Annotated in this window: 52 protein-coding genes and 1 tRNA gene; 32 read left to right on the top strand and 21 right to left on the bottom strand. The window is 71.1% G+C overall.

What is annotated here, in order from left to right; genetic code table 11:
* The 6 genes from hemA to HL658_RS26010 all read right to left on the bottom strand — a co-directional run.
* Positions 1-1,000 (bottom strand): glutamyl-tRNA reductase (hemA, locus tag HL658_RS26035; RefSeq protein ID WP_180287676.1); only part of this gene is annotated, 1,000 nt, incomplete at its 3' end.
* A gap of 112 nt (positions 1,001-1,112) precedes the next feature.
* Complete coding sequence (ispG, locus tag HL658_RS26030; protein ID WP_180285285.1) at positions 1,113-2,267, bottom strand: flavodoxin-dependent (E)-4-hydroxy-3-methylbut-2-enyl-diphosphate synthase; 1,155 nt, start codon at positions 2,265-2,267, stop codon at positions 1,113-1,115.
* Between the two features lie 95 nt (positions 2,268-2,362).
* Positions 2,363-2,728: a nucleotidyltransferase domain-containing protein gene (locus HL658_RS26025; protein WP_211109847.1), complete on the bottom strand. Its 366-nt coding sequence runs from the start codon at positions 2,726-2,728 to the stop codon at positions 2,363-2,365.
* Positions 2,703-3,119: a HEPN domain-containing protein gene (locus tag HL658_RS26020; protein WP_180285286.1), complete on the bottom strand. Its 417-nt coding sequence runs from the start codon at positions 3,117-3,119 to the stop codon at positions 2,703-2,705. The genes HL658_RS26025 and HL658_RS26020 overlap by 26 nt, the downstream gene beginning before the upstream one ends.
* Before the next feature lie 376 nt (positions 3,120-3,495).
* Complete coding sequence (gene htpG / locus HL658_RS26015) at positions 3,496-5,379, bottom strand: molecular chaperone HtpG (protein ID WP_180285287.1); 1,884 nt, start codon at positions 5,377-5,379, stop codon at positions 3,496-3,498.
* A 137-nt stretch (positions 5,380-5,516) separates the two neighbouring features.
* Positions 5,517-7,043, bottom strand: coding sequence for a hypothetical protein (locus HL658_RS26010; protein WP_180285288.1), 1,527 nt, complete (start codon positions 7,041-7,043; stop codon positions 5,517-5,519).
* A gap of 144 nt (positions 7,044-7,187) precedes the next feature.
* On the opposite strand from HL658_RS26010, the gene HL658_RS26005 reads away from it, so the two are divergent.
* From HL658_RS26005 to HL658_RS25990, 4 genes are all read left to right on the top strand, one after another.
* A complete protein-coding gene (locus HL658_RS26005; protein WP_180285289.1) occupies positions 7,188-9,707 on the top strand; it encodes a helicase-related protein in 2,520 nt (839 codons plus the stop codon).
* On the top strand, positions 9,708-10,115 hold the full coding sequence (locus HL658_RS26000; protein ID WP_180285290.1) for an RNA-binding S4 domain-containing protein: 408 nt from the start codon (positions 9,708-9,710) through the stop codon (positions 10,113-10,115).
* A gap of 153 nt (positions 10,116-10,268) precedes the next feature.
* A complete protein-coding gene (locus HL658_RS25995; RefSeq protein WP_180285291.1) occupies positions 10,269-11,000 on the top strand; it encodes a TerC family protein in 732 nt (243 codons plus the stop codon).
* Complete coding sequence (locus HL658_RS25990; RefSeq protein ID WP_180285292.1) at positions 10,997-12,862, top strand: adenylate/guanylate cyclase domain-containing protein; 1,866 nt, start codon at positions 10,997-10,999, stop codon at positions 12,860-12,862. Before HL658_RS25995 ends, HL658_RS25990 begins: the two co-directional genes overlap by 4 nt.
* A gap of 42 nt (positions 12,863-12,904) precedes the next feature.
* Here HL658_RS25990 and HL658_RS25985 read toward each other — a convergent pair whose 3' ends face one another.
* The 6 genes from HL658_RS25985 to HL658_RS25960 all read right to left on the bottom strand — a co-directional run bounded on the left by HL658_RS25985 (position 12,905) and on the right by HL658_RS25960 (position 18,058).
* Positions 12,905-13,792 carry an RNA polymerase factor sigma-32 gene (locus HL658_RS25985; RefSeq protein ID WP_180285293.1) on the bottom strand — a complete coding sequence of 296 codons (888 nt, stop codon included), beginning with the start codon at positions 13,790-13,792 and terminating at the stop codon, positions 12,905-12,907.
* 347 nt (positions 13,793-14,139) lie between these two features.
* Positions 14,140-14,886 (bottom strand): methyltransferase domain-containing protein, encoded by a 747-nt coding sequence (locus HL658_RS25980; protein WP_180285437.1) that lies wholly within the window; start codon positions 14,884-14,886, stop codon positions 14,140-14,142.
* Between the two features lie 79 nt (positions 14,887-14,965).
* Positions 14,966-15,775, bottom strand: coding sequence for a hypothetical protein (locus HL658_RS25975; RefSeq protein WP_180285294.1), 810 nt, complete (start codon positions 15,773-15,775; stop codon positions 14,966-14,968).
* 126 nt (positions 15,776-15,901) lie between these two features.
* Positions 15,902-16,402: a CarD family transcriptional regulator gene (locus HL658_RS25970; protein WP_180285295.1), complete on the bottom strand. Its 501-nt coding sequence runs from the start codon at positions 16,400-16,402 to the stop codon at positions 15,902-15,904.
* A gap of 315 nt (positions 16,403-16,717) precedes the next feature.
* Entirely contained in the window at positions 16,718-17,050 is a 333-nt protein-coding gene (fdxA, locus tag HL658_RS25965) for a ferredoxin FdxA (RefSeq protein ID WP_180285296.1), read from the bottom strand.
* An 87-nt stretch (positions 17,051-17,137) separates the two neighbouring features.
* Positions 17,138-18,058 (bottom strand): LysR substrate-binding domain-containing protein, encoded by a 921-nt coding sequence (locus tag HL658_RS25960; RefSeq protein WP_180285297.1) that lies wholly within the window; start codon positions 18,056-18,058, stop codon positions 17,138-17,140.
* A gap of 110 nt (positions 18,059-18,168) precedes the next feature.
* Here HL658_RS25960 and HL658_RS25955 point away from each other — a divergent pair, with 110 nt between their 5' ends.
* The 3 genes from HL658_RS25955 to HL658_RS25945 all read left to right on the top strand — a co-directional run bounded on the left by HL658_RS25955 (position 18,169) and on the right by HL658_RS25945 (position 20,440).
* On the top strand, positions 18,169-19,341 hold the full coding sequence (locus HL658_RS25955) for a YbfB/YjiJ family MFS transporter (RefSeq protein ID WP_180285298.1): 1,173 nt from the start codon (positions 18,169-18,171) through the stop codon (positions 19,339-19,341).
* Positions 19,342-19,413: 72 nt separating this feature from the next.
* The gene (locus HL658_RS25950) at positions 19,414-19,767 is read left to right on the top strand and encodes a zinc ribbon domain-containing protein YjdM (RefSeq protein ID WP_180285299.1); all 354 of its coding nucleotides are present in this window, start codon (positions 19,414-19,416) and stop codon (positions 19,765-19,767) included.
* A gap of 43 nt (positions 19,768-19,810) precedes the next feature.
* Positions 19,811-20,440, top strand: coding sequence for a DUF938 domain-containing protein (locus tag HL658_RS25945; protein ID WP_180285300.1), 630 nt, complete (start codon positions 19,811-19,813; stop codon positions 20,438-20,440).
* 4 nt (positions 20,441-20,444) lie between these two features.
* Here HL658_RS25945 and HL658_RS25940 read toward each other — a convergent pair whose 3' ends face one another.
* Positions 20,445-21,920 (bottom strand): M48 family metalloprotease, encoded by a 1,476-nt coding sequence (locus HL658_RS25940; protein ID WP_180285301.1) that lies wholly within the window; start codon positions 21,918-21,920, stop codon positions 20,445-20,447.
* A gap of 73 nt (positions 21,921-21,993) precedes the next feature.
* Between HL658_RS25940 and HL658_RS25935 the strand changes: the two genes are divergently transcribed.
* From HL658_RS25935 to pip, 3 genes are all read left to right on the top strand, one after another.
* Positions 21,994-22,587 (top strand): histidine phosphatase family protein, encoded by a 594-nt coding sequence (locus tag HL658_RS25935; protein ID WP_180285302.1) that lies wholly within the window; start codon positions 21,994-21,996, stop codon positions 22,585-22,587.
* Complete coding sequence (locus HL658_RS25930; RefSeq protein WP_180285303.1) at positions 22,584-23,414, top strand: thermonuclease family protein; 831 nt, start codon at positions 22,584-22,586, stop codon at positions 23,412-23,414. Before HL658_RS25935 ends, HL658_RS25930 begins: the two co-directional genes overlap by 4 nt.
* Before the next feature lie 79 nt (positions 23,415-23,493).
* Positions 23,494-24,444, top strand: a complete 951-nt coding sequence (gene pip, locus HL658_RS25925; protein ID WP_180285304.1) for a prolyl aminopeptidase — start codon at positions 23,494-23,496, stop codon at positions 24,442-24,444.
* 13 nt (positions 24,445-24,457) lie between these two features.
* On the opposite strand, the gene HL658_RS25920 is transcribed toward pip, so the two are convergent.
* Positions 24,458-25,657: a penicillin-binding protein activator gene (locus HL658_RS25920; RefSeq protein ID WP_343055340.1), complete on the bottom strand. Its 1,200-nt coding sequence runs from the start codon at positions 25,655-25,657 to the stop codon at positions 24,458-24,460.
* A 56-nt stretch (positions 25,658-25,713) separates the two neighbouring features.
* Here HL658_RS25920 and rsmI point away from each other — a divergent pair, with 56 nt between their 5' ends.
* The 5 genes from rsmI (at position 25,714) to HL658_RS25895 (ending at position 29,107) form a co-directional block, all read left to right on the top strand.
* Positions 25,714-26,655, top strand: coding sequence for a 16S rRNA (cytidine(1402)-2'-O)-methyltransferase (gene rsmI, locus HL658_RS25915; protein WP_343055339.1), 942 nt, complete (start codon positions 25,714-25,716; stop codon positions 26,653-26,655).
* Positions 26,639-27,010, top strand: a complete 372-nt coding sequence (locus tag HL658_RS25910) for a YraN family protein (protein ID WP_180285307.1) — start codon at positions 26,639-26,641, stop codon at positions 27,008-27,010. Before rsmI ends, HL658_RS25910 begins: the two co-directional genes overlap by 17 nt.
* Positions 27,011-27,077: 67 nt before the next feature.
* Positions 27,078-27,911, top strand: coding sequence for a transglutaminase family protein (locus tag HL658_RS25905; RefSeq protein WP_180285308.1), 834 nt, complete (start codon positions 27,078-27,080; stop codon positions 27,909-27,911).
* A 25-nt stretch (positions 27,912-27,936) separates the two neighbouring features.
* Complete coding sequence (gene gshB, locus HL658_RS25900) at positions 27,937-28,884, top strand: glutathione synthase (RefSeq protein WP_180285309.1); 948 nt, start codon at positions 27,937-27,939, stop codon at positions 28,882-28,884.
* Between the two features lie 64 nt (positions 28,885-28,948).
* Positions 28,949-29,107, top strand: coding sequence for a hypothetical protein (locus HL658_RS25895; RefSeq protein WP_180285310.1), 159 nt, complete (start codon positions 28,949-28,951; stop codon positions 29,105-29,107).
* Between the two features lie 3 nt (positions 29,108-29,110).
* On the opposite strand, the gene HL658_RS25890 is transcribed toward HL658_RS25895, so the two are convergent.
* Positions 29,111-29,626, bottom strand: a complete 516-nt coding sequence (locus HL658_RS25890) for a mismatch-specific DNA-glycosylase (RefSeq protein ID WP_180285311.1) — start codon at positions 29,624-29,626, stop codon at positions 29,111-29,113.
* Positions 29,627-29,731: 105 nt separating this feature from the next.
* On the opposite strand from HL658_RS25890, the gene HL658_RS25885 reads away from it, so the two are divergent.
* From HL658_RS25885 to HL658_RS25845, 9 genes are all read left to right on the top strand, one after another.
* On the top strand, positions 29,732-31,252 hold the full coding sequence (locus HL658_RS25885) for an ATP-binding protein (protein ID WP_180285312.1): 1,521 nt from the start codon (positions 29,732-29,734) through the stop codon (positions 31,250-31,252).
* A 122-nt stretch (positions 31,253-31,374) separates the two neighbouring features.
* Positions 31,375-31,773, top strand: a complete 399-nt coding sequence (locus HL658_RS25880) for a hypothetical protein (protein WP_180285313.1) — start codon at positions 31,375-31,377, stop codon at positions 31,771-31,773.
* A gap of 299 nt (positions 31,774-32,072) precedes the next feature.
* The gene (locus HL658_RS25875) at positions 32,073-33,407 is read left to right on the top strand and encodes a DEAD/DEAH box helicase (protein ID WP_180285314.1); all 1,335 of its coding nucleotides are present in this window, start codon (positions 32,073-32,075) and stop codon (positions 33,405-33,407) included.
* Between the two features lie 55 nt (positions 33,408-33,462).
* Positions 33,463-33,972, top strand: coding sequence for a hypothetical protein (locus HL658_RS25870; protein WP_180285315.1), 510 nt, complete (start codon positions 33,463-33,465; stop codon positions 33,970-33,972).
* A gap of 25 nt (positions 33,973-33,997) precedes the next feature.
* A complete protein-coding gene (locus HL658_RS25865) occupies positions 33,998-34,324 on the top strand; it encodes a Gas vesicle protein V (protein WP_180285316.1) in 327 nt (108 codons plus the stop codon).
* A 300-nt stretch (positions 34,325-34,624) separates the two neighbouring features.
* Positions 34,625-35,395, top strand: coding sequence for a glucose-1-phosphate cytidylyltransferase (rfbF, locus tag HL658_RS25860; protein ID WP_180285317.1), 771 nt, complete (start codon positions 34,625-34,627; stop codon positions 35,393-35,395).
* 24 nt (positions 35,396-35,419) lie between these two features.
* Entirely contained in the window at positions 35,420-36,505 is a 1,086-nt protein-coding gene (locus HL658_RS25855) for an NAD-dependent epimerase/dehydratase family protein (protein WP_180285318.1), read from the top strand.
* 23 nt (positions 36,506-36,528) lie between these two features.
* Positions 36,529-37,755, top strand: coding sequence for a class I SAM-dependent methyltransferase (locus tag HL658_RS25850; RefSeq protein WP_180285319.1), 1,227 nt, complete (start codon positions 36,529-36,531; stop codon positions 37,753-37,755).
* Positions 37,752-38,960 (top strand): class I SAM-dependent methyltransferase, encoded by a 1,209-nt coding sequence (locus HL658_RS25845; RefSeq protein WP_180285320.1) that lies wholly within the window; start codon positions 37,752-37,754, stop codon positions 38,958-38,960. The genes HL658_RS25850 and HL658_RS25845 overlap by 4 nt, the downstream gene beginning before the upstream one ends.
* A 33-nt stretch (positions 38,961-38,993) precedes the next feature.
* Here HL658_RS25845 and HL658_RS25840 read toward each other — a convergent pair whose 3' ends face one another.
* The 4 genes from HL658_RS25840 to glnK all read right to left on the bottom strand — a co-directional run bounded on the left by HL658_RS25840 (position 38,994) and on the right by glnK (position 44,964).
* Positions 38,994-40,481 (bottom strand): GNAT family N-acetyltransferase, encoded by a 1,488-nt coding sequence (locus tag HL658_RS25840; protein WP_180285321.1) that lies wholly within the window; start codon positions 40,479-40,481, stop codon positions 38,994-38,996.
* A gap of 96 nt (positions 40,482-40,577) precedes the next feature.
* Positions 40,578-43,100: a DNA translocase FtsK gene (locus tag HL658_RS25835; RefSeq protein ID WP_246337884.1), complete on the bottom strand. Its 2,523-nt coding sequence runs from the start codon at positions 43,098-43,100 to the stop codon at positions 40,578-40,580.
* Positions 43,101-43,155: 55 nt separating this feature from the next.
* On the bottom strand, positions 43,156-44,391 hold the full coding sequence (locus HL658_RS25830) for an aminotransferase class I/II-fold pyridoxal phosphate-dependent enzyme (RefSeq protein ID WP_180285322.1): 1,236 nt from the start codon (positions 44,389-44,391) through the stop codon (positions 43,156-43,158).
* 234 nt (positions 44,392-44,625) lie between these two features.
* Complete coding sequence (glnK, locus tag HL658_RS25825; RefSeq protein ID WP_180285323.1) at positions 44,626-44,964, bottom strand: P-II family nitrogen regulator; 339 nt, start codon at positions 44,962-44,964, stop codon at positions 44,626-44,628.
* Between the two features lie 272 nt (positions 44,965-45,236).
* Between glnK and HL658_RS25820 the strand changes: the two genes are divergently transcribed.
* The 6 genes from HL658_RS25820 to HL658_RS25795 all read left to right on the top strand — a co-directional run bounded on the left by HL658_RS25820 (position 45,237) and on the right by HL658_RS25795 (position 49,065).
* Positions 45,237-46,499 carry a UbiH/UbiF/VisC/COQ6 family ubiquinone biosynthesis hydroxylase gene (locus HL658_RS25820; RefSeq protein WP_180285324.1) on the top strand — a complete coding sequence of 421 codons (1,263 nt, stop codon included), beginning with the start codon at positions 45,237-45,239 and terminating at the stop codon, positions 46,497-46,499.
* Between the two features lie 194 nt (positions 46,500-46,693).
* A complete protein-coding gene (locus HL658_RS25815; RefSeq protein ID WP_180285325.1) occupies positions 46,694-46,903 on the top strand; it encodes a cold-shock protein in 210 nt (69 codons plus the stop codon).
* A gap of 87 nt (positions 46,904-46,990) precedes the next feature.
* Positions 46,991-47,149 carry a hypothetical protein gene (locus HL658_RS25810; RefSeq protein WP_180285326.1) on the top strand — a complete coding sequence of 53 codons (159 nt, stop codon included), beginning with the start codon at positions 46,991-46,993 and terminating at the stop codon, positions 47,147-47,149.
* Between the two features lie 22 nt (positions 47,150-47,171).
* Positions 47,172-47,399: a hypothetical protein gene (locus tag HL658_RS25805; RefSeq protein WP_180285327.1), complete on the top strand. Its 228-nt coding sequence runs from the start codon at positions 47,172-47,174 to the stop codon at positions 47,397-47,399.
* A gap of 44 nt (positions 47,400-47,443) precedes the next feature.
* Positions 47,444-47,968: a translation initiation factor IF-3 gene (gene infC / locus HL658_RS25800; protein WP_180285439.1), complete on the top strand. Its 525-nt coding sequence runs from the start codon at positions 47,444-47,446 to the stop codon at positions 47,966-47,968.
* An 89-nt stretch (positions 47,969-48,057) separates the two neighbouring features.
* On the top strand, positions 48,058-49,065 hold the full coding sequence (locus HL658_RS25795) for an alpha/beta fold hydrolase (protein WP_180285328.1): 1,008 nt from the start codon (positions 48,058-48,060) through the stop codon (positions 49,063-49,065).
* Positions 49,066-49,098: 33 nt separating this feature from the next.
* On the opposite strand, the gene HL658_RS25790 is transcribed toward HL658_RS25795, so the two are convergent.
* Together HL658_RS25790 and HL658_RS25785 are read right to left on the bottom strand one after the other, a co-directional pair.
* Complete coding sequence (locus HL658_RS25790; protein ID WP_180285329.1) at positions 49,099-50,424, bottom strand: lipopolysaccharide biosynthesis protein; 1,326 nt, start codon at positions 50,422-50,424, stop codon at positions 49,099-49,101.
* A complete protein-coding gene (locus tag HL658_RS25785; RefSeq protein WP_180285330.1) occupies positions 50,421-51,443 on the bottom strand; it encodes a glycosyltransferase family 2 protein in 1,023 nt (340 codons plus the stop codon). Before HL658_RS25785 ends, HL658_RS25790 begins: the two co-directional genes overlap by 4 nt.
* Before the next feature lie 282 nt (positions 51,444-51,725).
* Here HL658_RS25785 and HL658_RS25780 point away from each other — a divergent pair, with 282 nt between their 5' ends.
* Positions 51,726-52,970: a multidrug effflux MFS transporter gene (locus tag HL658_RS25780; RefSeq protein ID WP_180285331.1), complete on the top strand. Its 1,245-nt coding sequence runs from the start codon at positions 51,726-51,728 to the stop codon at positions 52,968-52,970.
* Positions 52,971-53,055: 85 nt separating this feature from the next.
* Positions 53,056-53,130, top strand: a tRNA-Thr gene (locus HL658_RS25775).
* Positions 53,131-53,156 lie beyond the last annotated feature (26 nt).

Here is a 53,156-nt window from a genome sequence, read left to right as displayed (position 1 = left end):
CGAAGGCGTTCACCGCCTCGTCGACGATGGCCCAGGCGGCGCGCGCCGCCGCCTCCCGCCCCACCCGGCCGGCGAGCGCCACACGCTCCAGATCGGCAAGATCGTAGACGAAGGCCTCGCGCAGATCGGCCACCCCCGGCTCCACGTCGGCCGGCACGCCGGTGTCCACCACGAAGACCGGGCGGCGCCGGCGGCGTCTCATCGCCGCGTCCATCATCGCGCCCGTCAGCACATAGCGGCCGAGCCCGACCGCCGCCACCACGATGTCGGCGGTGGGCAGCGCCTGCTCCAGATCGTCCCAGCGGACGAAGTGGCCGCCCGTCCGGCGGGCCGCCGCCTCCGCCCGGCGGTCCACGGGGGCGGCGACCGTCACCCGCTCCAGCCCGGCCTCGCGCAGACCGTCCAGCACCATCGCCCCCATGTCCCCGGTGCCGAGCACCAGGGCGGAGACACGCTTCAGATCGCCGTGCACGTCGCGGGCGACCTGGACCGCCGCGGCGACGATGGAGGTAGCGCCCTCGGCGATCGGCGTTTCGCTGCGCACGCGCTTGGCGGTGGCGTAGGCGGCCTGCAGCTCGGCCTCCAGCTCCGGCCCGGTCAGGCCGGCCGAGGACGCCATGCGGTGGGCGGCCTTGACCTGCCCCAGCACATGCGGCTCCCCCACCACCTGGCTGTCCAGCGAGCAGGCGACGGCGAAGAGATGGCGCACCGCGGCGGCACCCGTCAGGGTGAAAAGCTGGCCCGACAAGTCCGCCGCTTCCAGCCCGGCGCGCTCGGCCATGCATCCGGCGGCGGCCAGCGCCGCTTCCAGCGGGCGGCTGTGGGCGGCGTGCAGCTCGACCCGGTCGCAGGTGCTGAGCCACAGCGCCTGGTCGAAGCCGAGACCGCGCAGGCGCTCCAGCAGCTCCGGCGTCTCGACCTCCTCGGTCGCGAGCCGGTCGCGCAGTGCGCCCGAACTGGTCCGGTGATTGGCGCCGATGACGAAATAGCTGGTGATCACGCCGCAACCCGCTGCCGCGGCTCAGTCAGCCGTGCGAACCCCGGCGCCGCGGGATGGAACCCCGTTCACACATGACCACAGATGGATGCGGGTCAACAAGCACAAAGCCGCGTCACTCGGCGGCCACCACGGTATCCCCCGCCGTCTCCGCGGCCTCGGCGGCGGCCTTGGCGGCTTCCAGCTCGGCGGCCTTCCGCTCGACCAGCGAGACGAGGTGGCCGACGATCTCCTCGTTCTGCAGGCGGTGGTGCGGCTGGCCGGCGATGTAGACCTGGTGCACGCCGTTGCCGCCGCCGGTGAAGCCGATGTCGGTCTCCCGCGCCTCGCCGGGGCCGTTGACGATGCAGCCGATCACCGACACCGTCATCGGCGTGGTGATGTGGGCGAGGCGCTGCTCCAGCACCTCCACCGTCCTGATGACGTCGAAGCGCTGGCGGGCGCAGGACGGGCAGGAGATGACCGTCACCCCGCGCCGCCGCAGCCCCAGCGTCTTCAGCATGTCGTAGCCGACCAGCACCTCCTCCGTCGGGTCGGCCGACAGCGACACGCGGATGGTGTCGCCGATGCCCGACCACAGCAGCATGCCGAGCCCGATGGACGACTTCACGGTGCCGGCGCGCAGGCCGCCCGCTTCGGTGATGCCGATGTGCAGTGGGTAGTCGCAGGCCTCTGCCAAGCCCTGATAAGCGGCGACGGCGAGGAACACGTCGGACGCCTTGACCGAGATCTTGAACTCCCGGAAGTCGTGGTCCTCCAGGATCTTCGCGTGGTCAAGCGCGCTCTCCACCATCGCCTCGGGGCAGGGCTCGCCGTATTTCTCCAGCAGGTCCTGCTCCAGCGAGCCGGCGTTGACGCCGATGCGCATGGAACAGCCATGGTCCTTGGCGGCCTTCACCACCTCGCGCACGCGGTCGGCGGAGCCGATGTTGCCGGGGTTGATGCGCAGGCAGGCCGCCCCAGCCTGCGCCGCCTCGATGGCGCGCTTGTAGTGGAAATGGATGTCGGCGACGACCGGCACGTTGACCTGCCGCACGATCTCCTTCAGCGCCTGCGTCGATTCCACGTCGGGGCAGGAGACGCGCACGATGTCCGCCCCCACCCGCTCGGCCGCCAGGATCTGCTCCACCGTCGCCTTCACGTCGGGGGTCGGCGTGTTGGTCATCGTCTGCACCGAGATCGGTGCATCGCCGCCGACCAGCACGTTGCCGACGCGGATCTGGCGGGACTTGCGGCGGTGGATCTGACGGTAGGGGCGGACACTGCTCATGGGCTTGGCCTTCGGGCGGTCACCGGGGACGGGCGCGTTATAGCGCACACGCGCCCAGCCCAGAAGTGCGTATGGCGGGCGGGCTTGGCAAGGGTTCAGCGGGGCATGCCGTCCCCGCGCTCGTACAAGGTCACCGCCTCGTTCAGCGCCGGCCCGTAGAAGGAATGCCCTGACGCCAGCAGGCGTTCGAGGCGGTCGGCCGTAACCGTGACCACGTCCAGCCGCTCGGCATGGGGAAGGTCGCGGCCATCGAAGGCGACTCCGTCGTCGGTCGTCACCAGCAGGTCGATGTCGGAACGGCCGTCGAAGTCGCCGCGCGCCCAGGACCCGAACAGGCGGACGACGCGGACGCCGTGGGGCGGGGCGGCGGCAAGGGTCGTACGCAGCGCATCGATGAGTTCGGCTCGCCGTCTCCGGCGCACCGCCATGGCGCGTTCAGAGAGGAGGAGCGGAACAGACATCGCGTGTCACCATCGTCAACATGCGTTCAGCGGCGGCGATGGCGCCCTCTGCCTGCGACCGGGTCATCGAATCGGTCGGCGCCACGGCTTCGTCGCCGACCGGATAGCGCGCAAGTGTGTTGAATTGGGTCAGTATGCGAGCGTCGTCCAACAACGCGGGGTCTTTCGCTAGACCCGCCTCGCGATTCAGGCGATCGAGGAGAGCCGCCAGATTGTGACCCCAGATCGCCTCCGCACCCAAGGCGATGAGGCCGGCCTTGAGCGCCTTCTCACCAGCTTGAGAAGCCGCGTAACAGGCCCATTCGTAGCGTCCGGCGGCATGCGAATCCTGCGCCTGGGCAAGATCGCTCGTCGCCTGCCGCAGCCACGCCGTTGCGCGATCCATGACCATCGATCCCTCCGCACGCCACAATGGGCCACGGCGCCCTGGCCTGTCAAAACCTGTTCCACAACGCAACGAAGCCCCCGGCGCAATGCGCTGGGGGCTTCATGCGGTTGCGCTTAGGCTTCCGTGATCCTGACGTCGGTCAGGCAAGTTGATCCGAAGATGTGTTGACGGCTTTCGTTACCGTCACCGAACATGCGCAGGCGGAGTCATGACAGTTATCACCCTCCAAGCTACGGAATGACTGGTTCTCATCAACCTCCGGCCGGTGCCAGAGTTCTCGGATGTGTCTTGCCGTGTTCACCTCGACCGTTCGTTCTATGGATGGAAGCGTGCTCCTCTTCGCGGACACTGTCAAGGGGGTGAGAGTCACGGAACCGTCTTACAGCGACACCCCCCGCGCCATCACCGAAGCCAGCCGGCGGGCGAAGGCGGCGGGGTCGGGAAGGGGCTCGCCCTCGACGATGCGGGCCTGGTCGAGCAGCAGCCACGCAGCGTCGTCCAGCCCGGTCGCAGCCCCCTCCCGCGTCGCCAGCTCGCCCAGCCGCTTGATCAGCGGGTGGCCGGGGTTGACCTCCAGGATGCGCTTGGACGGCCCCATGCCCATGCCGAGCTGCTTGTGCTGCTTCAACAGCCGCTCCAGATGCATGTCCATGTCGTTGTCGTCGGCGACGAGGCAGACGGCGCTGTCGGTCAGGCGTTCGGACTTGCGGACGTCCTTCACCTCCTCGCCCAGCGCCAGCTTCAGCAGCGCCAGCAGGTCGGTCAGCCCGCCCTCGGCCGGCGTCTCCTCCGGCTTGTCTTCGGGCTTGTCGGCGGCCTTGATCTTGCCGAGCTCGGCCCCACCGCGGGTGACGGACTTGAAGGGCTTCTCCTTGTAGGCACCGACGGCGGGCACCCAGAACTCGTCCACCGCGTCGGTCAGCAGCAGAACCTCCACGCCCTTGGCGCGGAAGCCCTCGAGCTGCGGGCTCTTCAGCAGGCTGTCGATGTCGTCGCCGGAGATGGTGAAGATCGCCTCCTGCCCCTCCTTCATGCGGCCGACATACTCCTCCAGAGACACCAGACCGTCGCCGGCGGTGGTGCGGAAGCGCATCAGCTTCAACAGATCGTCGCGGTGCTCGTAGTCGTCGTAGACGCCTTCCTTCAGCACCGCGCCGAAATTCTCCCAGAAGCCCTCATAGGCCTCCTTGGATTCGGCGTCGTTCGCCTTGCGGTTCAGCTCCGACAGCACGCGCCGCACGATGCCGGAGCGGATCTTCGCCAGCATCGGGTTGTGCTGGAGCATCTCGCGGCTGATGTTGAGCGGCAGATCCTCGCTGTCCACCACCCCCTTCAGGAAGCGCAGGTAAGGCGGCAGCAGCCCCTCCGCCCCCTCGGTGATGAAGACGCGGCGGACGTAGAGCTTCACCCGGTGCGCGCGCTTGGGGTCGAACAGGTCGAAAGGCTTGGAGGTCGGGACGAACAGCAGGTTCGTGTACTCGATGGCGCCCTCGGCCCGCCAGTGCAGGGTCAGCCACGGGTCGTCGAAGGCGTGGCCGACGTGGTGATAGAACTCCTTGTACTGCTCCGCCGTGACCTCGCTCTTCGAGCGCATCCACAGGGCCGACGCGCTGTTCAGCGTCTTGGCCTCGTCACCCTCGCCGAACAGGATGGGAAGGGCGATGTGGTCGGAATACTTGCGGACGATGGCGGAGAGGCGGTGCTCCTCCAGATACTCGTCGTCGCCGTCGCGCAGGTGCAGGGTCACGCGGGTGCCACGGGCGGCGTCCGCCGCCTCGCCCACGGTGAACTCGCCCTTGCCGTCGCTTTCCCAGCGCCAGCCTTGGCTTTCCCCGGCTTTGCGGGTGGTGACGGTGACGCGGTCGGCGACCATGAAAGCGGAGTAGAAGCCGACGCCGAACTGGCCGATCAGGCTGACGTCCTTCTTGGCGTCGCCGCTGAGCTGGCGCAGGAAGGCGCCGGTGCCGGACCTCGCGATGGTGCCGAGATTCTCGACCAGATCCTCCCGGTTCATGCCGATCCCGTTGTCGGCGACCGTGAGGGTGCGCGCGTCCTTGTCAACGATCAGCCGCACCTTGAGCGCCGGGTCGTCAGCCGACAGCTCGGGCTGGGTAAGCGCGGCGTAGCGGAGCCGGTCGCAGGCGTCGGAAGCGTTGGAGACCAGCTCCCGCAGGAAGACCTCCTTCTCGCTGTAGAGCGAGTGCGCGACGATGTCGAGCAGGCGGCTGACCTCGGCCTGAAAACTGAGCCGTTCCTCGGTCATCGGTTCACCATCTTGTCCGTGGTTGCAACATCAGGGGGTTCGAACGGCGCAGATATGTGCAAAAGGCGCCGTTGTGCAACCCCCCGGATCGCCCGCTCCGCCCACTGCGGCGGAGCGGCGCAGCCACGGACCCGCCGTCAGGGCTTCAGGCCACCCCGCGGTCCCTGCTGGGGCTGGGGTTGGGGCTGGCCGGAGCCCATGCCCAGCAGCGGCATCATGTCGGCGCCGTTCAGCAGGAACTGGCCCTCCTGCGTCACGTCGATCTTGTAGGTGCGCTGCTCGCGCCCCTGGGCGTCGCGGCCCTGCTGGCCCAGCGCCTGGAGCATGGTGAGCACCCCCAGCGTCTCCTGCACCGACGGGTCGGGCTTCTTTCCCGGCTTGGGCTGGAGCTGCTTCACCGCCGCGTCCAGCCCGCGCACGGTCACCACCACACCCCCGGTCGCGCCGAACGCCGCACCCTGGGTGAACTGGCCGGCACCGGTGACGCTGGCGGCGGCGATCGGCAGGTTCAGGTCGAGCGTGTCGATGCGCAGCTCCGTCCCCGCCTGGGTCAGGGCGGCCAGGGCCGGGCCGGTGGGATCACCGGCGCCGCCGGGAGCGGCGACCATGTCGTTGGCGACGCCCATCAGCACCTCGGCCGGGATGCGGTTGAGCGAGATCTGGATGGCGAGGCTGTCCGGCATCAGCTCCGCCGGACCCGGCGTCGGATCGATGCCAAGGCCGCGCCCGTCCAGCCCGAGGGTGACGGTGGCGACGGCACGGTCGAGATCCTCGACCCCGCCACGCATGGAGAACTGGCCGATGGTCACCGTGCTGTCGGAATCGGGGTCGTAGACGGAGACGTCCACCGCGCGCATCCGCATGGTGGCGCCGCCGAGGATGCCCCGCATCGCCTCCAGCACCGCGGCGGGCGACGGATCCCGCTTGGTCCTGGCCGCCTGTTCCGCCATTTCGGTGATGCGGGCGACCTTGGCGAGGTCCAGGCGGGTGTAGACACCCTCCATCGTCAGCCCGCCGAGCGACATGTACTCGTCCCCTTCCGAATCGGTCACCGACAGGTTGCTGACGGCGATGGCCGCCGGGCCGCTGAACACCGATCCGCCGTCGGGGCGCAGATCCTGGGTGACGGAGACGGAGCCCAGCGTCATCTCGACGTCCTCTTCCGCCGCCGTCAGCTTGAGGTCGCCGAGGGCGGCGTCCACCGACAGGAAGTTCTGGAAAGCCGCCGACCACACGCCCTTGAGCTGCTGGCGCCCGAGCGAGATGGTCGCCTGCACGTCGTTGCCCTTGCGCAAGGTGTAGGTGCTGGGCAGCGTCGCCGTCAGGCCGTAGCTGCGGTCGGGCAGCGGCGTCACCTCGGCCCGGATGGCGCCGACGTCGAGCCGGCTGCCGTCCTTGTCCTTGACCGCGAAGGCCGGCAGCGCCACCGCGTAGCGGTCGCCGCTCGGCATCACCAGGGGATCGCCCTGGAACTCCACCGCCGGGCCGTCGGGCGACTGCAGCCACTGCACCAGCCCCTCCTTGAGCAGCTTCGCCACCTCCTGCGCGCCCTCGGGCGTCACCGGCGGGGCGGGCTGGCCCTGGGCCAGGGCGGGGACCGACGCCGAGGCCAGCAGCACGGCAAGGGCGATGGCGGCGGCGGGGTGCTGCGACGGGCGGTTCATCGGTTCCTCTCGGGGAAGGGCGTCGGTGCCGGCACCGGGCCGGCGACCGGCAGTAAAGCGCGATACGCGGGCCGGGTCCACTGGTGCGGCGCACGGCCACCCTCCCGCTTGCATTGTACCCCGGTCGGTCCAATGCTTAGGCCCATGACAACCCTGTTCACCCCGTCCGGGGCGGGGGCCGCCGGGAGCCGCGTGGTCGCGGTGCTCGGGCCGACGAACACCGGCAAGACCCACCTGGCCATCGAGCGGATGCTCGGCCACCGCACGGGCATGATCGGGTTTCCGCTGCGGCTTCTCGCGCGCGAGAACTACGACCGCATCGTCACCATCAAGGGCCGCAACGCCGTGGCACTGGTGACGGGGGAGGAGAAGATCCTGCCGCCCAACCCGTCCTACTGGGTCTGCACCGTCGAATCGATGCCGCTCGACCGGCCGGTGGATTTCCTGGCGGTGGACGAGATCCAGCTCTGCGCCGATCCCGAGCGCGGCCACATCTTCACCGACCGGCTGCTCAACGCCCGCGGCCTGGTCGAGACCATGGTGCTGGGCTCCGACATCATCCAGCCGCTGATCCGCCGGCTGGTGCCGCGCTGCGAGTTCATCAGCCGCCCGCGCTTCTCCAAGCTGACCTACGCCGGCCACAAGAAGCTGACCCGGCTGCCGCCGCGAAGCTGCGTCGTCGCCTTCTCCGCCACCGACGTCTACGCCATGGCGGAGCTGATCCGCCGCCAGCGCGGCGGCACCGCCGTGGTGCTGGGGGCGCTCAGCCCACGCACCCGCAACGCCCAGGTCGGGCTCTACCAGGCGGGGGAGGTCGACTACCTCGTCGCCACCGACGCCATCGGCATGGGCCTGAACATGGATGTGGACCATGTGGCCTTCGCCCGGCTGGTGAAGTTCGACGGCATCGCGCCGCGCCGGCTGCGCCCGACCGAGGTGGCGCAGATCGCCGGCCGCGCCGGCCGCTACATGCGCGACGGCACCTTCGGCACCACCGACCAGACCGGCGAGCTGGAGCCGGACCTCGTGCAGCGGGTGGAGAACCACGAGTTCGAGACGCTGAAGGCGCTGATGTGGCGCAACAGCGCGCTGCGCTTCGAGACGCCGGGCTTCCTGCTGAAGTCGCTGGAGGAGCGCGCGCCCATCGCCGAGCTGATCCGCGCGCGCGAGGCCGACGACCATCTGGCGCTGCAGGCGCTGGTGCGCGACCACGAGGTGATGGATCTCGCCCGCGGCAGGGCGGCGGTGCAGCAGCTCTGGGAGGTCTGCCAGATCCCCGACTTCCGCAAGGTGCTGTCGGACGCCCACACCCGGCTGCTCGGCCAGATCTATCGCGCGCTGATGACCGGCCCCCGCGTGCTGGCCGAGGACTGGACCGCCAAGCAGATCGCCAACCTCGACCGGACGGAGGGGGACATCGACGCGCTGGTGGCGCGCATCGCCCACATCCGCACCTGGACCTACATCTCGCACCGCCCGTCCTGGCTGAAGGACCCGCTGCACTGGCAGGAGCGCACCCGCGCCATCGAGGACAAGCTGTCCGATGCCCTGCACGAGCGGCTGACCCAGCGCTTCATCGACCGCCGCTCCGCCGTGCTCGCCCGCACCCTTGCCGAGGGGCGGGACCTGCTGGGCGGGGTGCGGGCCGACGGCGCGGTGGTGGTGGAGGGGCACACGGTCGGCCGGCTGGAAGGCTTCCGCTTCGTTCCCGACGCCCCCGACCGCTCCGACGAGGCCAAGGCCCTGCTGACCGCCGCCCGCCGCGCGTTGCGCGACGAGATCGGCAACCGCCTGCGCACGCTGGAGGGCGATCCGGACGAGGCCTTCGCCCTCGGCCCCGACGGGTCGTTGAGCTGGACCGGCGTTCCGGTGGCGCGGCTGGCGGCGGGGGCGTCGGTGCTGGCGCCGGTGGTGGCGCCGCTGCCGGAAGCCTTGCTCGACCAGCCGCAGTCCGACCGGGTGCGGGCGCGGCTGGAGCGCTGGGTGAAGGCGCACATCGCCCACCGGCTGCGGCCGCTGTTCGCGCTGTCCGAGGCCAAGGACCTCGGTGGCCCGGCGCGCGGCCTCGCCTTCCAGCTCATCGAGGCGCTGGGCACCCTGCCGCGGGCGCCGGTGAGCGGGCTGGCGGACCTGCTGGAGAAGGAGGACCGCAAGGCGCTGTGGAAGCACGGGGTCCGGCTGGGCTTCCGTCATGTCTATCTGCCGGCGCTGGCCAAGCCGGCGGCGGTGGCGCTGCGCGGGCTGCTGTGGGCGGTGCACGCCGGGATGGCGCTGCCGCCCCCGGTGCCGGCCCCCGGCCGCGTCTCGGTTCCCGCCGACCCCACCGTGCCGGCCGGCTTCTGGGAGGCCATCGGTTATCCCGCCGCGGGGCCGCTGGCGGTTCGCGTCGACATGCTGGACCGGCTGGAGCACACGATGATGGAGCGTGCCAAGCCTGCCGCCCCCGACGCCCCGCCCCCGCCGCCGCTCGGTCCCCTTCTGGGCGTGGCCGAGGAGGAGGCGGAGGCGGTGCTGGGCGCCATCGGCTACACCCGCCACGTCGCCGAGGACGGGGCCGTGACCTGGAGCCGCCGCCGTCCCGCCCCACGCCGCGACCGCCGCCACAAGCCGGCCGCGCCCGACCACCCCTTCGCGAAACTCCGGCAGCTCCAGGGAACCGGCTGAATGGCATTCCAGGACGAGCGCGACGACACCCCCGACGACGGCCTCCCCGACCCCGGCGCCGGCCGGCTGCGGCTCGACAAGTGGCTGTGGTACGCGCGCTTCCTGAAGACCCGCAGCCTCGCCGCGAAGCTGTGCGCCAGCGGCGCGCTGCGCTGCTCCGGCACCGTCGTGACCAAGGCCCACCACGCGGTGAAGCCCGGCGACGTCCTGACCTTCCCGCAGGGCCGCCACATCCGCGTCATCCGCATCCGCGCGCTGGGCCTCCGCCGCGGCCCCGCTCCGGAGGCCCAGACCCTCTACGAGGACCTGTCCCCCCCGGCACCGGAGACCGCCCTGCCCCACGGCGGCGGCGAACGCCCCACCAAGCGCGACCGCCGCGCTCTGGAGCGGCTGCGGGGGGAGGAGTAGGCGCCCCGTCCGGGCCGCACACAGGCCCGCGCCACCATTGAACTTGCCCGCGGTCAAGCTCATGTTGCGCTGCAATCCCGCGCCGGAGGGGCCGGTTCCGGTGTTTCATCCGGAACGCGTCGCCGACGCACCACCGGAGTTCCGACCGCCGCCATGCTCGACCTTCTCGCCGACCCGCAGGCGTGGGCCAGCCTGCTGACCCTGACCGCGCTCGAAATCGTGCTCGGGATCGACAACATCATCTTCATCAGCATCATGGCGTCGAAGCTGCCGGCGCACCAGCAGCACCGGGCGCGTCAGGTGGGGCTGGCGCTGGCGCTGATCACGCGGCTGATGCTGCTGGCCTCCATCGCCTGGGTGGCGACGCTGACCCGGCCGCTGTTCGAGATCCTGGGGCACGGGGTGTCGGGGCGCGACCTGATCCTGATCCTCGGCGGGCTGTTCCTGCTGGCCAAGGGCACCATGGAGATCCACCACACGGTGGAGGGCCAGGAGGAGGCCGGCGTTGCCAAGGCGGTGGCGACCTTCGGCGGGGTGGTCTTCCAGATCATGCTGCTCGACGTCGTCTTCTCGCTGGACAGCGTGATCACCGCGGTCGGCATGGCGCAGCACATCGAGGTGATGGTGACCGCGGTGGTGATCGCCATGGCGGTGATGCTGTTCGCCGCCGGGCCGGTGGGCGATTTCGTGAACCGGCACCAGACGGTGAAGATGCTGGCGCTGTCCTTCCTGCTGCTGGTCGGCGTGGCGCTGGTGGCGGACGGGATGGGCTTCCACATCCCGAAGGGCTACCTGTACTTCGCCATCGCCTTCTCGGCGCTGGTCGAATCGCTCAACCTGATCGCCGCCGGCCGGCGCAAGAGGGCGAAGGCGGCGCAGGGATGAGGATAAGGCTGCGGCTGCCCGGGCGGGGCCGTGTGCGCCTGCCCATCGCCGCGATCCTGGTCGGCGGCTTCGGCACGCTCATGCTGCTTGCGGTGGCGAGCGTGCTGGCGCTGGGCCTGACCAGCGCCACCCAGAACACCTACACGCTGCTGGGCGACAAGGCGTCGCTGATCCTGGCGAACGTCGAGGTGCGGGTCCGCCACCAGCTCGACCCGGCCGCCAACGCCGCGCGCTTCCTGGCCGGGCTGGTGGAGCGGGGCGAGCTGGACCCCACCGATCACCAGCGCCTGTTCGACACCGTGCGGGGCACGCTGGCCGGCATTCCGGACGTGACCGGCGTCGGCTTCGTCCGGGCGGACCTGACCGGCACCCGTGCCACCCGCGTCGACGGCAGCCTGCGCACCGAATCGATCGACCTCCGCACGGTCAAGGATCTGCAGCCGGAATGGCGCAACGGTCCCGACCGCGTCACCCCGGTCTGGCTCGATCCGATCTGGTCGAAGGAGTTCGGGACCAGCCTGCTGATCCTGCTCCAGCCGGTGCGGCGGGACGGGCGTTATCTCGGGCAGGTGGCGATCGGGGTGTCGCTGCACGACCTGTCCCGTTTCCTGTCCGCCTATTATGTGGAGCAGGGCATCAACGCCTTCGTGCTCTACGACAACGAGCATGTGTTGGCCCATTCCACGCTGGGCGCGCGGAAATTCGACTTTTCCGGTCGCTCCAACGGGCCGCCGCTGCCGCGCATCGACCAGATGGACGATCCCGCACTGGCCGCCCTGTGGTCCAAGGGCAGGACCTTCGAGGTGGAGGCCCATCGCATCGAGGGGCGGGTGGTGTCCGTGGCCGGCGAGGAGCATCTGATGCTGCTGCGCCGCATGTCCGGATACGGCCAGCAGGACTGGCTGGTCGGTGTCACCTTCCGCGAGTCGGAGGTGAACCAGGAGCTGAAGCGGCTCGACGTCACCGCCGCCACCGGCATCGGCATCCTGCTGATCTCGGTGGGGGCGGCACTGTTCGTCGGCCGGCGCATCAGCCGGCAGATCGCCCGCCTGTCGGACGCCGCCGACCGCATCCGTGCCTTCGAGTTCCGCGCCGTCCCCGACATTCCCGACAGCCGCGTGCGCGAGCTGGCGCGCGCCGCCACCGCCTTCAACAGCATGGTGGCGGGGCTGCGCTGGTTCGAGACCTATGTGCCGAAGGCGCTGGTGCTGCGGCTGATGCACCGCAGCGGCCAGAGCATGACCCTGCTGTCGGAGGAGCGGGCGGTGACCGTGATGTTCACCGACATCCGCGGCTTCTCGGCGCTGGCCGAGCATATGGGGGCGGCGGAGACGGCGGCCCTGCTGAACGCCCATTTCACCCAGCTCGCCGACTGCATCGAGGCGGAGGGCGGCACGGTGGACAAGTTCATCGGCGACGCCATCATGGCCTTCTGGGGCGCGCCGGACGAGCAGGCGGACCATGCCGCGCGGGCTCTGCGCGCCGGCCGGGCGATCGCCCGGGCGATCGCCGCCGACAACCGGCGGCGCACGGGTGCCGGTCTGCCGCCGATCCGCGTGCGCATCGGCATGCATTCGGGCATGGCCGTGGTGGGCAACATCGGCTCGGCCAGCCGCATCAACTACACCATGGTCGGCGACACCGTGAACGTGGCCGCACGGGTCGAGGAACTGGCCTCCCGCATCCAGGGTGACGACGAGGTGATCGTGCTGGCGAGCGGCACCACCGCGCACAGCGCCGGCGACGCCGTGCCGATGACCTGCATCGGGCACCGGGCGCTGCGCGGCCGCAATGGCACGTGCGAAATCTGGCGGGTGGCCACGGACGAAGCGGTCACGCCGCCGGATGCCCCCGCGGCGTGACCGCTCCGCCCGCCAGGCGGACCTGGGCGACGGGATGCCCGGTCAGGCGTCGACCAGAAGCTCGTCGAAAGCCGACACCCGTTTCAGCATGGACTGGCGGAGCTTCAGCAGCGCACGGTGCTCCAGCTGGCGCACCCGCTCCTTGCTGACACCCAGTTCGCGGCCCAGCTCCTCCAGCGTCGCCCCCTCCTCGCGCAGCCGGCGTTCCTGGATGATGGTGCGTTCGCGCGGGCTCAACTCGCCCAGCGCGTCGGCCAGCCACTGCGACCGGGTGGTCGAGTCGCGCATGCCGATGACCACATCCTCCGGCGACGGGCGTTGGTCGGCCAGGAAGTCCTGCCAGTCCTCGTCGGACCCGTCGGCGACGGGGGAGTTCAGCGACTGGTCGCTGGCGGCCAGCCGCATCTCCATCGCCTCCACGTCGGCGATGTCGACCTGGAGCTCCTCGGCGATCCAGGCGCGGCCTTCCCGCGTCAGTCCCTGGCCCTGGGTCGCGTTCTCGATCCGGGCGCGCAGGCGGCGCAGGTTGAAGAACAGCGATTTCTGCGCGGCGGTGGTGCCGGTGCGGACGATCGACCAGTTGCGCAGGATGTAGTCCTGCATGGCCGAGCGGATCCACCACGCGGCGTAGGTGGAGAAACGCACCTCGCGGTCGGGTTCGAAGCGGCTGGCGGCCTGCATCAGCCCGACATTGCCCTCCTGCACCAGGTCGCCCATCGGCAGGCCATAGTTGCGAAAGCGTGACGCGGTCGCGACGACCAGCCGGGTGTAGGCGCGCACCAGACTGTGCAGCGCCTTTTCGTCCGCGCCCTCCCGCCATTTGCGGGCCAATTCGAATTCATGGTCGCGAGTCAGCAAAGGCTCGCGCATCGAGGCCTTGATGAAGCTCAGATTGGCCTTCTGTGTCTCTGGATCATCGATATAAGCCATCCGTCCCTTCCCTTCCCGTCTGGGCGGTCGCTTTCCATCACTTTCATGCGCCCGTTCAGCGTCTCTTTCGAGGTCAACAGCGTTTCGTCCGCGCTTGTTGCCTGTTCATACGATGCACACCGGTGGTTCGGATCACCCCACCAAAGCACTATACATCGGTTTCGAGTCGAAACAGAAGACACACGCGATCACAGCTGCGCGAGCGGCGCTTCACCGGGTCATGGATCGGGGGTCGGAGAGGCCACGGAACGTCCGGCAAACCGCCTCACGCGGTCAGTCCACCGCACGAGGGTGCGATGGAGCCGGCAATCAAGGCGCTGATCGATCATCGGCTTTCCGCGGAACAATCACCGCATCATCAGAGCGAACACGCCCCAACCCAGATATTCCCGTGTGCAGGTGGCGTAACGCACGGGTTCCACGGTCAGTCTGTCTCGAACCTCACCCACGAGTTCATCGTCGGGATTGGCGTCCAGCCATCGCCGCATGGTGAGCCATTTGGCCGCCTCGTACCGATCCCAGCCGTCCTGATCGGCAAGGACCATCTCGACGACGTCGCAGCCGAGCCGCCCGAACGACGCGAGAAGGTCCGGAAGCAGGAGGAAATCGGCGATCGAGTTGGCAAGGCACCCCCTGGCGACATCCTCCGTCGGCGGTGACTTCCGCCAAAAGGGCTCGCCGACGAGGATGATCCCTCCCGGGCGCAGGCTCCGTCCCAGAAGCCCGATGGTGCCGGCGACTCCGCCACCGATCCAGGTGGCGCCGACACAAGCCGCCACATCGGCCTTCTCGTCGGCGACATACCCGGCTGCGTCGCCATGGATGAACGCGACCCGGTCGGCGACGCCGAGTTCCACGGCACGGAGTCTCGCCTGTTCGGTGAACAACCGGCACATGTCGATGCCGGTGCCGGTGATGCCGTGATCGCGCGCCCACGTGCACAGCATCTCCCCCGAGCCGCAGCCGAGGTCGAGCACCCGGGTTCCCGCCTCCATACGCAGCGCCGCACCGAGCGTGGCGAGCTTATCGGGCGTGATCGGGTTGTGGATGCGGTGGGCGCTTTCGGTGATGGTGAATATCCGCGGGATGTCCACTGTGACCATATCCTTCTCGACGGCGATGGTGCGCGACGTCATGGGCGCGGCGACCCGGCGCCGATCACCGTTCCGGCTGTCAGACCTGGAACAGGTCCAGGATTTCCCCGGTGGGGGACAGGCAGCCGCAGACAAGATGGCCGCCGAAGCCGCAGCCGCCGTCCAGCGTGGCGGTGAAGTCCGACACCCGCAGGCCCTGTCGGGCCGGATCGAAGCCGCGCACGACGCGGCGGAAGCCGCCATAGGGCTCGTCGATGCGGGCGAAGCCGGCACCGCCCCACCAGAAGCTGTCCCCCTGGTGGCCGAAGGGTCGACTCGGATCGACGCCGGCGCTCACCAGCAGCACGCCGCCGGCCTCCGTCGGGCCGGCGTGGGCGGCGCGGCGGAGCGCGCTGAACAGGTTCTCGTGACCGGGATGGGCCTGCATGGCGGCGCGCATCGACTGGGTCCAGCGGCCGGTCGCCATCGCCCCGCCACGGGCCGACGCCATGCCCAGCTCCGCCAGCCCGCCATAGGCGGCGAGCGTCGGGGCGACGCCCTGGCGCAGCATCCAGTCGAACACCTCGCCGGGGTTGGGGGCGAACTGGAGCTGCAGCAGCTTCTGCCACATCTCCTCCTGCCCGCCGCGCAGATAGACGACGTCGCCGGCCATGGCACCTTGTGCCGCCAGGACGGCGCGCCGGAAGGCGAGCAGCGTGTCGATGGTCTCGATGACGGCGGTGCCCCAGCCGATCATGTTGCCCAGATAGACGATGCGGTCGCCCGGCTGGAAGCGCGAGGCGATCAGCTCGTGCACGCCGCCGAGGCGATCGATCTGCGCATGGATCGCACCCACGGCCCAGATGCGGCGGGGCCGGCCGAGATCGGCGAACTTGTCGGTTCCTGGCATTGCGCAGCGCCTATGAAAACGGCCCCAGGAGGAACCCCTGGGGCCGAAGTCTAAGCGGCGGTGCCGATCGAAGAAAGGCGAAATCACCGCAATCGCGATGGGGGCGCCACGGCACCCCTTTTTCGCTCAGGCGGCCTTCTGCAGCACCTGCTCCAGACGCTCGGTGGCCTTGAACTCGTCGATCTTCTCGACGGCGGCCAGCTCACGGGCAAGGCGCTCGAGCGCGGCCTGATAGATCTGGCGCTCGCTGTAGGACTGGTCGGACTGGTCGGCGCCGCGGTAGAGATCGCGCACCACCTCGGCGATGGACACCGGGTCGCCCGAGTTGATCTTGGCCTCGTACTCCTGGGCGCGGCGGCTCCACATGGTGCGGCGCACGCGCGAGCGGCCCTGCAGAGTCTCCAGCGCGGTCTTGATCCGGTCCTTGGAGCTGAGACGGCGCAAGCCCGAGTTCCGCGCCTTGGTGACCGGCACCTTCAGCGTCATGCGTTCCTTCTCGAAGGTGATCGCATAGAGCTGGACCTCGAAACCGGCGATGGTGTGGGTCTCGATACCTTCGACGCGGCCGACGCCATGAGCCGGATAGACCACGAAGTCACCGGCCTCGAACTCAAGCTTGTTCGACATGTGGGTTCGCTCTCACTGCTCGCGATCACGCCATTTTGCCGCCCCGGTGGAACGGGACGAAAAAGACCCCGGATCGACCAGCACGCCGCGGGGAGGAGGGTTCCGCAGCGCCGATGGAAGTCACGGGCCTTTGGTCGAAGGGAAGACCGGCAATGGCGCGGAGGCCGGCTCCTCCCACCATTATAGCGATGTTACGACGCAGTTACAAAGGGAGTCCGCGCCGCGCCCGCTGCAAACGGATGCTGCGGCGCGATGGCCGTGCCGTAATTTTTGCATGGCAACATGAACCGCCCGCCGAAGCGGGCGGTTTCAGCGTCAGCCGCCGGGCTTGGGCGAAAAGAACTTCGTGTACTTATCTCCGACACCCTTGTACTCGTCGGCGTCGGGCAGCGAATCCTTCTTGCGGGTCAGGTTCGGCCACTGCGCCGAATACTCGCGGTTCAGCTGCATCCACGCCTCGGCCCGGCCGTCGGTGTCGGGCACGATCGCCTCGGCCGGGCATTCCGGCTCGCACACGCCGCAGTCGATGCATTCGTCGGGGTGGATGACGAGCATGTTCTCCCCCTCGTAGAAGCAATCGACCGGGCACACCTCCACGCAATCCGTGTACTTGCAGCGGATGCAGTCATCCGTAACGACATACGGCATGTTCCATTCTCCCCTCGGCCGCCCCGCCCCGCGCGATGCGGACGCGGCGGATCGGCCAGCATTCACCCAAAGAGCACCGCGTTCTGCCTAGCACGCCGCATCCGGCACCATCAACCCCGCGCGCGCTGTGGGCGCTGGTGTCGCGCCCCCGGCATCGCCCGCCATCCCCGCCACCTTGCGAAAGGCTCGCATGGCGCCGGTTTCCATGGCGTCGCGACGGCGCACGAACAGGGTGGCGATGCGCGCCTGGTCGTCCGGCAGGTCGCGCGCGGCGACCAGGGACGCCCAGGGGTCGCGCTCCACCACCGCGCGCGGCAGCACGGTGATGCCCATCCCGGCGGCCACGCATCCAAGTATGGCGTCGAGCGCCCCGAATTCCATGACGCGGAAGGGCACCCGCCCCGCCGCGCGCAGGGCGGCTTCGGCCCGCGCCCGGTAGACACAGCCGGGCCGGAAGGCCAGAAGGGTCCAGCCGCCGCCGCCCGCCGGCGGGGCGGCGGCGGCCTCCACCAGCACCAGCTCCTCCACGAAGGCGGGCTCGGCCAGCAGCTCCGGATGCTCCACCGGCCCGGAGACGAAGGCGCCGTCGAGGCGGCCGGCCAGCACCTGGGCCAGCATGTCCTGTGTGTTGCCGGGCTGAACGGTCATCTCCACGTCCGGGCGGATTGCGTGGAAGCGCGCCAGCACCGGCGGCAGGCGCACGGCGGCCGTCGTCTCCATGGTGCCGATGCTGAGCTGAACCCCGCACCCGGCCGCGTCCGCCACCGCCAGGCGGGCCTGCGACACCAGCCGCAGCACACGGTCGGCGTAGTCGGCCAGGACCCGTCCGGGCGGCGTCGGCTCCATGCCGCGGGCCAATCGCAGGAACAGCGGCACGCCCAGCTCCTCCTCCAGCCGCTTCAGCCGCGCGGTCACGTTGGACTGGACGCAGTTCAGGCTTTCCGCCGCACGGCTGACGCTGCCGGTGTCCGCCACCGCCTTGACCACGCGCAACGCCGGAAGATCCATCCCCGCCTCCTGCCATCACGGAAAGTGAATGATACCATGCGGAAGTTTCATTGGAAATGAGGGGTGCGGCCGGGTCATGCTCCCTGGACCGTTTCCGTGGAGGGCTGCTCATGATCCGGGTGCTGCTGGGCGGGCTTCTGGCGCTGACCATCGCCATGGGGATCGGGCGCTTCGCCTTCACCCCCATCCTGCCCTATATGCAGGCCGAAGCCGGGCTGGGCGTGGGGGAGGCGGGGCTGATCGCGTCCATCAACTTCCTGGGCTACCTGCTGGGCGCCGTGGTCACCGGGTTGGTGCCGCAGGGTGCCCCGCGCACCTGGGCCTTCCGCGTCTCGCTGGTCGCCAGCGTGTCGAGCACGGCCGGTATGGGGCTGACCACCGACCTGGTGGCGTGGTCGGTGCTGCGCTTCGTCTCCGGCGTCGCCAGCGCCGGCATGTTCGTGCTGGGCATCGCCATGACGCTGGACGCGCTGGCCCGCGCCGGGCGCGAGAACCGGGCGGGATGGCTCTATTCCGGCGTCGGCATCGGAATCGCCGGATCCGGCCTGTTTGTGGCTCTCAGCGGCGGGGTTCTGGATTGGAGCGGCAAGTGGCTGGCGCTGGGCCTGATCTGCGCCGTGCTGGCGCCGGTCTCCTGGAGTGCCATGACCGACCAGCCACGCCCGGCGGCCAAGGCGGCCGACACGCCGGCGGGCGGCGGCTGGCTGTCGGCGCCGTTGCTGCTGCTCACCGCCGCCTATTTCCTGGAGGGCGCCGGTTACATCGTCACCGGCACCTTCCTGGTGGCGATCCTCAAGGGCATGCCCGACACCGCCGCGCTGGGTGGCATCGCCTGGATGGTCACCGGGCTGGCCGCCGCCGTCTCCCCCGCCCTGTGGGCCTGGACCGGCCGGCGGCTCGGGCTGTGGCGGGCCTTGATGCTGGCCCACACGGTGCAGGCGGTGGGCATCCTGCTGCCGCTCGCCGGGCTGGGGGTGGCGGGCGGGCTGCTGTCGGCGGCGCTTTATGGCGGGACCTTCGTGGGCATCGTCGGGCTGGCCTTCGGGCTGGGCCGGCAGCTCTCCGGAGGGGCATCCGCGCGGATCATCGGGGCGCTGACCACCGCCTACAGCGTCGGGCAGGTGCTGGGGCCGCTGCCGGCCGGGCTGGCGGTGGAGGCGACCGGCAGCTACGGCGTGGCGCTCGCCGGGGCCGCGGGCGCGGTGATGCTGGGCACCCTGCTGCTGGCGCTGGGCTCGGCGCTGTCCGGCCGCGGCCTGCGCGCACGGGCGGCCCATGGCTGAACCTGCGCTTAGCGCGTTTCCCTTTCGCACCGTCGCTGCACTAGAGTGCCCCCACCTGACTTGGGGAAAACGATGACCGACGACCTGAAGTGCCCGAACTGCGGCTCCGAGCATGTCTACGAGGATGGCAGCCTGTGGATCTGCCCGGAGTGCGCCCATGAATGGAACCCCCAGGCCGCAGCCGCCGCACCCGCCGACGAGGTCCGGCCGGGCGTGCGTGACGCCAACGGCAACCCGCTCAGCGACGGCGACAGCGTGACCGTGATCAAGGACCTGAAGGTCAAAGGGTCGTCGCTGGTGGTCAAGGGCGGCACCAAGGTGAAGAACATCCGGCTGGTGGACGCCGTCGACGGGCACGACATCGCCTGCAAGATCGACGGCATCGGCGCCATGAACCTGAAGTCGGAGTTCGTGAAGAAGGCCTGACGCCCGCGTCCGGCCGGGAGACCCGCCCCATGAGCCAGAACCGATGAGCCAGTTCGACCCCTTCGTCCCCGCCGACCCGCGCCGCCACGCCCCGGCCACCGACCGCAACCGCGATCCCATCCTGGCCGTGCTGCGAGACTCGCTGCCGGCGGCGGGGCTGGTGCTGGAGGTGGCCAGCGGCACCGGCCAGCACGCGGTGCATTTCGCCGCCGCCCTGCCGGGGGTGACCTGGCAGCCGAGCGACCCCGACCCGGCCCTGCGCGCCAGCATCGAGGGCTGGCGGGCGGAGGCCGCCCTGCCGAACCTGACAGCCCCGCTGGCGCTCGACGCCGCAACCCACCCGTGGCCGCTGGAGAGCGCGGACGCCGTGGTGTGCATCAACATGATCCACATCGCCCCCTGGGCGGCCGGGCTGGGGCTGCTGCGCGGGGCTGGGGCCGTGCTGCCACCGGGCGGGCCGCTGCTGCTCTACGGCCCGTTCCGCCGCGGCGGCGCCCACACCGCCCCGTCCAACGCCGCCTTCGACGCCGACCTGAAGGCCCGCGACCCGTCCTGGGGTGTGCGCGACCTGGAGGCGGTGGAGGCGGCGGCGCGCGACCACGGGCTGGCGCTGGCCGACGTGGTGGCGATGCCGGCCAACAACCTCACCGTGCTGTTCCGGCGCACGGGGTGAGCCCTCAGCCCGCCGGCGCCACGATCTTCACCGGCCGGCCCGCCGGCAGCGGCGTGCCCGGCGGCAGGTCGTTGATGATGCGGAACAGATCCTCGGCGCGCGGCTCCTGCCCCATGCGGGCGGCCATCGTCGCCGCGGTGTCGTTGGGGCCGGCGGTCACCACCTGCACGCGGCGGGGCCGGAAACCCGCCGCCTCCTGCGCGGTGATCCGGCGGAAGCTGGAGGCGATCTGCCGGAACTGCGCATCGACACGCGACAGCCCGCCCTCCGGGGCCACGAAGGTGAAGCGGTAGAAGCGGTCGGGCGCCATGCGGATGGCGACCAGCCGCACATCGACCGCCCCCTGGTCGGTCCGGCCGCTGGTCACCGCGGTGGCGGCGGGCATGCCGTTGATGGTGACCGGCTCCAGGCCGACCAGCGGCGCCCCGGCCGCCCAGGTGCCCGAGATGTGCGCGGCCGGGTCGGCGGTTCCCCCGGCGGGTGCCGTGTCGAAAATCAGCGCGGTCCCCGCTTCGCCGCGCCCGATCACCTGCTGCGTGCCGTTGAGCAGCGTGTAGCCCTCCGGCACCTCGAACCGGAAGCCCAGCACGGGGTGCACGAACTCCCGCCCGCGCACCAGCCCCTGCTCCGGGCTGTCGCCCCACACCACCCCGTCGATGGCGGCGAGGTAGGGCTGCGCGGGCCGCTCGCCGGCACCCGCCGTCTGTTTGCGGGCGAGGTCGGCCGCCTGCTGCACGCGCTCCTCGGTGCGCGGGTGGGTGGCGAAGAAGTCGAAGCCGGACGCCTCCCGCCCGGCGACCTGCGACTGGTACTGGTCGAAGCGGCGCATCGTCTCCAGGAAACTCGCCATCGCCATCGGGTCGTAGCCGGCCGCCGCGAGGTAGCGAACGCCCAACCCGTCCGCCTCCAGCTCCTGCCCGCGGGAATAGCCGGCCAGCACCGCCTCCGACCCGAGGCCGAGCGCCTGCGCCAGGATCGGACTGCCGAGCACGGCGCCGAGCCCCGCGGTCAGCACCCCGGCGACCGTGGACTGGCTCATCCGTTCCGCCGTGTGGCGGCCGGTGACGTGGCCCATCTCGTGCGCCATCACCCCGGCCACCTCGGCCTCGTCCTCGGCCAGGGCGAGCAGGCCGCGCGTCAGGTAGACATAGCCGCCCGGCAGCGCGAAGGCGTTCACCACGTCGCTGTCCAGCACGGTGAAGGTCCAGGGCCCCTGCGGCCGCTCGGTCACCGCGGCCAGCCGCGCGCCGACCCGGTCGACCAGCGCCGTCAGCCCCGGATCCTTGTACGCGCCGCCGAACTGGGCGACGACCTTCGGATGCTCGGACGCGCCGAGCTCGGCCTCCTGCCCGGAGGGCAGCAGCCCGGTGAACTGGCGTTCCCCCGTCGCCGGGTTGACCGCGCAGGCGGCGAGCAGGACGGCGGCGGCGAGCGCGCCCCCGCGGCGCCAGGATGCGGCGATGGTTCCCAAAGGCGGCATGGTGCGATGGACCCCCGTCGTTGCGGCATTACTGTTATGGTCGAGACCAACGGTTCATGAGGACAACGGCGCCATGCCCGCAAGGTTCGCCCGCCGCCGCCTTTTCCTGCTGTCCGCCCTGCTGGCCCTGCTCGCCGGGGCACCCGCCGTCGCCACCGCCGCCACCGGAAGCGAGGCGGCGGCCTGGGCCGCTCTGGCGCGGGGCGGGCACGTCATCCTGATGCGCCACGCCGCCACCGTGCCCGGCACCGGCGACCCGCCGGGTTTCCGGCTGGGCGACTGCGCCACCCAGCGCAACCTGTCCGACGCCGGCCGGGCGGACGCGCGCGCCGCCGGCGAACGGCTGCGCCGGGAGGGGGTGCGGGTGGACGAGGCGCTCACCAGCGTCTGGTGCCGCAGCTTTGAGACGGCCGAGCTGATGGCCGTCGCCCCGGTGCGGGTGGAGCCCGCCGTCAACTCCTTCTTCGACGGGCAGGGCGACCGCGAGGCGCAGACGGACGCCGCCCGCCGCCTCGTCGCCTCCTGGCGGGGGCCGGGCAACCGGCTGATGGTCACCCATCAGGTGAACATCACCGCGCTGACCGGCGTCTTCCCGCAGCAGGGGGAGATGGTGGTGCTGGCACCCGCCGGCGGCGGTTTCACCGCGGTGGGCCGCATTCGCCCGTGACGCGCCTCCGTCCCCTCCTGCTGCTGCTGGCCCTGCTGCTCGCCGCCGCATCCCCGGCCGAGCGGCTGCCGCGGCTGGGCGAGGGGCGGGTGGCGGCGGTGATCGATGGCGACACGGTGGAGCTGGAGGACGGACGCCTCGTCCGGCTGGCCGGCATCGAGGCGGCCAAGCCACCGCCCGGCCGCGAGACCGAACGGCGCTGGCCGCTGGCCGAGGCCGCGACCGCGGCGCTGAAGGGGCTGGCCGCCGGGCGGGGGGTGCGCCTGCACGGCCCCGACGGCACCCTGCCCGACCGGTACGGCCGGCTGCCGGCCCAGGCCGTGGGCGCCGACGGCCGCTGGTGGCAGGGGGAGCTGCTGGCCGCCGGCCACGCCCGCGTGCGCACCCTGCCCGACGGCCGCGAGCTGGCCGCCGAGATGCTGGCGCTGGAGGCCGCCGCGCGCGACCGCGGGCTGGGGCTGTGGAGGACCCGCGCCTATGCCGTGCGCCCCGCCGACCCGCAACGCTTGCGCCGCGACATCGACAGCTTCCAGATCGTGGAGGGCCGCGTGCTGCGGGCGGAGAAGCGCGGCGGCACCGTCTACCTGGATTTCGGCGAGGACTGGCGCAGCGACGTGACCGCGCGGATCGGCCGCGACGCGCTGCGCGCCTTCGCCAAGTCCGGTCTCGACCCGCTGGGGCTGCCGGCGGAGACGATCCGCGTGCGCGGCTGGATCGGCGAACATTACGGCCCCACCATCGAGGTCACCCACCCCGAGCAGATCGAGCGGCTGGGCCAGCGCCCGCCGGCCCCTGCCGGCGAAAGCGCCGGCAAGGACGACGAGTGATCCGAACCGCCCCGCTGCGGCATGGCGCAGGACCGCGCAAGCCCCTACACTGTTGCGCGCCCGACGACAGGACGAGTTCATGGCCCGCAGCGAACTGTTCCCGCCCATCGATCCCTTTGAGACCGGCCGCCTGCCGGTGGACGAAATCCACACGCTCTATTGGGAGCAGTGCGGCAACCCCAAGGGTGTGCCGGTGGTCTTCCTGCACGGCGGGCCGGGGGCCGGCGCCTCGCCCACCCACCGCCGCTTCTTCGACCCCGGCCATTACCGCATCGTGGTGATGGACCAGCGCGGGGCCGGCCGCTCCACCCCGCTGGGCGAAACCCACAACAACGACACCGACCGCCTCGTCGCCGACCTTGAGGCGCTGCGGCAGCTGCTGGGCATCCAGCGCTGGCACCTGTTCGGCGGCTCCTGGGGGTCCACCCTGGCGCTCGCCTACGCGCAGGCCCACCCCGACCGCTGCCTGGGCCTGATCCTGCGCGGCATCTTCCTCATGCGGCGGTCGGAGATCGACTGGTTCCTCAACGACATGGGCCGCATCTTCCCGGAGGCCTGGAGCCAGTTCACCGGGCACATCCCGGAGGAGGAGCGCGGCGACCTGCTGGAGGCCTACTGGCGCCGGCTCGATTCACCCGACCCCGGCATCCGCATGGCCGCGGCGCGGGCGTGGAGCATGTACGAGGGGGCCTGCTCCTCGCTGCTGCCGTCGCCCGACCTGATCGCCGCGTCCGGCGAGGACGCCCATGCGCTGGGCCTGTCGCGGATCGAGGCGCATTACTTCCGCCACAACGCCTTCACGCCGGAGGACCGGCTGCTGCGCGACGTGCACCTGATCCGCCACATTCCGGCGGTGATCGTGCAGGGCCGCTACGACATCGTCTGCCCCATCACCACCGCCGACACCCTGCGCCGCGCCTGGCCCGAGGCCGACTACGTCGTCGTCCCAAACGCCGGCCATTCCGCCATGGAACCCGGCATCCGCTCCGCGCTGGTGCACGCCACGGAGCGGTTCAAGGCGGTGCGGTGACCCCAACCCTCCCCTACTGACCCAGCGTGGCGAAGCTGGACGGGGCGGGGTCGAGGACGCGGGTGCCGTCGGGGGTGACCTCCAGCACGGCCAGCCCGCGTTCGGCCACACCGCCGGTGCGCAGGCGGAACAGCCCGTCCACCCCTTCGAAGCCGCTGGGGCTGGTCAGGTTCGCGGGGGTGAAGGCGTTGGGGCCGTGCGCCTTGGTGAGCGCGGCGGCCATCGCCGTGGCGTCGTAGGACAGGGTGGCCAGCCGCGGCGGCTTGCGGCCGTAGATCGACTCGAAGCGCGCCTCGAAATCCGCGCGCCCGCGCGGCGCGGGGGCGGCGAACCAGGAACCGACCATGGCCGGTTCCTGGCCCAGCCCCGGATCGTCCCACAGCCCGGTGCCGAGCAGGCGGACCTGCGCGGTGTCGACTCCGCCGGCGGCCAGCGCCGCGCCGAGCTGGCGGGTGCGCGCCACGCCGTCGGCCAGCATCACCGCCTGCGGCGGGGTGGGCAGGCCGGTCAGCGGGCGCACCACCTGGGCGGTGTCGGGGTTGCCGGGCTCGTAGCGCTCGATCTGCGTCACCTGCCCGCCGAAGCGCTGGGTGGCCGACTGGAGCGCGTTCACCACGGCGTCGCCGTAGGGGGAGCGCGGGGCCAGCGTGGCGAAGCGGGTGACGCCGCGGGAGCGGGCGAAGCCGACGACGCGGTTCACCTGGTCGGACGGCACGAAACCAAGGATGTGGGTGCCGCCACCGGCCAGCGTCCAGTCGGTGGAGAAGGCCAGCACCGACACGCCGGCCGCCTGGGTGATCGGCTTCACCGCCGCCACCTCCGCGGCGAAGAGCGGCCCGAGCACGAGCTGGGCGCCGTCGGCCAGCGCCCCGCGGGCGGCGTCGGCGGCCCCCTGCGGGGTGCCCCTGGTGTCGCGCGGCAGCAGCTCGAACCGGTCGCCGGCCACGTCGAACAACGCCATCTGCGCCGATTCCAGCATCGGCTGGCCGATGGCGGCACTCTGGCCGGTCAGCGGCAGCAGCAGCGCCACCTTCGTCACCGGCGGCGGGGCGGCGGGGGTGGGCTGCGGCGCTTGTGCCGTCGGTCGAACCCCCGTTACAGTCGAGCAGCCCGCTACGAGGAGCGCGCACAGGGTCCACAGGACCGCGGCACGGGAACGGACCGTCCCCAGCCCGGACAGCGCGCGAGGAACGAGTGTCGCAGAACGTGCCACCGAAGGTCTCCACATCCGCTGAAGCGTCAACAGGTGCCGGTGAAGGTAGCGGCACCGTGGCCTCAAGTAAACTCGCGGCCGGCCTGCACATCGTGGCGACCCCGATCGGGAACGCCGCCGACATCACGCTGCGCGCGCTCGACACGCTGCGCCGCGCCGACGCCATCGCCTGCGAGGACACGCGGGTGACGGCCAAGCTGATGGCCATCCACGGCATCGACCGGCCGCTCCTTGCCTACCACGAGCACAACGCCCAGCGCATGCGCCCGGTCCTGATCGGGCGCATCCAGGCGGGGGAGGCGGTGGCGCTGGTGTCGGACGCCGGCACCCCGCTGGTCTCAGATCCAGGCTACAAGCTGGTGCGCGACCTGCACGAGGCGGGGCTGCCGGTGCACGCCCTGCCCGGCCCGTCGGCGCCGCTGACCGCGCTGGTGCTGTCCGGCCTGCCGACCGACCGCTTCCTGTTCGCGGGCTTCCTGCCCTCCAAGGGGGCGGCGCGGCGCACCGCCATCGGCGAGTTGAAGGGTGTGGGCGCCACGCTCATCCTCTTCGAATCCGCCCAGCGCCTGCCCGACACGCTGGCCGATCTGGCCCTCCTGCTGGGCGGGCGGGAGGCGGCGGTGGCGCGCGAGCTGACCAAGCTCTACGAGGAGGTGCGGCGCGGTCCCCTGCCGGAACTGGCGGCGCATTACGCCGGGGCGGGGCCGCCGCGCGGCGAGGTGGTGCTGGTGATCGGCCCGCCGGCCGCGGACGAGGGGGAGGCGAGTGCCGAGGATGTGGACGGGCTGCTGAGGGAGGCGCTGGAGCGGCTGTCGGTGCGCGACGCGGCGGCCGACGTGGCGGCCCGCACCGGCCGGCCGCGCCGCGCCGTCTACGCCCGTGCGCTGGAACTGGCGCGCTCACCGGGTCCCGATCGAATCGGTAACCCGGCGGAAACCCCGCTGTCCCAGGATCGTCGCGCCCGGAGGAAAGGACGAGGCGATGGACGGGATGATTGACGAGCACCGCCGGCGCACCGATCGCTTCGGCCGGTATGCGGAGGCCCTCTGCCGCTGGTGGCTGCGGCTGAAGGGCTACCGCATCCTGGCGACGCGGCTGCGCACGCCGCTGGGGGAGATCGACATCGTGGCCCGGCGCGGCGACACGCTCGCGGTTGTGGAGGTGAAGGCACGCGCGGACTGGGCGCAGGCGTCGGAGGCACTGTCCGCCCGCCAGCGCGGCCGGCTGGCGCGGGCCGCGCATCTTTACCTTGCCGCCAATCCGCAGTATGCGGGGTTGAGCTTGCGATTCGACGTGATGCTGGTTACCCCTTGGAGATTGCCGCGGCACCTGCGCGACGCCTGGCGCGCGTGACCGGCCGGCGGGACTTTCGGGCCAGGGGATAAGGTCCAGGGGATTGGGGCCAGGGGAAGGAACGCGCGTGTCCAGCCGTACAGAAGCCCTCGCGATCCTGCGCGACGTCGGCGCCCGGCGCGACGAGGAGATCGATCTGGCCGAGGCGGCACTGGCGCTGGGCTCGCTCGACCGGCCGGGCCAGCCGCTCGACCGCTACCGCCGCCACCTCGCCGCCATCGCCCGCGACATGCACGACCGGTTCGACGCGGCCGGCGACGGGCTGGCGGCCCGCATCACCCTGCTGCACGACATCATCATCGAGCGGCACGGCTATTGCGGCGACAGCGACACCTACGACGACCTCCAGAACGCCAACCTGCTGCGCGTGATCGACCGCCGCAAGGGGCTGCCGGTGACGCTGGGCATCCTCTACCTGCACGCGGCGCGCGCCATGGGCTGGGCGATGGTCGGGCTGAACTTCCCCGGCCATTTCCTGGTGCGTATGGATTGCGGCGGCGAGCGCGCCATCATCGACCCCTTCAACGAGGGGCAGGTGCGCACCGCCGTGGACCTGCGCGACCTGCTGAAGGCCACCGCCGGGGCCGCGGCCGAGCTGGAGCCCGGCCATTACCAGCCCGTGCGCAACCGCGACATCCTGCTGCGGCTGCAGAACAACCTGAAGCTCCGCTTCCTGTCCGCCCACGACGTGCCGCGCGCGCTGGAGGTGCTGGAGACCATGCGGGTCTTCGCCCCCGACGAGCCGGCCCTGTGGCGGGAAACCGGGCTGCTGGAGGCGCACAGCGGCAATCTGCTCGACGCCATCGAGGCGCTGGAGACCTTCATGCGCCTGTCCGACAGCGACCGCCACCTGCACCAGGCCGCCATGCTGATCCAGCAGCTCAAGGGCCGCCTGAACTGACCCCCGTTCCCCGGAGAGACGCGCGATGACGCTCATGGTCGCCTTCCAGATGGACCCCATCGAGTCGATCAACATCGACACCGACTCGAGCTTCATGATGGCGCTGGAGGGGCAGCGGCGCGGCCACGCGCTGCACCACTACCACCCCCGCGACCTCAGCCTGACCGGCAACCGCCTGACGGCGCGGGTGCGCACGCTGGAGGTGGAGCGCAAGCGCGGCGCCCATTACCGGCTGGGCGAGCCGCAGGTGGTGGACCTGTCGGGCTTCGACCTGATCCTGATGCGGCAGGACCCGCCCTTCGACATGGCCTACATCACCGCCACCCACCTGCTGGAGCATGTCCAGCCCAAGGTGCTGGTGCTGAACGATCCGGCGCATGTCCGCAACGCACCGGAGAAGCTGTTCGTCACCCATTTCCCCGACCTGATGCCGCCGACGCTGATCACGTCGGACAAGCAGGCCATCCTGGACTTCCGCACCGAGTACAAGGACATCATCGTCAAGCCGCTGTTCGGCAACGGCGGGGCCGGCGTCTTCCACCTGAAGCCCGATGACGAGAACCTGGGTTCGCTGCTGGAGATGTTCACCCAGCTCTACCGCGAGCCGGTGATCGTGCAGAAGTACCTGCCGGAAATCCGCCAGGGCGACAAGCGCATCATCCTGATCGACGGCGAACCGGCGGGTGCCGTCAGCCGCATGCCGCAGGACGGAGAGGCGCGTGCCAACTTCCACGCCGGCGGCAGCGCCCGCAAGACCGAGCTGACCGCCCGCGAGCGGGAGATCTGCGCCGCCATCGGTCCCGTCCTGCGCGAGCGCGGGCTGGTCTTCGTCGGCATCGACGTGATCGGCGACTACATGACGGAGATCAACGTCACCTCCCCCACGGGCATCCAGGAGATCAACCGGCTGAACGGCGTGCAGCTCGAAGCCCAGCTCTGGGACGCGATGGAGCGGCGGCTCGGCCGTTCATGACGGCGTGACGGCCCGCGGTGCCGGCTGTTCTCCGGTCTGTGTCCACCAAAGGGAGACAGCCCCGATGAAGCAGCCGCACACCGAACAGACCGTCAAGCACACCGACGATCAGCAGAACACCGGCAACCACAAGAAGCCGGACACCCCCGACGCCAAGGGCGCCGACAAGTTCGGCGGCACCCGCAAGGGGGCGGAGAATGTGGAGCCGAAGGGCGGTCGCTGATCCCTAATCCGGCACGCTGCGGGCGGGAACCACCGCCCGCAGCGTGCGGTACCAGCGCAGCTTCTCCTCGAAAGGCAGGCGCGCCAGGCCGCTGGGTGACGGCAGCACCACGTCCAGGGGGCCGCCGAACAGGCTGTCCGGCTGCGGCCCCCAGGGCGCTTCCGCCTTCCCCGACGCCGCCAGATAGACGCCCTTGCCGGTGTAGGCGATGGCGCGCGGGCCGAACGCCCGCACCAGTTCCGCCAGCCGCGGCACGCCGGCGCGCAGTTCCGCCCGGCTGAGGTCGGCGGCGCCCGGTGTCACCCGCGCCACGAGGTTGGTGGAGCCGAGCCCGAACTCCGGCAGCCGCCCGTCCTCCTCCGGCGTCAGCAGCCGCGGCGTCAGCCCGGCGGCGGCGAGCAGGCGCCAGAACTGGTTGCCGGGGCCGGCGTAGTTGTGCCCGGTGGCCCCGGACCGGACGCCGGGGTTGAACCCCACGAACAGGATGTCGAGACCGGGGGCGAGGATGTCGCGGACCATGAGGGCCTCACCCTAGCATCACCATCTGGCAACAGCCAAACCGCCGTCTCCCCCCTGCGCTCCGATCTGCGCTATACCGGCGGCCGGTTGGCGGGCGGAGGGGTGATGAAGGTCAGCATCGACATGGGCAGCGGGCCGGGCGGCAAGCCGGCGGAGCTCGACCTGGAGGAGCTGCTGGCGACGCGCCTGCTGGTCCAGGGCAATTCCGGGTCCGGCAAGTCGCACCTGCTGCGCCGGCTGCTGGAGCAGAGCGCGCCCTGGGTGCAGCAGGCGGTGATCGATCCGGAGGGTGATTTCGTCACGCTGGCCGACCGCTTCGGCCATGTGGTGGTGGAGGCCGCCGACCACACCGAGGCGGCACTCCAGCGCATCGCGTCCCGCGTGCGCGAGCACCGCGTGTCCGTGGTGCTGAACCTGGAGGGGCTGGACAGCGAGGCGCAGATGCGCGCCGCCGCCTCCTTCCTGGGTGGGCTGTTCGACGCCGACCGCGACCTCTGGTACCCGATGCTGGTGGTGGTGGACGAGGCGCAGCTCTTCGCCCCCGCCGCCGCCGGCGAGGTGTCGGACGAGGCGCGCAAGGTGTCGCTGGGCGCCATGACCAACCTGATGTGCCGGGGCCGCAAGCGCGGGCTGGCCGGGGTGATCGCCACCCAGCGCCTCGCCAAGCTCGCCAAGAACGTCGCCGCCGAAGCGTCCAACTTCCTGATGGGCCGCACCTTCCTCGACATCGACATGGCGCGCGCCGCCGACCTGCTGGGCATGGAGCGCCGGCAGGCGGAGATGTTCCGCGATCTGGAGCGCGGGCATTTCGTGGCGCTGGGGCCGGCGATGGCGCGCCGGCCGCTGCCGGTGCGCATCGGCGATGTCGAGACCGCTCCCAGGGCCGGCAGCCCCAAGCTGCTGCCGCTGCCGGACACGCCGGAGGACGCGCGCGCCCTGATCATGGTGCCCGGCGAGCCGGAGCCGTCCGCGCTGCCGGCCATCCCGCGCCGCCCGCCCGCCCCGCCGCCCATGAGCACCACCGAGGTGCTGATGCAGCTCGCCCGCTCCCGCCCCGCCGCGGCCCCGGCGGAGTCCGAACCCGAGGGCGACCCGGAGGAGCGGGACCGACGGCTGGACGCCATCCTGCGCGAGGTGCTGGCCGATCCCGACGCCGCCTTCCGTACCGTCGCCGTGCTCTACCAGGATTTCCTCGTCCGCTGCCGCATCCACGCCGTCGGCGGGCGCCCGCCGGACATGCCGGACTTCCGCCGCCGGCTGGCCGCCGCCCGTGCCGGTGTGGCGGCGGGTGCGGACGACACGCCGGAATGGGAGCGGGCGACCGCCGCGGCGTCGGGCTTGCCGGACGACATCCAGGGGGTCTTCCTGCTGCTGGCGCGCGCGGCGCTGGACGGCGCCCCCTGCCCCTCCGACCATGTCATCGCGCGGGCCTGCGGCAGCCGCTCCGCCGGGCGGGCGCGCCGGCTGCTGTCCTATCTGGAGCAGCGCGACGTGCTGGTCACCCGCAGCGACCGCGGCGGACGGCGGATCGTCACCCTGCCCGGCCTGGGGTGGGAGACCGCCCCCGGCGACCCCAACGCGGCCGATCCGGACGCCGAGGGCGACGCGCTGGCGGCCGCCGGCTGATCCGGCCGGCGCGAAGGTGGTGCCGGCTCTCCGGCGCGGTAGGGCACCGGAGGGGGCGCAACGGACCGACCGTCCTCCTGTTGGCTCTGAACGTGATCGGAGACAACAAAGGAATTCCACCAATGCGCCAATTGATCGTTGCGGGTGCCGCCGCTCTCGCCCTTCTCTCGACGCCGGTCCTCGCCAACAGCGGGACGAGCAGCTCCGGCACCAGCGGCACCACCTCCTCCAGCCCGGGCGCCACGCAGGACCGGACCGGCAGCTCCGGCTCCTCGACCATGAGCCCCGGCACCAGCGGCTCGACGGGCACCTCGGGCTCGTCCGGGTCAACGGGCACCACCGGGTCGGGCATGGGTTCCGGCACGGGCTCGGGCACCGGCGTGATGCCGGGCCAATCCAACACGCCGGGCGCCGGCCCGCTGGGCGGCGGCGTCGGCTCCTCCGGGGCGATCCCGGAAGGCTGCAAGCCGGGCGACATTTCCGCGGTGTGCCAGGGCCAGACGGGCCCGGGCAGCAACTGATCCGCACCACGGACCATCGACGGGGGAACGGGCGCGCCTGCGGGTGCGCCCGTTCTTTTTTGCACCGCACCCGGTGAAAGGGGTGGAAAAGCCGCCCCCGAGGGCGTATCTGTTGGGCTCCATCGTCGGAGGCGTTTCGTCGTCCGAGCGAGGTTCTACAGCTCGGCCGGCGGTCACCGAAGACCGTCCTGCTCTCGACGCCTCAGCGCCTCCCTCTCCCTCCGGCAAGACACACGCGCGATGCACCCGCCATCCGGACGGATCGGCGGCGTCATCGCCTGCATGCTTGGGAAGCTGACTTGACCTTTTCCGAACTGAACCTGCACACCGGTCTCCTGCGCGCTCTGGAGGCCGCCGGCCACACGTCCCCCACCCCCGTCCAGGCGGCGGCCATCCCCGCGGCGCTCGAAGGCCGCGACGTTCTGGCGACCGCCGACACCGGCACCGGCAAGACCGGCGCCTTCCTGCTGCCGTCGCTGCATCGTCTGGCCGTCGCCGACGAGGAGCGCAAGACCGCGCGGCCCTTCGGCCCCCGCGTCCTGGTCCTGGCCCCGACCCGCGAGCTCGCGCGTCAGGTCACCATGGCCGCGCGCACCTATGTGAAGTTCCTGCGGCTGTTCATCGTCGATGTGGTCGGCGGTGAGCCGTTCCGCCCGCAGATCCGCGACCTGTCGCGCACGGTCGACGTCCTGGTCGCCACTCCCGGCCGGCTGATGGACCACATCCGCCGCGGCAACGTCCGTCTGGACGAGGTCGAGGTGCTGATCCTGGACGAGGCCGACCGCATGCTCGACATGGGCTTCGCGGAGGACATCGCCGCCATCAGCGGCGCCTGCCCCAAGGAGCGCCAGACGCTGCTGTTCACCGCCACGCTCGACCGGCGGATGGAAGGGGTTGCCCGCAACCTCGTCCGCGATCCGGCCCGCGTCGCGGTGGAGAGCACCCCGGCCAGCGCGCCGAAGATCGAGCAGCGCGTGATGCACGCCGACGACCTCGGCCACAAGCGCAAGCTGCTGCGCCACTTCGCGGCCTCGACGGAGATCCACAAGGCGATCATCTTCGCGGCCACCAAGCGCGACGCCGACGAGCTGGCGTCCGAACTGGCGCAGGAAGGCCATGCGGCGGCGGCGCTGCACGGCGACATGCACCAGGAGGCGCGCACCCGCACCCTGCACCGCCTGCGCGACGGCCGCGTGCGGCTGCTGGTGGCGACCGATGTCGCCGCGCGCGGCATCGACGTGCGCGACATCAGCCACGTCATCAATTTCGACCTGCCGCGCAACCCGGAGGACTATGTCCACCGGATCGGCCGCACTGGCCGGGCGGGGGCGGAGGGCATCGCCATCTCCTTCGCCACCCGCAACGACCGCGGCTCGCTGCGCAACATCGAGCGGCTGATCGGCAACTCCGTCACGGTCCACACCGTGGAGGGGCTGGAGCCGACGATGTCCTTCGACCCGCCGCGCGGTGCCCACCAGGGCCGTCCGCGCGGTCGCGGCGGTTTCGGCGGCGGCCCGCGCGGGGCGCAGCAGCCGGCCCGCCGCCCGCACCGGAACGGCGAGGCGCCCCGCGCGCCGCGCCCGGCCCAAGCCGGTGATGGCGGCTTCAAGCCGATGAGCCGTCGTCACCCGTAAGCGGAAAAATCGCGCACCCGTGGCGGAACGGGTCCGGGCATGCCATGTTTAGGCGATGATCCGGACCACGCCCGTTCTGGTGCCGAACCCGCCGCCGCTCTGGCCGAGCCAGGTCGCGCATTGCCTGAGGCTGATGCGCGACCTGGGGGCTCCGGCCGTGCTGTTCGAAGGCCAGTTGATCGCCACACCCTTCGGCCCGCGCATCGCCGCCACCATGGCGCTGTCGGCCGAGATGGGCCCGGTGCCGCTCGACGAGCACCCCTCCTACCGCCCCGCCATGCGCGACGCCTCGGCGATGGTGACCTTCGCCCGAATGGCCGCGCTGAACGCCAGCGGCATCGACCCCGTGACCGCCAGCACCGAACCGGAATCGGCCCTGTGGCAGGTCGTCGTCGTGCCGGCCGGTGTGGCGCTGATCGCGCGCACCGACAACGCCGATTTCGGCCCGTTCCTGTTGAGCGAGCGCGAGCCCGACGAACGGCAGAGCATGCTGGTCGGCCGGCAGCTCGCCTTTGCCGGCATCACCGTCGGCGAGCCGGATCCATGCACCACCATCCACGAGTGATCGCCAACCGGGCAGGAGGAAGCAGGTGAGCAAGTACGAGGAACGCACCTACCGCGTCGGCAAGAAGCGGCCCAGCATCGCCGACATGAAGGGACAGCGCGAGCGGCTTCGCCAGGATCTGGAGCAGTTCACCGCCCGCAAGCCCGCCGCGGCCGTCATCGCCTCGCTTCGCGAGCGGATCAAGGCGATCGACCTGGAGATCGCCGAGGCCGAGGCGGAACGCAAGCGCGACCGCCCCGCCCCGATGGGTGACGACGAGCCGGATGGCGTGGGCAACACCGAGACCGGCGCGCAGGCCGGCCTGCGCGCCACCTCCAGCCGCTTCCCGCCGCGCGGCCGTCCCGGCCGCTGAACCGGCTTTCGTGAACGGGTTTCCGGGGTGCTTGCCGAGGGCGGTGCCCTTGGAAGCCCGTTCGCGTTCCTGACACCGCCGTTCCAGACACCGCCAGCGACTCCCCCCAATCTTGCGTGGGTGCGGCGCCCGTATGGGTGAGAGTCGGTCCTGTTCCCAAGCCTTCTGAATACCACTCCTTTTAGCCGGCCAAAATGCATCCGTGCTTGGCTAACAATCGTCACAGCGGAAAAACAAAAACAAAGGCGCTGGAAATTTCGATCCGGCCAATGTTTGTGCCGGTGATGATGGAGGCGGTGCGTGAAGGCGGCAATTCTTGCTGGCGGACTGGGAACGCGCTTTTCCGAAGAAACCAAAGGACGCCCGAAAGCGCTGGTCGAGATCGGTGGACGGCCGATCATTTGGCATGTCATGCGCCATTACGCGCATTTCGGCTTTTCCGAATTCGTGCTGGCAGGCGGCTACCGGAAAGCCGATCTGGCCCGCTACTTCACCGATTACCACCGGCTGGAGGGCAGCATCGCCGTCGACCTGCGCACCGGCACCACAGTGCGGCACGACGACGGGGCGCTGGACTGGCTGGTCCACGTCATCGACACCGGCGAGCACACCATGACCGGCGGTCGGGTCAAGCGCCTCGCCCCGTTCCTTGGCAACGAGACCTTCATGCTGACCTGGTGCGACGGGCTGGCGGATGTCGATCTCGCGGCGCTGCTCGCCTTCCACCGGTCGCACGGGCGGCTGGCGACCGTCACCGCGGTCCAGCCGCCAGGGCGCTTCGGCCATCTGACCCTGGACGGCGATGCGGTCACCGGCTTCGAGGAGAAACCCGAACGGTCCGGACACTGGATCAACGGCGCCTTCTTCGTGCTGGAACCCGGCGTGTTCGACTACATCGAGGGTGACGCCACGATGTGGGAGGAGGAGCCGATGCGCCGCCTCGCCACCGACGGCCAGCTCATGGCCTACCGCCACGACGGCTTCTGGCAGTGCATGGACACCGCCAAGGAGCGCGACCTTCTGGAAAAGCTCTGGGCCACCGGCAAGGCCCCATGGAACCTCCGACCCTGACGGGCGGCAAACAGGGGACACATCATGCGCGTCTTCGTTTCGGGACATCACGGCTACATCGGCACGGTGCTGACCCGGCTGCTGCGCCGCGCGGGGCACAGCGTGGTCGGCGCCGACATGTATCTTTACGACGACTGCACCTACGGCACGGCGGACCCGGCCCAGCTCAGCAACACGCTGGTCAAGGACATCCGCGAGTTGACCCCGGCCGATCTGGACGGCGTCGACGCGGTGATCCATCTGGCCGGCTTGTGCAACGACCCGCTCGGCGACCTGCTGCCCGCGGTGACGCTGGAGATCAACCACGAGGCGACCATCCGCCTCGCCGACATGGCGCGGACGGCCGGGGTGAGGCGCTTCGCCTTCTCGTCGAGCTGCAGCGTCTACGGCGCCGCCGGGGCCGACTGGGTGGACGAGAGGTCGGAGCCCAACCCGGTCACCCCCTACGCGGTCTCCAAGCTGCGGGCGGAGGAGGATCTGCGGGCGCTGGCCGGCGACGACTTCTCGCCGGTGTTCCTGCGCTCGGCCACCGCCTACGGCCTGTCGCCGCGAATCCGCTTCGACCTCGTGGTCAACAACCTCACCGCCTATGCGGTGGCGAAGGGCGAGGTGCTGATGAAGAGCAACGGCATGGCGTGGCGCCCGCTGGTCCACATCGAGGACATCAGCCGCGCCTTCGTCGCCGCCATCGAGGCGCCGGCCGACACCGTGCATGGCGAGGTGTTCAACGTCGGCATCACGACCGAGAACTATCTGGTCCGCGAGATCGCCGAGCTGGTCGAGGAGACGGTGCCCGGCGCCCGCATCGCCTACGCCGGGGGGGCCGACGCCGACCGCCGCAGCTACCGCGTGGATTGCTCCAAGATCGCGTCGAAACTGCCGCGCTTCCGCCCGCAATGGACGGTGCCGCGCGGCATCGAGGAGCTGTACCGCCGCTTCACCGACGTCGGCCTGACGGTGGAGGATTTCGAGGGACCCAAGTACCAGCGGCTGGCCCACCTGAAGCACCTGATCGCCAAGGGGCTGGTGGACGACCGCCTGCGCTGGGCTCCGCATGTGACCCTGCCGCGGCCGGAGCGGCCCACGCTCCCCGGCATCGCCGTCGTCTGACGCCATCCCCGGGAGACCCTGCCATGCACATCGACCGCTGCCGCGCCTGCGGCGGGGCGGAGCTTCTGCCCGTGCTCGACCTCGGCCGCGTGCCGGTGGCGGATCGGCTGGTCTCCCCCACGGGGCTGGACGGGCCGGAGCCGGCCTACCCGCTCACCGTGGTCTTCTGCCCGGCCTGCGCGCTGGTGCAGATCGACTACACCGTACCGCCGGAGGAGCTGTTCACCCGCGACTATCCCTATTACTCCTCCTTCTCGCCGGCGCTGCTCGCGCATTCCCGCGACAACGCGCTGGACCTGATCCGGCGCCGCAAGCTCGGCCCCGGCCGTCTGGTGGTGGAGATCGCCAGCAACGACGGCTACCTGCTGCGCAATTTCGTGGAGGCCGGGATCCCGGTGCTGGGCGTCGACCCGGCCACCGGCCCCGCCGCCGCCGCGAGCGCCGCCGGCGTGCCGACGCTGGAGGCCTTCTTCGACAGCGCGCTCGCCCGCTCGATCGTGGCGGAGCGCGGGCCGGCCGACGTCATCATCGCCAACAACGTGCTGGCCCACGTCGCCGGGCTGAACGACGTGGTGGCTGGCGTCGGCATCCTGCTGGCGGAGGACGGGGTGGCGTCCATCGAGATGCCTTATGTCCGCGACCTGATCGACCATGTGGAGTTCGACACGATCTACCACCAGCACCTCTGCTACTTCTCGCTGACGGCGCTGGTCGGGCTGATGGCGCGGCACGGGCTGTCGGTGAACGACGTGGTGCGGCTGCCCATCCATGGCGGCTCGCTGCGGATCCATGTCGGCCATCGCCGCGCTCCGAGCGAGGCGGTCACCGCCCTGCTGGCGGAGGAGCGGGCGGCGGGGCTGGACCGCATCGGCTATTACGCCGGTTTCGCCCGGCGCGTGGAGGCACTGCGGGACTCTCTGACCGAACGTCTGCGCACCCTCCGGGCCGGCGGTGCCCGCATCGCCGCCTACGGCGCCGCGGCCAAGGGCACGACGCTGATCAATGTCGCCGGAATCGGGGCCGAGCTGATCGACTATGTGGTGGACCGCAACCACCACAAGCACGGCCGCTTCATGCCGGGCAAGCACCTGCCCATCCGCCCCGTCGATGCGCTGATGGAGGATCGGCCGGACTATGTGCTGCTGCTGACCTGGAACTTCGCCGACGAGATCCTGGAGCAGCAACGCGGCTACCGCGAGGCTGGCGGACGCTTCATCGTGCCGGTGCCGGAGGTGAGGATCGTCGCATGACGCTCGCCGCCGACTCCCCCGATGCACCGGCCCCGGCGGGTGGCCGGCACTGCCCGGCCTGTGGTGCGCCGGGTGCCGAGCCGGTCTACCGGCTGTCCGGCATTCCGACCAACAGCTGCATGCTGGTGGACACGCGCGATGCCGCACTGGCCTTTCCCACCGCGGCGCTGGAGCTGTGCCTGTGCGGCGCCTGCGGCTTCCTGTTCAACGCCGCCTGGCGGCCGGGCCGCACCGTCTACGCCGCCGGCTACGAGGAGACGCAGGGCTATTCGCCGACCTTCACCGCCTTCCACCGCGCTCTCGCCGCCGAGCTGACGGAGCGCTTCGCGCTGCGTGGCGCGCGGGTGCTGGAGATCGGCTGCGGCAAGGGCGAGTTCCTGGCCCTGCTCGTCGGGGCCGGCGCGGCGGAGGGGCTGGGCTACGACCCCGGCTATGTCCCCGGCCGGCTGGACGCCGACACCGCAAGGCGCGTGCGGGTGATCCCGGAGTATTTCGACGAGAACACACCGGCCGACCCCGGCGCGCTCGTCTGCTGCAAGATGACGCTGGAGCATGTGTACGACGTCGCCGGCTTCGTGCGCGCGGTGCGGCGGCTGATCGGCGACCGCGACACGGGCGTGTTCTTCATGGTGCCGGACGCCGGGCGCATCCTCGACGACGTCGCCTTCTGGGACGTCTATTACGAGCATGTCTCCTACTTCACGGCCGACAGCCTCGCCGGGCTGTTCCGGCGCGAGGGCTTCGCCGTGGAGGATGTGTGGACCGGCTATGGCGGCCAGTACCTGATGATCGCCGCCCGCCCTGGCCGCACGGCACCGGAGCCGATGGCGCCCGGCGGCGTGGCCGCGCTGCGCCACCGCGCCTTGAGCTTTTCCCGCGGGGTGGACGCCCTGCGCCGCGACTGGCGGGAGCGGCTGGCGGCGTCGCAGCGGCAGAGGCGGCGGGTGGCACTCTGGGGCTCCGGCTCCAAGGCGGTGTCCTTCGTGACCACGGTGGGCATCGGCGACGAGGTGGCCTGCGTCGCCGACATCAACCCGCACCGGCACGGCTGCTTCCTGCCGGGCTCCGGCCACCGCATCGTCTCCCCGGCCGAGGTCGCCGCCCTGGCCCCGGATCTGGTGGTGGTGATGAACCCCCTCTACCGCGCCGAGGTCGCCCGCGACCTGGAGACGCTGGGCTGCCGGCCGGAAATCGTGACGCTGTGAGGAGCCGGGGGGCACCGCCCCGGCTCACCGGAATCACGCCCTCCAGCCCCCGGCGATCCCCTCCCGCAGGCGCCGTGCCGTGCGGGTGAACAGCTTCAGCGCGGCCAGATCCACCGCGCGCCCCAGGAACAGCCGGAACAGCGCAAGGTCGCCGTGGGCGGTCGCCGGGCGCAGACCGATGAAGCGGGCGCCCATCTCCTCGGCCGCCGCGATCGCCGCCGGTGCGGCCTCGTCCTCCAGCCGGACCAGCACATCGAACACGTCCGCCCGCAGCGCGATGGCTTCCCGCTGGGCGATGTTCAGACGCTGACCGATGTCGCCGCCCACCGACAACACGAGCAGGTGCAGCCGCGCCGCGACGCGCGAGAAGTCCATGTCGACGACGGATGGTGCCTCCGGCGGCGTTGCTGCGCCCGCCACCACGCGCACGGCGAGCCCGGTCTCGGCGTAGATCGTCGCCGTCACCGCTTCCAGGTGCGCCGGAACATGCACGGCCACCGCATCGCGCTGGCGCAGGAGGTGGTGGCACAGCACCAGCGACTCCCGCTGACGCACGTCGTCGAACCCCGTGAAGGTCAGGGGCGGGACCTCGCCGATCAGCAGGGCGCAGGCCTTCAACCCGACCTGTGCGGCGACCGCCTGGCTGCCGGGATGGGTGGTCACGGCCTCCGCGACCAGCCCGTCAAGGTCGAGCGTCGCGGCGTGGTCGACGATGAAGCGGGTCAGCCGCTGCGCCATGCCGTCGCGGCGGAAACGGGGCTCCACCGCGAGCATGCTGACCTCCTTGTGGCGCGGCATGCCGGCGACGGGCTTCAGCCCGACATGCCCGACGATGCCGATCCCCTCCGCCTCGGCGACGGCGGAGACGAGATGGCCGGCCTCGATCATCGCGCGCACGCGGTCGGGGTGGAAGATGTCCTCGTACGGGTAGCTGTACTCGAAGCAGCGCCAGATGCAGCGCGCCGCCTCCACCGCCTCGTCCGGCCGCATCGGGCGTATGGTGACCGGCACCGGCCCGACCGCGGCCGGCTCCTCCGCCCGTGGGGTTGCCGGGGGGCGTGCGACCGCGTGGCGCTTCACCAGCACCAGCTCCTTGCCCTTGCGCCCCAGGTTGAGCATGCGCACGCCATCCACAGCCGACCGCATGAGATGCAGCCCCAGCCCCGCGGCGTTGGTGTCGTCCGCCGAACCGCCGAGTTGGAAGGGCAGCAGCCGCTCGGTGTCGAAAGGGATGCCCTTGTCGCGCACCGCGACCTCCACCCCGTCCGGCGCCGTGCGCCACAGGACGGTGTAGTCCCGCGTCCGGTCACCGCCGTAGGCGTGCTCGATGACGTTCGCCGCGGCCTCCTCGGTGGCGAGCGCCAGCATGGCGCCGGCGCGCTCCGGCAGACCGCTCGCCGCGGCCATGCCGGTGATGAAGCCGTGCAGCACCGGCAGCAGCGCCGGGTCGGTCCTCAGGACAAGGGACGCCGTGTCGGTGGTGAGGGAGGTGCCGTCCGTGGCGGGCGCGTCGCTGCTCATCCCGGTGTCCTGCGCTGTGTCCGTGACCGGGATCAATAGCAACACAATCGAATGAATCACAATGTCGAGCCGGTCCGGCACCGGCCCGCCGACCTGTCACTCCTCGATGTTGCGGGCGAGAACCTCGCGCTTGCCGGAGTGGTTGGGCTTGCTGACGACGCCCTCCAGCTCCATGCGCTCGATCAGGCGGGCGGCGGAGTTGTAGCCGATGCGGAGCTGGCGCTGGATGAAGCTGGTGCTGGCCTTGCGCTCCCGGCACACCACCGCGACCGCCTTGTCGTACAGCTCGTCGCCGGAGCCCGACGCACCGCCCGATCCGCCGTCGTCGTAGGAACCGCCCTCGGCGTCCTCGTCCTCCTCGGTGATGGCGTCGACGTAGCTGGGCTCGCCCTGCGCCTTCAGGAACCTCACGACCTGCTCGACCTCGCCGTCGGAGACGAAGGGGCCGTGCACGCGGGTGATGCGGCCGCCGCCGGCCATGTAGAGCATGTCGCCCTGGCCGAGGAGCTGCTCGGCCCCCTGTTCGCCCAGGATGGTGCGGCTGTCGATCTTGCTGGTCACCTGGAAGCTGATGCGGGTCGGGAAGTTGGCCTTGATGGTGCCGGTGATCACGTCCACCGAGGGGCGCTGGGTCGCCATGATCAGGTGGATGCCGGCGGCGCGCGCCATCTGGGCAAGGCGCTGGATGGCCGCCTCGATGTCCTTGCCGGCGACCAGCATCAGGTCGGCCATCTCGTCCACGATGACCACGATGTAGGGCAGCTCGATCAGGTCGAGCGGCTGCTCCTCGAACAGCGGCTTGCCGGTGTCGGGGTCGAAGCCGGTCTGCACCTTGCGGGTGAGAAGCTCCCCCTCCTCCCGCGCCTCGCGCAGGCGGGCGTTGTAGCCCTCGATGTTGCGCACGCCCAGCTTGGACATGTTGCGGTAGCGGTCCTCCATCTCCCGCACCGTCCATTTCAGCGCCACGACCGCCTTCTTGGGGTCGGTGACGACGGGGGCGAGCAGATGGGGGATGCCTTCGTAGACCGACAGCTCCAGCATCTTGGGGTCGATCATGATGAAGCGGCAGCGGTCGGGCGGCAGCCGGTAGAGCAACGACAGGATCATCGTGTTGACCGCCACCGACTTGCCCGAGCCGGTGGTGCCGGCCACCAGCAGATGCGGGAAGCGGGCGAGGTCGGCCACCACCGGCTGGCCGCCGATGTCCTTGCCCAGCGCCAGCGCCAGCTTGCCCTGGCTCTTGCCGAAGCTGTCCGACGACAGCAGCTCGCGCAGCAGCACCGTCTCCCGCTTGGCGTTGGGCAGCTCGATGCCGATGACGTTGCGGCCGGGCACCACGGCCACGCGCACGGACACCGCACTCATGGACCGCGCGATGTCGTCGGCCAGCCCGATGACGCGCGACGATTTGGTGCCGGGGGCCGGCTCCAGCTCGTACAGAGTGACGACCGGGCCGGGGTGGACCTTCTGCACCTCGCCGCGCACGCCGAAGTCGGACAGCACGCCCTCCAGCACCTCGGCGTTGCGGCGCAGAGAGTCCTCGTCCAGCCGTTCGGCCCTGGCGGTGGGGGACGGCGCCTGGAGAAGGTCAACCGGCGGCAGCTCGATGCCCTCGCCGTCGGGAATCAGGGGTGGGGCACTGGGCCGGCCCTGCTCCGCCTTCGGCTTGGCCGGCTGTGGCGGGGCGACCACGGACACGCTGCGGCGCGGCCCGTCGCCGGCGGCGGCGGGCGCCGGCGGCGCCTTGCGGGTGACCGGGGCAAGCTCGTCGTCGAAGACGGGACCCGAGTCGAAGACCGGGTCGGTGCCGCGGTCAAGCGACGGGTCGCGCCGTTCCGCCACCGTCTCCGGCGCTTCGCGACGCTGCGGCATCAGACCACCGGCCAGACCGGCCAGCCGCCCGACACCGCCGGTCGCCAGCCCCGCCAGACGGGCGATGCCGTCCTGGATGCCGCGCCTGGCGTTGCCGATCCCGGCGGCGGTGTCGCGCAGGCTGGTCACCCAGTCCCGCGGCGAGACGCCGATGGCGAGGAACAGGAACAGCCCGGCCGCCGCGGTGGCGCCGGTGGCGACCAGCGAGCGGGCGCCGCCGTCGAACAGGCCGGCGTTCAGCCCCTCCAGCAACAGCCGCCCGACGCTGCCGCCGGGGTTGGGGGACAGCGGATCCTCCTCCCCCGTCGTCATGCCGGCCAGGGCTACCGCGGCCATCGCGATTCCGACGACTCCGGCCTGGAGCCGCAGCAGCGGGTGTCGCACCGGCTTGTGCAGGCTGAGCCGCCAGCCCCAGGCCAGCGGCAGGAAGGCCAGGACGTAGCCGCCGAAGCCCAGCCCCTGCACCATCACGTCGGCCAGCACCGCGCCCGGCCGGCCGAACAGGTTGCCGATCGCCACATCCCCCGCCGGAACGCTGTTCCAGGACGGATCGCCGCGCGTGTAGGTGGCCTGCACCGCCACCAGCAGCAGCCCGGCCAGACCGAGCGCGAAGCCGCCCATCTCGTAGGTGCGCGCCGCGACGAAGGCGCGCATGGCGGGGGAGAAGAAGGGCTTGCGCTCGGACCGACGGGCCGCGCGGCGCGAGGTCGCCACGGACGGGTTCGCGTCGGGACTGCGGGTGGTCATCGCTCGGGCCTTGCCGTTTCGCGTCCGTGGCCGGGATCGGTCGTGGGGGCGTGGTTCAATCAAGGATGCGCACCAGGGCGGCGCAGGCGTCCGCCACCGTTTCGGGGTCCTGCACCAGGGCGACGCGGATGAAGGCGGCACCCGGATCGGGCTCGCCGGGGACCGGGCGGGACAGATAGGCGCCGGGCAGCACGCGGATGGCGCCCTCCGCCCACAGCTTCCGCGTCGCCGCCTCGCCGTCGCCGACATCCAGCCACAGGAAGAAGCCGCCGTCGGGACGGCTGTAGCCGAACCGCCCCTGCAGCGCCGACTCGGCCGCTTCGAACTTGGCGCGGTAGAGCGCCCGGTTCTCCTCGACATGCGCGTCGTCGTTCCACAGCGCGGCCGAGGCGGCGCAGACCGGCAGCGGCATGCCGGTCAGCGAATAGCTGCGCACGCGCGAGAAGGTGGCGATGACCGCCGGGTCGCCCGCCACGAAGCCGGAACGCAGGCCGGCGGCGCTCGACCGCTTGGACAGGGAGTGGAAGACCAGCAGGTTGGCCAGCGGGTGGCCGTCGTGGGGCAGCGCCGCCGCGACCTCCAGCGCGCCCACGGGCGGGCGGTCCAGCCAGATCTCGGCGTAACACTCGTCCACCGCCAGCACGAAGCCGTAGCGGCGGGCCAGCCCGATGGCGCGCGCCAGATAGGCCCGGTCGGCCGCCGCCCCCTGCGGGTTGCTGGGGCTGCACAGGTAGACCAGCGCCGTGCGCTCCAGCAGCTCCGGGCCGAGCGCGTCGAGGTCGGGCAGGAACCCCGTCTCCCGCGTCGCCGGCAGGAACACCGGGTCGGCCCCGGCGAGCAGCCCGGCGCCCTCGTACACCGCGTAGAAGGGGTTCGGCATCAGCACGGCCGGTGTCCGTCCGGCCTTGCTCCGCGGCACCACGGCCAGCGCCAGCAGGAACAGCGCCTCGCGCGTGCCGGTAGCGGGCAAAATGTCGCGGTCGGCGTCGATCAGGCCGACCGGAAGCCCGTAGCGCCGCCCCAGCCAGCCGGTGATCGCGGCGCGCAGCTCGGGCGTTCCGTTGACCGGCGGGTATTTGCCCCACAGGTGACGGTTGGCGTGCAGGGTCTCGTCGATGACCGCGGGGGGCGGGTGCTGCGGCTCGCCCACCGACATCACCCGCGGCTGCACGTTGGCGCTGGGCGTCACATCGGCCAGCAGCCGGGCCAGCCGGGTGAAGGGATAATCGGTCAGCCGCTCCAGCCGGTCGTTGACCGAGGCCGGCAGGATTGCATCAAAAATAGCCGTCACGCTCGATCCCGCTTCCGTACGCGTTTCCCGGACCGCGCGCGCGTGGGATGCCGCACGGATGGCGCGGATTTTATCGGGCGGGTACTCCCGGCACAAGGGCGCTTGGTTAACAGCGCCGGGCACGCTCCGGACGGGATGTCCGGGTTGCCCTGGCACAAGACACGGTCCGGCAAAGCGACCCACCCGGCGACTTGGCACCGGGTGGGTATCGGCGGGCCGTGCGGAACGGATCGATCAGAGCGCTTCGGAATTCGTCTCGCCGGTGCGGATGCGCACGGCGTGGGCGATTTCCAGGACGAAGATCTTGCCGTCACCGATTCGGCCGGTGTTGGCGGCCTTCTGGATGGCTTCGACCACCTGCTCGGCCTGGTCGTCGGCGACCGCGACCTCCACCTTCACCTTGGGCAGGAAGCTCACCGAGTATTCGGCGCCCCGGTAGATCTCGGTCTGGCCCTTCTGGCGACCGAAGCCCTTGACCTCGCTGACGGTGAGGCCCTGGATGCCCAGCGACGTCAGCGACTCGCGCACCTCGTCGAGCTTGAAGGGCTTGATGATGGCCATGACGAGCTTCATGTGGCTCCCCTTGTACGTTCCATTGCGACCCGCGCTGCGGGGTGTGGTGTCGAGAGTGTTCGCCCCGTGCGCGAAAATCAATGGGTTCAAGAATCATGCCGCCGCGTCCCCTTGGCGCAACGCGGATGTCGGTTCGGGAAAGGCCGCGGCTTGTGCAGACCGCGCCCAAAAAATGGGCACGGGCGTGTCGAAGCACCGCATCCCCCTGGACAAGCCGCATGTGGCGGCCAATTCTCCCACCGGTTTCACGTGGAACACGAGGTCTGGGCACCATGGTCGAATCGGGCATCGAATCCGGCACCGCATCTCTGGATGACATCGTCACCGAGGTCGTCGTCCTCGGCGGCGGGCTGGCCGGGCTGACGATGGCGGCGGCGCTGGCCACGGCCGGCGTGCCGGTCGTGTGCATCGACCGCGACAGCCCCGACACGCACCGCCGCGATGATTTCGACATCCGCACGACGGCCATCGCCTACGGCTCCATGAAGGTGCTGGAGGGGGCGGGGGTGTGGGCCTTCCTGGAGCCGGACGCCGGCCCGATCCTCGACATCCGGGTGGCCGACCAGTTCTCCCCGCTGTTCCTCCATTACGACCACCGGGAGCTGGAGTACGAGGGCGGCAACCGCCCCTTCGGCTGGATCATCGACAACAAGGACATGCGCCGGGCGCTGTTCGCCCGCGCGGCGGAGCTGCCGGGCCTGCGGCATCTTGCCCCGGCCCAGGCGGTGTCGGTGGAGCGCACCCGCAAGGGCGTGCGGGTGTCGCTGGCCGATGGGCGCACGGTGCGGGGCCGGCTGCTGATCGGCGCGGACGGGCGCGGGTCGCTGGCCCGCGAGCAGGCGGGCATCCGCACCCGGCGCTGGGCCTACAACCAGACCGCCATCATCTGCACCATCCGGCACGAGAAGCCGCACAACGGCGTGGCGGTCGAGCATTTCCTGCCCAACGGCCCCTTCGCCGTGCTGCCGATGACGGAGAACCGCTCCTCCATCGTGTGGAGTGAGCGCTCGTCGCTGGCGCCGATGTTCCTGAAGCTGCCCGACGACCAGTTCATCGACGAGCTGCAGCGCCGTTCCGGCGGCTATCTGGGTGACATCGGGCTGCTGACCCGGCGGGAGGGCTGGCCGCTGTCGGTGCTGCTGGCGGAGAGCTTCATCGCCGAGCGTCTCGCCCTGGTGGGGGAGGCGGCGCACGCCATCCATCCCATCGCCGGGCAGGGTCTCAACCTCGGCCTGCGCGACGTGGCGGCGCTGGCCGAGGTGATCGTGGACGCCCACCGCCTGGGCCTCGACGTCGGCGCGCCGCAGGTGCTGGCCCGCTACCAGCGCTGGCGGCGCTTCGACACGGTGCTGCTGGCGGCCGTCTGCGACGGGCTGGTGCATCTGTTCTCCAACAACATCCCGCCGGTGCGGCTGGCCCGCGATGTCGGCATGGCGGTCGTCAACCGGCTGCCGCCGCTGAAGCGGTTCTTCATGCGCCACGCCATGGGGGTGGTCGGCGACCTGCCGCGGATGATCCGTGGCGTGCCGCTGTAGGAACGCCTGAATCGTGGGCGTCCCGGATTTAATGGTTGCACCGGGGCGTCCACTTACCATGTACTCCGGTGTCATTCTGATTCGGTCTGTCGGCTTGCTGCGCCCTCGGGTGTCCTGACCTCGGCTTTCCTGGACACAGTCTGATGCGCTGCGCCGGTGGTGTGGCGCCACTCCATGCGTTACGGAGGAATGCGATGCCCGTCGGCACCGTGAAGTGGTTCAACAGCACGAAGGGTTACGGCTTCATCCAGCCGGAGAACGGCGGGGCGGACGTGTTCGTCCACATCACCGCGGTCGAGCGGGCCGGGCTGCGCGGCCTCGTCGAAGGCCAGAAGGTCTCTTTCGAGGAACAGCGCGACCCGAAGCGCGGCAAGACCTCGGCGGAGAACCTGAAGGCGGTCTGACCGGGCCATATCGGGTTCGTGGCACGGCCACCGGATTGCCGGTGGCCGTGCCGTTTTGCGTCATGACCGGGCCGATGGGAGGAGCCGTTGCCGTTCAAGCCCAATTACAACCAGCAACGCGCCGAGCGCAACCGCGCCAAGGAGCAGAAGAAGCTGGAGAAGAAGCAGCGTCGCGAGAGCAACGCTAAGGAGCCGGACTCCGAGGGCGAGGGCGATTCCGCCCCGACCGAAACCGAGACCATTTGATCCACCGGGAGCCAGCTCACCCATGGCACGCAAGAAACCGGCTGTTGACAAGGGCTTCGTGATGTTCGACGTCGTCTACCAGGACGGCGCCCGGACCTCCAACCGCAAGGTGCCGAGCGCCGATCTCGGCGGGCTGGACGGCGACGATCCGGCCCGCGCCTTCATCGAGGGACAGGACCGCAAGATCGCCGAGATGTCCGGCAACCCGCGCGGTCCCATCAAGACCATCACCCGCTCGCCCGGCCAATAGGCCCGGCGAACCAACAACCACAGGAGCGTCCCATAGCCAGGATCATCGACCAGTCCCTCCCGACCCGCGACGGCCCGCGGCTTAACCGGGAGATCACGGCGCGCAACGTGCGCCTGATCGACGCCACCGGAGCCATGGTGGGCGTCGTCTCCCTGCGCGAGGCGTTCGACGCCGCGGCGGACGCTGACCTCGATCTTGTCGAGATCGTGCCCAACGCCGAGCCGCCCGTCTGCAAGATCCTCGATTACGGCAAGCACCGCTTCGAGGAGCAGAAGAAGGCGAACCAGGCCCGCAAGAACCAGAAGGTCGTCGAGTTGAAGGAGCTGAAGCTCCGCCCCAACATCGACGACAACGACTACGCCATCAAGATGCGCGCCGCCCAGCGTTTCCTGGAGGAGGGCGACAAGGTCAAGCTGACCATGCGCTTCCGCGGACGTGAGATGGCGCACCAGGACATCGGCATGCGGGTGCTGGTGAAGGCACGCGACGAGCTCGACAGCGTCGCCAAGGTCGAGCAGATGCCGCGCGTCGAGGGACGCATGATGGTGATGGTGCTGGCGCCGCGCTGAGCTTCGGCGGGTACGGAACTGTTCGCCGGTCGTTACGGTTGTCATGGCTGGACCCTTGTGCATTGCACAATCGACAGCCGGAGACCACCGTGATCGACATCCGTCAGCACCGCGCCGGGGTCATCCTCGGCGCCGCTGCCGTGGCACTCGCCGCCGCCGCCGCAGTCCACAACGTCCGCCGCGCGCGCCGCGCCGAGCGGGACAACCCGTCGCGCGGACGCTTCGTCGAGGTCGACGGGGTGCGTCTGCACGTTCTGGAGCGGGGCGCCGGTCCGCCGGTGCTGCTGATCCACGGCAACGTGGTGACGGCGGAGGATTTCGCCGTCAGCGGCGTCATGGACCGGCTGGCGCGCACCCACCGTGTGATCGCCATCGACCGCCCGGGGATGGGGTACAGCGACCGACCCCGCGACCGGCTGTGGACCCCCGACGCCCAGGCCGACCTGCTGCTCCACGCCATGGAGCGGCTGGGCGTGGTGCGGCCCGTGATCGTCGGCCACTCGCTGGGCGCCATGGTGGCGACGGCGCTGGCGTTGCGCCATCCCGACGCGGTGCGCGGGCTGGTGCTGGCCGGCGGCTACTTCTACCCGACCGCAAGGCCGGACGTGGCGCTGACCCTGCCGCCGGCGGTGCCGGTCGTCGGCGACCTGCTGCGCTACACCGTCTCGCCGTTGTTCGGGGCCGTGTCGATGCCGGCGCTGCTGAAGGGCATGTTCAACCCATGCCCGGTGCCGCGGGCCTACCGCGACGGCCACGACACCGATCTGGCCCTGCGCCCCGGCCAGATCCGCGCGATGGCCGAGGACGGCACCATGATGGTGCCGGCCGCCGCGGCGATGCGGAACCACTACGGGGAACTCCACATGGCCGTCGCCATCCTGGCGGGGACGGAGGACGTGGTGGTCTTCCCCGCGGGCCAGTCGGAGCGCCTGCACCGGGACATTCCCCACGCCACGCTGCGCCTGATCCCCGGCGTCGGCCACATGCTCCACCACGCCGATCCCGACGCGGTGGCGGAGGCGGTGGAGACGGTGTTCCGGCAGAGCGGGGAAACCGTGACGCGGGAGGAGCGCCCGCGGGTGGCGGCTCCGATGTAGCCGCGCGTCCGCCCGGCCATCCCGCCCCCTGCCCTACCGCGCGCCGCGCCGGTAGAACCACGCCAGCACCGCCATGGTGATGACCCCCGCGAGGTCGTTCGCCAGGAACGCCCCCAGCACCCCGTGGTGGTCCACCAGGAACAGCCCGACCGTCAGCGTCGACAGGGTCGGCGGGAGCTGGGCGAAGAAGGTGGAGCGCACGCGCCCGCCCGCCCGCAGCGCCGATCCCAGCACGAAGGACACCGCCGTGAAGGGCACCTGCGCCGCGGCGGCGGTGAGGATGGCGGTGTCCACCATGCCGTCGAACCGGCCGCCGTAGAGCAGGCTGACCACCCGCTCCCCGAACGCCACCACGAAAACGCCGAACAGGAGGGTGGCCCCGGCCACCAGCGCCACCATCCGCACCACCATGCGGTCGAGCGCCTGCTGCCCGCCCGCCTCGAACACCCGCGCGAAGGCCGGCAGCACCAGCGGCCCCATGGAGCCCAGCACCAGCAGCGCCGGCATGATCACCAGCGCCACGGCGCGGAAGGTGCCGCCCGAGGACAGGGTCGCCAGCGCCGGCACCGCGAGGTAGAGGGCATTGGTGCCCGCCCATTCGAACAGCCGGCCGGGGATCGACCAGCGCCCGTACCGCCAGTGGTCGGCGGCGACGCCGCGCAGCCGCATCGGCGGGCCTTCGTCGGCGGGCAGCATGCGGCGCAGGTGCAGGATCAGGAACAGCGCCGCGGCGGCCGTCGCCACCGCCTGGGCGGCGAAGGCCGCCGCCGGCGACAGCCAGCCGCTCCACGCCAGCACGCCAAGCCCCAGCACGGTCACCGCCGTCTGCAGCGCCGCCGCCATCACGCAGCGGTGGTGCTGGCGCAGGATGTAGAAGGGGGGGCGCAGCAGCCAGCGCGTCAGCAGCAGCGGCATCCCCGCCCCGGCCGCCACCAGCGCCCAGCCCACCCCGGCGGAGCCGCGGTGCAGCATCACCGCCCCACCCCCCGCCAGCAGCAGCCCCAGCGCCAGCGCCAGCCACAGGTGCAGCCCGCCGGCGATGCGCATGTAGCGGCGGAGCTGGCCGCCGTGGCGACCGGCCCCATACACCGTCATCGGCTCGACCATCGCCGCGTCGTAGAGGTTCTGCGCCAGCAGGAAGCAGGAAAAGGCGACCATGTAGGCGCCGTAATCCTCCGCGCCCAGCCAGCGGGCGAGCAGCACGCCGATGACCAGACTGGAGACCGCGGCGATCCCCTGGTCGGCGATCGCCGTCACCCCGACGCGCGCCAGCCGCAGCAACCGCCCCAGCCGCGGCGAGGCGAGCGCCACGCGCACAGCGGCGACGCCGGGCGGCGTGCCGGACGAGGCGCCGGTCACGACGGCCCCATGGGCGGCCCCGCCGGCGGCAGCGGCGCCGGGCAGGGGGCGCCGGCGGTGCCGCGCACACGGGCCAGCGCCTGCTCCCCGGCGATCAGCAGGTCGCGGCCCAGCTTCGGCGCGCGGCCCATGGCCCAGGCCCCGACATGCAGGCGGCACTGCAGCCGTTCCGCCGCGGTCAACGGCGCCGGGTCGATGGCCCGCCAGTACTCGCGCAGCAGCCGCCATTCCGGAAAGGCGATGCGGTCCTTCCACACCGGGTCGAACCATTCGTCGGGCGGGATCGGCCCGATGCCGAGCAGGCGGCCCATGCGGGTGCGCCCCCGCCAGGTGCGCCGCGGGTCGAACAGCATGGAGCGGCCCTTGTGGCTGCGGTTCAGCAGGAGCACCTCCGGCACCTTGTGGAAGCGGCCGAACAGGGTCAGCGCGGCCAGCGTCAGCCGGTCGCCATGGGCGAAGGGGCCGAGCGGCGGCTGGTTGACGCGCCGCAGCGCGTCGCGCCGCATCAGCCCGAAGATCTCCACCCCGGTGTGGCGGCGCTGGTCCATACGGATGAGGTTGCGGAAGCGGTCGGGCGCGGCCGGCGGGTCGTAGTCGGCACCGGGCTCCTCGAACTCCTGGATCGCGCCCGCCTCGTCGATGCGCGCCCAGGCCGCGTGGCAGAGCACCACCGACGGGTCGCGGTCGAGCACCGCGACCGCGCGTTCCAGGAAGGCCGGGGCGCACAGGTCGTCGTGCGCCACCCATTTGAAGTGATCGCCGGTGGCGAGACGGCAGGCGTTGTTGAAGTTCCAGGCCGCCCCCCGGTTCACCTCCTGCCGGACAAGGCGGACCCGGCCGTCACGCGCGGCGTAGGAGGCCGCGATGTCGGGCGTGCCGTCCTGCGAGGCATTGTCCGAGACGATCAGTTCGAAATCGCCGAAGCTCTGCGACAGCAGGGACTCGATGCAGGCGGCGAGAAACCGCTCGCCGTTGTACACGGGCAATCCGAGACTGACCCGCGGCGTTCTTTCGCTCATCGTCGATCGCCGGCTTGTTGGGACTGGCTTGTCAGAACGGGGCCGCTGACGGCGTGGCGCATTATGCAGACGCAACCGGAACGGCCGCTGCGCGCATCGGGATCACGCCGTTCGGTGAAGGGCAGCCCCAACGGCCGCTTGACGGCGCCCGAGTGCGCGGGTGACGGGCAGTGCGTGGGTAACGGACGGCGTGCGCCCCCAACCGTGCCGCAGGGCAGCAATGCCCGCAACCCCGGCCCATGCGGGTTGCCGGGTCCCGGCACCACTGCCAAAGTGGCCGCCATGCCCTACTCTCCGCAAGACCGACACCCGCCAGCCGACATCCGGTTCGGCGAGTTCGTCGCGCTGATGGCGCTCCTGATGGCACTGACGGCGCTGTCCATCGACATCATGCTGGTGGCCCTGCCGCAGATCGCCGCGGATTACGCGGTCGACAACCCGAACCACCGGCAGCTCGTCGTCACCTGCTACATGCTGGGCTTCGCCGCCAGCCAGCCCTTCCACGGGCCGCTGTCCGACCGTTTCGGGCGCAAGCCGGTGCTGACGGCGGGGTTGGTGGTGTTCGCCATCGGCACCGTCGCGGCCATGCTGGCGCCGAGCTTCGAGCTGCACCTGGCCGGGCGCGCGCTGCAGGGGATCGGTGCGGCGGCACCGCGCATCGTGGCGGTGGCGGTGGTGCGCGACCGCTTCGCCGGGCGCGACATGGCCCGCGTGATGTCCTTCGTGATGACCATCTTCATCATCGTGCCGGTGCTGGCCCCGTCCATCGGCGAGGTCGTTTTGTGGACCGGCCACTGGTCCTGGATCTTCGGCTTCCTGCTGCTGGCCGCCGCGGTGGCGCTGGTGTGGTCGTCGCTGCGCCTGAAGGAGACGCGGCCCGCCGGGGACCGGCTGCCGCTGTCGGCGGCGGCGCTGGGCGGCGCCTACGCCACCATCCTCACCAGCCGGCGGTCGTTCGGCTACACCGTGGCCTCGGGCTTCATGTTCGGCGCGCTGATGAGCTACGTCACCAGCGCCCAGCAGATCTTCGTCGATGTCTACGGGCTGGGGGACATGTTCCCCATCGTGTTCGGCGCCATCGCCGCCGCCATGGCGGTGGCCTCCATCACCAACGCCCGGCTGGTCGGGCGGCTGGGCATGCGGCGGGTGTCGCACACGGCCATGCTGGGCTATGTGGCGGCCTGCGTGGCGCTGGCGGTGGCCGGCTTCCCGCCGCACCTGCCCCTGCCCTATTTCTGCGCCTTCCTGGCGGCCACCTTCTTCGCCTTCGGGCTGATGGTGCCGAACTTCAACGCGATGGCGATGGAGCCGCTGGGCCACATCGCCGGCGTCGGCTCCTCCTTCATCGGCTTCTACACCACGGCGACGGGTGCTGTGCTGGGCTGGATCATCGGGCAGTCCTTCGACGGCACGGTGCGGCCGATCACCATCGGCTTCTCCTGCTTCGGCATCGCCACCCTGCTGTCGGTGTTGGTCACCGAGCGCGGACAGCTCCTGAAGGCGCGCGAGCAGCAGCCCCGCCCCTGAGGCGGAGGCTTTTTTGGGTGGCGTGGTCGGAAGGGGTTGCGCCGCCCGCAACGACCGTGGTACATGCCCACCACTCCGCAAGGGGGCCGGTGTAGCTCAGTGGTAGAGCAGCGCTTTCGTAAAGCGAAGGCCGGGGGTTCAAATCCCTCCACCGGCACCATTCCTTACCAAAATCAGTCCGACGCC

This window comes from Azospirillum oleiclasticum (assembly GCF_013423485.1).
GTDB lineage: Bacteria > Pseudomonadota > Alphaproteobacteria > Azospirillales > Azospirillaceae > Azospirillum > Azospirillum oleiclasticum.
The sequence above is the reverse complement of the archived record's forward strand: the minus strand, read 5'-3'. Positions and strand labels throughout refer to the sequence as shown.

Coding starts and splice junctions, on each gene's coding strand:
- ispG (WP_180285285.1), bottom strand. CDS start 2,267: ATGAGCAGTGTCCGCCCCTACCGTCAGATCCACCGCCGCAAGTCCCGC.
- HL658_RS26025 (WP_211109847.1), bottom strand. CDS start 2,728: ATGTCTGTTCCGCTCCTCCTCTCTGAACGCGCCATGGCGGTGCGCCGG.
- HL658_RS26020 (WP_180285286.1), bottom strand. CDS start 3,119: ATGGTCATGGATCGCGCAACGGCGTGGCTGCGGCAGGCGACGAGCGAT.
- htpG (WP_180285287.1), bottom strand. CDS start 5,379: ATGACCGAGGAACGGCTCAGTTTTCAGGCCGAGGTCAGCCGCCTGCTC.
- HL658_RS26010 (WP_180285288.1), bottom strand. CDS start 7,043: ATGAACCGCCCGTCGCAGCACCCCGCCGCCGCCATCGCCCTTGCCGTG.
- HL658_RS26005 (WP_180285289.1), top strand. CDS start 7,188: ATGACAACCCTGTTCACCCCGTCCGGGGCGGGGGCCGCCGGGAGCCGC.
- HL658_RS26000 (WP_180285290.1), top strand. CDS start 9,708: ATGGCATTCCAGGACGAGCGCGACGACACCCCCGACGACGGCCTCCCC.
- HL658_RS25995 (WP_180285291.1), top strand. CDS start 10,269: ATGCTCGACCTTCTCGCCGACCCGCAGGCGTGGGCCAGCCTGCTGACC.
- HL658_RS25990 (WP_180285292.1), top strand. CDS start 10,997: ATGAGGATAAGGCTGCGGCTGCCCGGGCGGGGCCGTGTGCGCCTGCCC.
- HL658_RS25985 (WP_180285293.1), bottom strand. CDS start 13,792: ATGGCTTATATCGATGATCCAGAGACACAGAAGGCCAATCTGAGCTTC.
- HL658_RS25975 (WP_180285294.1), bottom strand. CDS start 15,775: ATGCCAGGAACCGACAAGTTCGCCGATCTCGGCCGGCCCCGCCGCATC.
- HL658_RS25970 (WP_180285295.1), bottom strand. CDS start 16,402: ATGTCGAACAAGCTTGAGTTCGAGGCCGGTGACTTCGTGGTCTATCCG.
- fdxA (WP_180285296.1), bottom strand. CDS start 17,050: ATGCCGTATGTCGTTACGGATGACTGCATCCGCTGCAAGTACACGGAT.
- HL658_RS25960 (WP_180285297.1), bottom strand. CDS start 18,058: ATGGATCTTCCGGCGTTGCGCGTGGTCAAGGCGGTGGCGGACACCGGC.
- HL658_RS25955 (WP_180285298.1), top strand. CDS start 18,169: ATGATCCGGGTGCTGCTGGGCGGGCTTCTGGCGCTGACCATCGCCATG.
- HL658_RS25950 (WP_180285299.1), top strand. CDS start 19,414: ATGACCGACGACCTGAAGTGCCCGAACTGCGGCTCCGAGCATGTCTAC.
- HL658_RS25945 (WP_180285300.1), top strand. CDS start 19,811: ATGAGCCAGTTCGACCCCTTCGTCCCCGCCGACCCGCGCCGCCACGCC.
- HL658_RS25940 (WP_180285301.1), bottom strand. CDS start 21,920: ATGCCGCCTTTGGGAACCATCGCCGCATCCTGGCGCCGCGGGGGCGCG.
- HL658_RS25935 (WP_180285302.1), top strand. CDS start 21,994: ATGCCCGCAAGGTTCGCCCGCCGCCGCCTTTTCCTGCTGTCCGCCCTG.
- pip (WP_180285304.1), top strand. CDS start 23,494: ATGGCCCGCAGCGAACTGTTCCCGCCCATCGATCCCTTTGAGACCGGC.
- HL658_RS25910 (WP_180285307.1), top strand. CDS start 26,639: ATGGACGGGATGATTGACGAGCACCGCCGGCGCACCGATCGCTTCGGC.
- gshB (WP_180285309.1), top strand. CDS start 27,937: ATGACGCTCATGGTCGCCTTCCAGATGGACCCCATCGAGTCGATCAAC.
- HL658_RS25895 (WP_180285310.1), top strand. CDS start 28,949: ATGAAGCAGCCGCACACCGAACAGACCGTCAAGCACACCGACGATCAG.
- HL658_RS25890 (WP_180285311.1), bottom strand. CDS start 29,626: ATGGTCCGCGACATCCTCGCCCCCGGTCTCGACATCCTGTTCGTGGGG.
- HL658_RS25885 (WP_180285312.1), top strand. CDS start 29,732: ATGAAGGTCAGCATCGACATGGGCAGCGGGCCGGGCGGCAAGCCGGCG.
- HL658_RS25880 (WP_180285313.1), top strand. CDS start 31,375: ATGCGCCAATTGATCGTTGCGGGTGCCGCCGCTCTCGCCCTTCTCTCG.
- HL658_RS25870 (WP_180285315.1), top strand. CDS start 33,463: ATGATCCGGACCACGCCCGTTCTGGTGCCGAACCCGCCGCCGCTCTGG.
- HL658_RS25855 (WP_180285318.1), top strand. CDS start 35,420: ATGCGCGTCTTCGTTTCGGGACATCACGGCTACATCGGCACGGTGCTG.
- HL658_RS25850 (WP_180285319.1), top strand. CDS start 36,529: ATGCACATCGACCGCTGCCGCGCCTGCGGCGGGGCGGAGCTTCTGCCC.
- HL658_RS25845 (WP_180285320.1), top strand. CDS start 37,752: ATGACGCTCGCCGCCGACTCCCCCGATGCACCGGCCCCGGCGGGTGGC.
- HL658_RS25840 (WP_180285321.1), bottom strand. CDS start 40,481: ATGAGCAGCGACGCGCCCGCCACGGACGGCACCTCCCTCACCACCGAC.
- HL658_RS25835 (WP_246337884.1), bottom strand. CDS start 43,100: ATGACCACCCGCAGTCCCGACGCGAACCCGTCCGTGGCGACCTCGCGC.
- glnK (WP_180285323.1), bottom strand. CDS start 44,964: ATGAAGCTCGTCATGGCCATCATCAAGCCCTTCAAGCTCGACGAGGTG.
- HL658_RS25820 (WP_180285324.1), top strand. CDS start 45,237: ATGGTCGAATCGGGCATCGAATCCGGCACCGCATCTCTGGATGACATC.
- HL658_RS25815 (WP_180285325.1), top strand. CDS start 46,694: ATGCCCGTCGGCACCGTGAAGTGGTTCAACAGCACGAAGGGTTACGGC.
- HL658_RS25805 (WP_180285327.1), top strand. CDS start 47,172: ATGGCACGCAAGAAACCGGCTGTTGACAAGGGCTTCGTGATGTTCGAC.
- HL658_RS25785 (WP_180285330.1), bottom strand. CDS start 51,443: ATGAGCGAAAGAACGCCGCGGGTCAGTCTCGGATTGCCCGTGTACAAC.
- HL658_RS25780 (WP_180285331.1), top strand. CDS start 51,726: ATGCCCTACTCTCCGCAAGACCGACACCCGCCAGCCGACATCCGGTTC.